The organism is Kitasatospora sp. NPDC048298 (assembly GCF_043201465.1).
GTDB lineage: Bacteria > Actinomycetota > Actinomycetes > Streptomycetales > Streptomycetaceae > Kitasatospora.
On the sequence record NZ_JBICYZ010000012.1, the window covers coordinates 1 to 57,671 of the forward strand.

Consider the following 57,671-nt stretch of genomic DNA (forward strand, 5'->3'; position numbering starts at 1 on the left):
TGGGCCCCCCGGCACTTTACCAAAGTCCCTGCCCCGCGCGGCCCGGGGGGGCCGCCCCCCCCCCCCCGGGGGGGCGCCGCCCCCCCCCCCGGGGGGGCCCCCCCCCCGGGGGCCCGCCCCCCCCGGGCCGGTCAGCCGAACATCACACCGGTCTCGCGGGCCAGGACGTCCAGGCCGTAGCGGGTCGCGTGCTCGACGTTCTCCGGGTCGATGGTGCGGACGCCCTCGGCGGCGAGCCGCTCGTTGATCCTGTCCAGGTTCTGCTGGACGAGCTGCTTCTCCGCCTCCGTGGTACGGCCCTTGTGCGGCCGTCCGGCGTGCTCCAGGCTCGCGTAGTTGACCCGGTCCCGGCCGACGGCGGTCGCCGCCTCGGATGCCGAGGCCCGGGAGACGGGCCTGGCGCCGCGCAGCACCTCGGCCATCGGCGCGGCCGAGGCCAGCCGGTCGAAGGTGGCCGCCTCCATCACCACGGTCTGCGGCTCCGCCCGGTCCGGGTGGTGCAGCTCGATCGTGACCAGGTCGAGCGCCAGCTCCCGCACCCCGCCCAACTCCCCGGCGAGCGCGTCGATCTCGACCGGGCCGTCCGTCAGGTCGGGATGCTGCAGCACCACCACCCGCACCAGGTCCCCGTCGCTCTCCACGTGCTCGCCGGTCAGGTCCGAGAACCGGATGATCTTCTGGCCCATGTCTTCCTCTCCTGCCCCTGTGATCAGCCGAGAGCCTACGCCCGAAAACGATCACCGACGCACGGAGACGGCCGGGCCCGGGGGAACATCCCCCGGGCCCGGCCTCACCTGTCCTGCATCCTGTCTTGCGTCAGTGGAACGTCAGCGGGTTTCGCACCCGGCTCAGTAGCGCGGGTCCACCCGGTAGGTCGGGTAGTCCGGCACCAGCCAGTGGCTGGAGTCCCAGATCCCGAAGGTGAACCGGACCCCGTGGCTGCCCCGCTTGTTGGCGCACTTGATGAACTTCTTGCCGATGCTCTTCATGAGGTACGACAGCGCCCACAGGACCCAGCCGGCGGCCCGGGCGGCGATGTGCGGGAGCTTCTTCAGGATGCTGGAGATGCCCTTGGAGACCTTGCTGGAGACGATCAGCAGGCCGCCGATGGTGTTGCCCTCGGCCCGGCTGAAGTTGGCGACCCACTTCTTCCGCCAGGACATGCCGGTCAGGTCGTCCATGGTGATCGGGTCGACCGGGTAGCCGTAGGCGTTCGGCGAGCCCTCCAGGACCGGGTCGGTCTGCAGGAACCGGCCGGTGGTCGCGTCGTACAGGCGCACGCCCATCAGGGAGAGGCCGGAGACGCTGTCGGTCTCGCGCTGTGCCCCGCCGAGCCAGCCGTAGTCGGTCGAGCCGGTGGCGTCGACGACGTTGCCGTACTCGTCGTAGTGGTAGACCGCGAGGTCCTCGGTGCCGTCCGGGGACATCTGGACGGACACGTCGCCGTGCAGGTTGGTCAGCAGCAGGACCGCGCCGCCGTCGGTGCCGGTGGCGGCCGTGAGCTGGCCGGTCAGGTCCAGGACGTTGCGGGTCAGTCGGCCGGCCGCGTCCTTGGACCAGGTCGGGCTGTCGTTGCCGCCGTCGAAGTGCTTGGTGTCCTGCGCGGTGACGGCCCAGGTGCCGTCGGTGCCCTTGGTCTCCGTGGTGGAGACGGCGAGGCGGCCGGAGGCGTCCAGGTCCCAGGTCCTGCGGGTGTCGCCGAGGGTCTCGGTGCGGACCAGGTCGTTGCTGTAGTAGCCGACCTGGGTGCCCTTCGGCAGGGCGGTGGTGCGGCCGAAGGCGTCGTACACGTAGCCGGTGTCGGTGAGGCGGTCGGCGGTGTCGTAGCCGTGGTTCTCGGCCTGGGTGACGGCGTCGGCGGTGGCCGGGTCGCAGTCGTCGGTGACGCTGGTGCGGTTGGTCCGGTTGCTGCTCCTGTCGAACGCGTACGTCCGGGTGGCGCAGGCCAGGCCGGTGCTGTCGGCGGCCTTGGTGAGGCGGCCGGTGGCGTCGTAGGTGTAGCCGCTGGTGGTGCTGTTGCCGTCGGACTGGGTGCGGCCGGCCTGCTGTCCGTGGACGGTGAAGTCGGCGGTGTCGGCCAGCAGGACGGTGCCCGCCTGGTTGGTGTAGGTCTTGCCGGTCTGGACGCCCTGGCTGTCGTAGGTGCTGGTCAGGGTGTTGCCGCCGGGCATGGTCTGGGTGACCAGCCGGCCCTCGACGTCGTAGGTGGCGGTGAAGGTGCCGGCCACCGAGTCGGTCAGCGAGGTGGGCAGGCCGCGCGGGTCCTTGGCGGTGTCGTAGCCGTAGGTCATGGTGGACGGCACCGAGTCGGACTTCTTCACCGGGCGGTCGAGCTTGTCGTACTCGGTGGTGGTGACGTTGCCGGCGCCGTCGTCGTAGGAGACCGGGCGGCCGAGCTTGTCGTGGCCCTGGGTGATGGTGGTCTTGCCGTTGGTGGTGGTGGTCAGCTCACCGTTGACCGGGTCGTAGCCGAACACCGTGTCGGCGACCGTGGTGCCGGTGCCGCCGCTGGTCGAGATCTTCACCGGGCGGCCGGCCGCGTCGTAGCCGCGGGTGGTGGTGCGGGTGACGCCGTTGGCGGTCTCGGTCTGCACCGCGACGTTGCCCCAGCGGTCGTACTGGAAGGTCTTCGTCGGCAGCTGCAGCGGGTTGGCGCCGCCGCCGGCGATCTGCGCGGCCGGGGCGATCGAGCAGACCAGGTCGGCCCACTCGGGGTGGCCGGCGCAGGCGCCGGTCCCGGTGCCGGTGTAGTAGGTGGTCACCGTGGTGGCGGCGTCGGAGCCGGTGGAGTTCGGGCGGCTCTGTGAGGTCACCCGGCCGCTCGCGTCGTAGCCGGTGGCGGTGGTGATCTTCAGGCCGGCCGGGTCCTGGACGGACTTGGTGGCCAGGCCCTGGGCCCAGTCGTAGCCGGTGGCGGTGGTGCGCTGGTCGGCGTCGGCGGCGTAGCCGTCGATCCGGGCGCCGACCGTCACCGAGGTGGCCAGGTCGCTGACCGCGGCGTTGGCCGGGCGGCCCTCGTCGTAGCTGCTGACGGTGTGGGAACGGGCCGGGGCCTCGTCGCCGGCCGCGAGGGCCGGGCTGGTGCCGGAGGCGGCCAGCGGGTGCTCCAGGGTGACCAGCTGCAGCGGCGAGAACTGCTCCACCAGGCGCTTGCCGTCGGCCGAGTAGACCGAGGTGGAGGAGAGCACCTGGGCGCGGTCGGCCGTCGAGCGGCCGGCGATGCCGAGGGCGCGCAGCTTGTTCAGGTCGTTGCCGGTGGTGGCCAGGGCGAGGATGCGGTTCTCCGCGGAGAGGGTCCGCACCGGGCTGCCGTAGGCGTTGTACTCGGTGGTGGTGATGCCGCCGCCGGGGGTGGCGGTGTTGACCTCGCGGCCGGAGGCGTTGGTGTACGTCACCGAGGCGCGGTTGTAGCCGGCGGTGCCGAGCGCCTTGCCGTCGTGGGTGGCCGGGACGGCGTCGGGCGGCAGCACGGCGGTGGCGTCGGTCGGGGCGTCGCTCTGGCCCCAGGCCGCGACGTCGGACGGCGCCAGCGGGTACGGCGCGTTGGCGCCGCTCAGCGGGACGTCGTAGACCACCGAGGTGGTGGCGGTGCCGTCGGTGACGTCCTTGCTGCCCTGCTTGAGGGTGGGGCGGGAGGCGGCGAGCAGCATGCCGTCGCCGGCGGTGGCGGCGTTGCCGGCCTTGCCGTACTCCAGGGTCCACGGCAGCTCGCCGGGCTCGGTGACGGTGGTGACCCGGCCGGCCGCGTCGTAGCCGTACGCGGTCTTCAGCGCCGGGCTGATCCGCGGGTCCCAGACCTCGCGCAGCCGGCCCTGCTCGTCGTACGCGTACTGCGAGACGACGACGGCGGTGGCGGTGGCGGCGCCGGGGTCGGTGGACCACAGGCGGATCTGCTTCACCTGGCCGGCCGTGTCGCCCAGGGCGGACGCGGTGGCGGTGGTGGTGTCGGCGTAGACGTACTCCAGTACCCGGCAGCCGGCCGTGGACGGCACGGCCGCGCAGTTGGCGGAGGCCGTCGCCGAGGACGGCGCGACGACGTACTTCGGGCGGGCCAGGGTCTTGCCGCCGGCGACGACCTTCTCCGAGACCACCGAGGTGGTGGAGTTGTCGCTGGGCAGCGAGGAGCCGGAGATCTGCCAGGTGGTGGCGGCCGAGTCGACCTTGGCGAAGGTGACCGTGGTGCCCTCGGTGTCCTTCAGGGTGAAGGCACCGGTGAACGCGCCGGTCAGGGTGAGGTTCTCGGCACCGGGCTCGGGCTTCCAGCCGCCGGCGCCGGTGGCGGTGAAGCCGACCTCGGAGCCGTCCGAGGAGACCACCGAGAGGGAGGTCGCCGAGGTCTGGCGGACGTAGGTGTAGGCGGAGTCGGTGAGCTCGGCGGTGGTGCCGGAGCTCCACTGCGGACCGAAGATCGCCGCCTGGCCCTCCTGGGCCGAGCCGTTGGCGGGCCGGCGGGAGGAGAAGGAGCGCTCGGCGTGCAGGCCGAAGCCCTCGGCGTCGGTGGCGGCGAGGGTGAGGTCACCGGTGAGGGTGTTCACCTCGCCCGGGCCGACCTTGGTCTCCGGTGCGGTGCCCGCGTTGCGGTCCACGGTGACGGTGTTCGGCTCGGTGGAGTCGGTGGCGGTGCCGTCGGTGAACACCGCGCGGACGTCGACCGGGCCGTTCTCGGCCAGGGTGTCGGTGATGTTCCAGGTCAGCGCGGCCGGCTTGCCGCCGGGGGCGGCGAACGGCCAGGCGGCCACCGCCTTGCCGTCGGTGGTGGAGACGTTGGCGACCGGGACGTCCTTCCAGGCGTCCGTCTCGCCGCGGCGGTACTGGTAGCGCACGCCGGTGTAGTTGCTGTTGCCCTCGGCCAGCAGCGAGGTGCGGCGGGCCGGGCGCTCGCCCGAGCCGGGCGCGACCAGGGCGGCGCCCTTGCCGGCGTAGAAGGCGTAGGTCTTGTCGGCGGAGACGTTGCCCGCGGCGTCGCGGGTGTGCGTCGTGATGGTGTGGGAGCCCGCCTTGAAGGTGAGCTTGGCGCTGACCGGCGTGCCGGTGGTGGCCGCGGTGACCCAGGCCCCGCCGTCCAGCTTGTACTGGAGGTCCTTCACGTCGCCGGTCGGCGGGGTGAAGGTGAAGGTGCCGCTGTAGTCGCCGTTGGCGTCCGGGGTGCCCGACCACTGGCCGGCCGGGAAGTCCCCGGAGGAGACGGTGGTCGCGCCCGGCGCCGTGGTGTCCACGGTGAAGGTGCGGAACGCGGACCAGGCGCTGTTGGCGGTGCCGTCCCAGGAGCGCGAGCGCCACTTGTAGGCGCCGGCCGGCAGCGCGGTGCCCGGGGTCCAGGTGAACGTGGAGCCGGAGGCGGCCATGGCGGTACGGCCGGACTGCAGGGCGGCGGTGCCGTTGGACGTCCAGACCTCGAAGTCCAGGGCGATGTTGCCGCCGTCGGGGTCGGTCGCCTTGGCGGACAGGGTCGGCGTCGCGTCGTTGGTCAGCGCGGCGTTCGCCGGGGAGACCAGGGTGGAGACGGCCGGCGGGGTGTTGTAGGTCACCGACAGGTACGGGGTGTTGGACGTCGCGTTGCCGGAGTTGAACTTCTTCCAGCCGTACGGGTCGCTCTCGTCGGTGGCCCGGATGCCCAGGGTGTTGTTGGCGTTGCCGTTGGCGGCCCAGGCCTTGACCAGGCTGGTGATGTCCTGGTTCACCCAACCGTCGTTGCAGGAGCTGGAGTAGCCCTTGGTCGCGGTGGAGGTCGCCCACTTCTTGTTCCAGCCGGGCTGGGCCGTCCAGCGGGTCGCCGTGGTGGCGGTGCCGGTGTCCCAGACGTCCCAGCTCTTCGCGGTGCAGGACCAGCTGTGGAAGTTCCAGAGGTTGAGCTTGCCGCTGGTGATCTGCTTCCCGCTGATCTTCGCCATCGGGAACTGCAGGAATGAACGTGCCACCTGGCCGGAGCCGTTGTTGCCCAGCTTCAGCTCGGTCTGCGAGGAGACGTCGGTGGCGTAGCCCTCCTGGACGAAGGTGTCGAAGCCGACGCCGATGTTGACCGCCGGGTCGATGGTCACCGGGTACTTGGTCTTCGGGTCGTTCAGGAAGGCGGCGTCCGGGGTGAGCGTCAGGTCGATCGCGTTCCCGTTCTGGGTGACCTTCAGCGCGACCGGCGCGGTGCGGGTGTGGTCGCCGCTGCGCTCGTCGACCTGCGCGTCCCACATCACCGGGGCGGGCAGCTGGCCCTTCTCCTCGCCGGTCTTCGGGTCGAGGAAGGAGACCGAGTCGTCCGGGTTCTGCCGGGCCTGGAGGCCGGCCGCGTCCAGGGTGAGCGTCACGCTGCCGTTGGCGGCCACCGCCGAGCGGTCCTTGAGCTCCAGGAACTGCTCGAAGCCGGTCCGGGTGGACTCGATGACCAGGTCGGTGGCGGTGAGCGCGTTCGCGTAGCGGGCCTTGGCGCCGTCCACGGTGGGCTCGGGCAGGGTGCCGCGCCAGGACAGCGACATGGCGGTGCCCTGGCCGTTGTCCAGCGAGACCAGCGGGGTGGTCGGGGCCTTCGGGTCGCCCGCCGGGGCGCCGGCGGCCTTGAACTTCGACGCGGCGGCGGGTGCGGTGGCGCCGGCCAGGGAGAGGTTCAGCGGGTGGCCCTTGGCCTTGACGCTGCCGTCCGACTGCTTGGCGAGGTCGACGTCGATCGGCTGGAGCTTGCCGGACTTGTCCTTGTAGCGGACGGGGCCGGTGGCGAGGTCCAGGGTGGTGGTGCCGTCCGGGTTGATCCAGGTGGTGGTGGCCTCGGTGCGCTCGTCGACCACCTCGATCCGGCGGTTCTCCAGCCGCGCCTTGAGGTGGGCGGTGGGGATGTCCTTGGCCTCGGCGGGGCCCTGCGCCTTGGCGGGCTTCGGGGCCTGCTCCGGGGTGACCGCGACGGCCTGACCGGTCGTCATGATGACGGCGGCGGCCTCGGCGGAGAGCACCACGGCGAGGGCGACGGCGGTGTTGCGCAGCACGCTGTTGCGGCGGCGTGGCGCGGTGGGGGGCGGCGAGCCGGCTTCGGTCCGGTGCCGTGGTGATTCGCCCGTGGGGCGTGACATGGAACTCCTCGACTGTTCGGGTCGGTCTGTTCGGTCTGTTCGGAAAGGAGGGGAAGGGGCGTCGGGGAAGGGGGGCATAGCCGACTTGCCGAGTGCATGTCAGATATGCTCGGGTAAAGCCGGCGCAATGAATCGGCCAATTTTCCGGACCGGTGAGATCGGTCGAAAACCGTCCGGAAGCGCGGAAACCGTTCGGGCGTGACGATGGGTCACCGCCGCCGGGAACCGGCGGTCGGCGCGACTAGCGGAGGCCGGACGGGAGCCGGCCGGTGGCCGTCAGCGCCCGGTCCAGCAGGCCCTGCGCCCTCGACCGGGCCGCCGTCCCGTCCGGGGCCCGGACGTAGAGCACCAGGCCCACGCCGTCGGGCACGGCGCGGGCGCGCACGTGCTCCAGGCCGTCACCCGGACCGGCACACGCCCACAGCGCGGCCTGGACCTCCACGGCCGCCGCCTCTCCCGACGGGGAGGCGGCATCGGCCGGCACGGTCAGATGGACCGCGAACACCGCAGGTCAGACCCGCCCGGCGAAGTCGTCGACCGGCGGGGCGTCCCAGCCGATCGACCGGGGGGACGGGGTGTCCCACCCGATCGAGTCGGCGCCGGGGACGTCCCAGCCGATCGACCCGCCCGTGCCCTGGACGGCGGACGGCGCGGCGTCGGAGGCGGTCGAAGCGGCGGCGAGGGCCGGGGCGGCGGCGCCGGCGATGGTGAGGGTCAGGAGAGCGGCGGCGAATGGACGGACGGCCACGACGGAGTCCTGTTCTGTGCGGGAACTGCGTTGAGGGAGACCGCAGTTCTGGATGTCCGGAAATTCGTGCATTGCGCGCACGGCGAATCCTTCCCTTTCGCGGCCCCCCACGGGAAGGGAATCCGGGGGCAGGATCAGGACAGGCAGCATGCTGCAAAATCGCGCGGGGCGGCGGGACGGATTCCCGCCCCGCCGCGGGACCTGCCGGGGCCCGGACGCCCCTGGAGTGGGGCGTTGACCGGATCATGCCCTTGCGATCGCGTTCCGGCCGGAGGAAAGATCGGCTCCGGGCCGACCGGGCATACGGAATCGTCCACGGGGATCAGGGGTCGTGAAGTGCTGGAACTGCTGGGGCTGGACGCCACTGCGGAAGCCGTCTACCGGGAAATGCTCGCCGATCCGGAGGGAGGGGTCGCGGAACTCTGCGAGCGGCTCGAACTCCCCGAGGCCGACGTGCGCACAGCCCTCGACCGGCTCGCCGACCTCACCCTGCTGCGGACCTCCCGCGAACGGCCCGGCACCCTGCGGCCGGTCAGCCCGGAGCGCGGACTGGAGATCCTGCTGCGCCGCCAGGAAGAGGAACTCGCGCGCCGCCAGCAGGAGTTGGCGGCCTCCAAGGCCGCCGTCGCACGCGCCCTGGGGGAGTACGCGAAGGTACGGACCGACACCCCGATGGCCGACCGCGAGCGGCTGCTCGGCCTGGACGCCATCCAGGACAAGCTGGAGGTGCTGAGCGCCCGGCTGACCACCGAGGTCCTGGCGGTGATGCCCGGCGGAGGCCAGTCCGCGGCCAGCCTGGCCGCGTCCCGCCCGCTCGACGAGGACGCCCTGCGACGCGGAGTCAGGCTGCGCACCGTCTACCAGGACAGCATCCACGACGCCCCGGAGACCCTCGACTACGCCCGCTGGATGGCCGACCTCGGCGCCGAGGTGCGCACCGCGTCGGCGCTGCCGCCGCGGATGCTGGTCTTCGACCGGAGCACGGCCGTGGTGCCGATCGACCCGGAGAACACCCGGGCCGGCGCGCTGTGCACCAGGGAGCCCGGCATCGTCGCCTCCCTGGTCGCCCTGTTCGAGCAGACCTGGGAGACCGCCGTCCCGATCTGCGGAGACCGGGACGAGGTGGCGTCGTTGACGCTGAGCGCCGGGGAGCGCGAGCTGCTGCGGCTGCTGTCCACCGGGCTCACGGACGACGCGGCGGCCAAGCGGCTGGGCGTCTCGGTGCGGACCGTACGGCGGCAGATGGCCTCCGTGATGGAACGCCTCGACGCGGCAAGCCGCTTCGAGGCCGGGCTGAAGACGGCGCGGCGCGGTTGGTTGTAGGGCCCGCGCGGGCCCGACCGCCGGACGGGCGGGCGTCGCGGCGGCCGGTTCCGGGATTCACCGGCGGGCCGCCCGGGTACGCCGTACCCTCGGGGCGCAGCCGGTCGGCCGCCGCCCGTGGCCCTGAGGAGGAGGACGGCGTGGACACGGCTGCGGAGGACACGTCCCTGAGCGGGCCCCGGATCGACCCGCTGCTCGCCGACCGCGTCACCGAGGCGCTCCTGCTGGCCGGCCTGCCCGTCGGGTACGGCGGGCACGGGCCCGGCGTCCGACTGCGCCCGGCCCGGCCGCACGACGACTCCGACGACTGCGCCAAGCTGATCGCCCTGCACTGGGAACCCGGCCCCCGGCTGGCGGCCGCCGCCGCCATGGAGGAGCCCGGGCAGCCCGCGGCCGCCGCCCGACGGGTCGTCACCGCCGGCATGCAGAACGCGCTGGCGGAGTTCCTGCCGGCCTTCGGCATCGAGGTCGTGGCCGGCCGGCTCGACGGCGAGACCAGGGTCGGCGGCGCCGGCGGCCCCGCCCCGGCCACCGGCCCGGCCGGCTCGGCCCCGGCCGGCTCCCGCCCGCAGGACCTCGGCATCGACGCGGACGTCGTCGGCGCGGTGCGCCGCACCGCCGCACTCGCCGGCCTCCCGGTCGCCGACCACCTGCACGCACCCGGCATCACCCTCGCGCCGTGCCGGCCCGTCGACGACGGCGACGACACCACCGGCGTCGCCGACCTCCGCTGGAACCCCTCCCGCCGCCTGGCCGCCGCCCCCGCCGAGCAGGCCGCCCGGGCCCGTACCGCCGTCCAGGACGCCATGCGGCACGCCTTCGGCGCCATCCTCGGCGCCTGCGGCCTCGACCTGCGGTGGCGCCGCCCGGCCGCCCTCCCGTACCAGTTGCGCGCCTTCGGGCTCGTGGAGCGGCCGCCGGTCCGGCGCTGACGTCCGGCGGTTTCCCGGGGGTTGGGGCGGGTCGGTCAGGGTGATCGCCGTCCGGCGGCTCCCGGTGCAGGTCGCTGCGATTCGGCCTCCTGGTCCAAGTCCCCGGCGCCGCAGCCGAGATGGGTCGATCGGACCTCAACCGGCGGGTGGGGAGCGGGACTTGGCGGGGCCGGCTGCCGCAGCGGGGCCCGGAGGCGGTGGGCGAGGGCGCTGGCGGCGACGCAGAGGAACAGGGCGGTCCAGAGCAGTGGGGGGTTCTGCAGGCCCAGGCCGATGACGGCCGGGCCGACGGCGTAGGAGACCGTCCAGGTCAGCTGGAACAGGGACATGTACGGGCCCTCGTCGCCCTTGGGGGCCATGGTGACCGCCGCCGCGGCCGCGGTGGGCTTCGAGGCCAGCTCGGCGAGCGCCAGGATCGCCGCGACGAGGACGGCGAGCGGGCCCTGGAGGCGGTGCGGGGCGGTCGAGATGGCCGCGGTCAGGGCGATGGCGGCGGCCACCGCGCCGATCGACAGGCGCAGCACCCGGGACCGGCTCCAGCCGGAGAGCCGGCGGCTGATCCGCATCTGCAGGGTGGTGGCGGTGGCGTAGCGGACGGCGACCACGACGGTCGGCCAGTAGGGCGCCTGGTGGAGGCTCTCCACCAGGTACACCGGGAAGGCGACCGTCGGGATCAGCCAGGCCGCCGACAGCAGCGTCTGGGACGCGACCAGGGACAGGAAGCGCCGGTCGCCGAGCGCCGCCCGGGTGTTCGAGCGCGCCGCCCGGGGCCCGGGCCGCTCGGCGGCCGGCACAGTGACCCCCAGCAGCAGGACGGCGGCGAGGAGGGAACTCGCGCTGTTCACCGCGAGTGCGACCCGCAGGCCGTCGCCGCCGGCGAGTGCCATCAGGGCGGTCGCCCCCAGGGTGCCGACGCCCAGGGAGGTCGTCTTGAGCACGGTGACCGCGGAGAACCACTCGGTGAGTTCCTCCGGTTCGGCGAACCGCGCGACCAGGGTCGGCCAGGCGGCGCCGTAGAGCCGGTCGGCGGCCGTCACCAGGAAGGTGGCGGCCGCCACCGTGGCCAGGTTCCCGGTGGCGAAGAACAGGCCGTACCCGAGTGCGGTCAGCACGTTGCCGACGAGCAGACAGGTCTTGGGCCCCGCGGCCTGGACCAGCCGCCCGCAGAGCGGTACGACGGCGAAGGACGCGAGCGACCCGACCGTGACGGCGGTGCCCGCGGCGGCCGCCGGGAAGTGCTGGACGGTGACGAAGAACAGCAGCGACAGCGGCAGGAAGACGCCGGAGCCGAAGGTGTCGATCGCCACCGAGAGGAACAGCCGCCGCTGCCGACGGAACCGCCCGGCCCCTGTCACTCCGCCCCCGTCCCCGCCCCGCGACTATCGCGTGCTGCGCAGCTTGAGAATGTACGTCGCGGTGAGCGCGACCGCACGGTCCTCGTCCCGGGCGAGCTCGTCGAGGGCGCGGTCCGTGGTGCCGCCCGGGACCTCCGCGAGCGCCTGGGCCAGGCGGCGGCGGGCGTCCGGGCCGACGGCGTCGTGGGCGAGGCGGTCGACCAGCCCGGTGGCGATCCGCTCCGCCAGCGCGGGGTCGCCCGCCAGGGTGCCGAGCGCGTCGGCCGCGTCGGCGTCGTTCACCGCCTCGACGATCATGTCGACGAGCGTCGGGACGGCGTCGGCGACCCCGCGGGCCCCGAGCGCCAGGGCCGCGTACCTGCGGACCACGGCGTCGGGGTTGCCGAGGGCGTCCCGTAGCAGCGCCGTCGTCGCGGCGTCCGGCAACTCGGCGAGGGACCGGACGGCCCGTTCGCGCACCTCGGCCGCGGGCGAGCGCAGGCCCTCCGCGAGCAGGGCCGCCCCGTCCCCGCCGGCCCGCGCCAGCGCCCAGCGCAGGGCGCCGGCGACGTTCGGGTCGGACTCGCCCAGCACGGCCTCGACCAGCGCCTCCACCGGCACCGCGACGTCCTCGCCCGCGGAGCGGGCCGCGTCGCCCGCCGACAGGGCGGCGCGCTGCCGGGCGCCCGGGCTCTTCGACTCCAGCGCCTGGAGCAGCGCGACGACCCCCAGCACCTCCTCCCAGCCGGCGGGCTCCGCGGCGTCGATCCGCCGCAGCCGGGTGAGCAGCTCCGTCTCCGCCGCGATGCGTTCGCGGGTACGGCGGATGAGGTCGTCGACGAGTTCCGCCGGCGCGAAGCCGGGGTCGTCGAGCGCCCGGCCGACGTCGCGCAGCGACAGGCCCAGCGACCGCAGGCTCTCGACGTGGAAGATCCGCCGGATGTCCTCGTCGGAGTACCGGCGGTAGCCGGAACCGGTGCGCCCCGTGGGCCGTACCAGTCCGAGCGACTCGTAGTGCCTGAGCATGCGGGCACTGACCCCGGACCGCCGCGCGACGTCGCCGATCAACACTGCCTACCGTCCCTCCTGGCGGCCCTGACCGTAGACCGCCGTGCGCTTCGCCTCCTCGATCGCGGACTCGAATCCGGCGTCCGGGTCGTGCCACAGCCGTTCGGTGGCGAGTGCGTGGGCGCGCACCCGGGGGTCGGGGTCCGTCGTCGCGGCGTTCAGCGTGGGCAGCATCGCCTCCCCGAGCGCGACCAGCGCCCGGCTGAGACTCAGCCGCGTCTCGCGTCCGCCGCGTCCGAGTTGAGCCGCCAAGACTACGGCCAGGTCGCGCTGCCCACCGTCGGGTACCAGCACGACCGCGGCCCGCCAGGCGCTGCGGGCCACCTCGTCGTCGGCGTCGGCCAGCAGCGCGGGCGTGATCGCCGGCCAGGCCCGTCGGTCCCCGATCTTGGACAGCGTGTGCAGGGCCTGGCTGCGGGCCTGGGCGCGCTCCGCCCGGACCTCGTCGAGCAGCAGCGGGAGCGTCGCCGCGGCCTCGTGCCGGGTGAGCGCCCAGGTGAGCATCTCGCGCACGGTGAACTCGGGCTCGACCGCGCACCGCTCGACGAGCCCGCCGACGAACCCGGGGTGCGGGCGGCTGCCGACGGCCAGCGCCGCCCGCAGCCGCACCGACGGGTCGTCGTGCTCCAGCCCCCGCAGCAGCGGCGTCGTTTCCGTGTCCTCTTCCGGCCTGATCATCAGGACCACCTCCCGGACCGCAGTGAAGTCCTTGTCACCGTGTCAAGGTCAAGCGGTCGGGCGGGTCCGGGCCGAGGGGAGCGGGAGCGGTGCGGGCCCCGGGGCGTCAGGTCAGGATCGGGTCAGATCAGGCGAGCACCTTCGCCTTGGCCCGCTGGTACTCCTCCTCGGTGATGTCGCCGTTGTTCTTGAGCTCCGCGAGGCGTGCCAGGTCGTCGACGTGGGAGGAGGGCGCCGCGGTGTCGGAGGCCGTCTGCCGGATGTAGGCGCGGAACTCCTGCTCCGTGGCGGCCGCCCGCTGGGCTTCGCGCCTTCCCATGCCCTTGCCCCTCGCGATGAGGTACACGAACACGCCGAGGAAGGGCAGGACGATCAGGAAGACGCACCAGCCGGCCTTGCCCCAGCCGCTCACCGTGTCGTCGCGGAAGAGGTCCCCGAAGACGCGGAACAGCAGGAAGAACCACATGATCCACAGGAAGATCCACATGGTGGTGAAGAAGATGTCGAGCAGCGGGTAGTCCACCGCGAGCCTCCTGACATCGATCCGTGCGGAACCGACGATCGAAGGACCATCGATCCGTGTAGAACCCCGACTTCCAGGTACGCGCCGCGGGCCCGGCCCCGCCTCACCCGGAGCGGGTGAGACGGCCCGGGCGGTCGTGCGGCGGCGGGGTTATTCTGCGGCTGATGGGCGGATCGGAGAGTGCGCGGCGACAACCCGGCGTGGTGGGACGACTGCTGAGGACGCTCCGGGCGGATCCCGCGTACATGCCCGAGCGACTGGCGGCCTTCGTGGTCGACTACCTGGGCCCCCAGGCGGCCGAGACGGCCGCGGCGCTGCGCGACGCCGAGCGGGCGGGGGGCGACCCCGAGCGGGCGCCCGAGCGAGCGGAGGCCGCCGGGCTGGATCCCGCCGGTCGGATCATCGACCGCGGGGTGCGCCGCACCGTGGTCGAGGGCTCCTTCCTCGGCGGCCCGTTCATCCTCCTGCTCCCGGTCGCCTTCGTCGCCGCGCTGCTCGCCCAACTGCGCATGGTGCTGGAACTCGCCGCCCTGTCCGGCCGCGACCCCTGCGGTCCCGACGCGGCGGCGGAGGTGCTGGTGGTGCAGGGGGTCCATCCGACGCCGGCGCAGGCGCACGAGGCCCTCCGGAAGGCGTCGCGGACCTCGGTCGACGGCCGGGAGAAGGCCTCCTGGCCGGCCGTCGTCCGCCGCCAGGCGTACCTGATCGGCTTGCTGACCCCCGACGACCCGGAGCGCTCGGCAGTGCGCAAGTGGCTCGGCTGGGCCGGGCTGGGCGGGCTGCTGCTCGTCGGAACCGTGATCCCCTTCGTGTGGGTGCCCGCGTGCGGCGTGATGTACCGCCGCGCCACCGGCGAGCTCGCCGACCGGGCCCTGCTCCGGTACGGGCTGGAGGGGCGCGCGGCCGCACGGGCGGGGAGGGCCTCGTCGATCCTGCGCCCGAGCATGCTCCTCGTGGCGCTGCGGACCGCGCTGGCGGTCCTGGCCACCGTGGGCGCGGTGCTGATCGTGCTGCTCACCGGGGCCCGGGTCGTCGGGAACACCTGGCTCGCGATGTTCCTGGTGCTGCTCGGGATGGGCGCCCTGGCCGTCGGATGGCGCTGGCTGCGCGCCCGCCGGTCCCGGCGCGCCTAACACAATCCAAGAGACAGGCCCTGGCCCGCGGGTAGCGGTGGAGCGGTCCGGGGTCAGAGCAGGTGCAGCGCCCGCGCCCGCCGCACGGCCCGGTTGCGCCCGGTGACGGAGAGCTTCCGGTTGATGCTCTTGAGGTGGGTCTTGACGGTGTTCACGGAGAGGAACAGCTCGGCGGCGATCTCGTCCGTCGACAGCATCTGCGCGGCCAGTCTCAGCACGTCCAGTTCGCGGTCGCTCAGCGGCTCGACCGGATCGTCCGCCGTGGCGGTGTCCCCGGCCGCCTCGCCCGTGGGGCCGGGCAGGAGGTCGGGGGGCAGCCAGCCGTGGGAGTCCACCAGCTCGGGCCGGGAGCGCAGCAGCCGCGCCAGCCACGGCCCGGCGTCCCGGAACGGCCGGCGCAGCCGCTCCGGCCGGGCGACGGCGAGGGCGCGGGCGAGCAGGCGCTGGGCCGCGGCCTCGTCGCCGAGGGCGAGGGCCGCCTGGGACCGGGCCAGCAGGACCCGTACGGTGACCGCGGGCCCGTGGCCGTCGTGCTCGGGGATCGCGTCCAGGATCCGCAGGGCGTGTCGGCTCTCCCCGGCGGCGAGCCGCGCCTGGGCGGCGGCGACGGCGCACTCCGGTCCGTCCGCGCCACTGCGCTCCAGTGCCCGGAGGGCGGCGGCCGGGTCCCCCTCGGCGAGGTGCCCGGCGGAGACGGTCACGGCCACGCCCTCCCGCACCCAGGGCGGCGGCGGTCCGGCGGCGGGGCCAGTGTGCTCCAGCCCGTCGAGGAGGTCGAGGGCCGCACGGGTACGGCCCTCGGCCAGCAGTGTCCTCGCCCGGACGATCGCGATCCCCGCGGCGACGGCCGGGTCGTGGTCGGCCGCGTCCGATCCGGCGGCCCGGTCGATCGCCGCCCGGGCCGCGGGCAGGTCGTCGCGGTCGACGGCGAGCGCGGCCAGCACGAGCTGGCCGGCCCCCGTGCGGGAGTCCGGTGGCAGACCGGCGCGTTCGGCCTCCGCCCCCGCCTTCCGCAGGCGGACCTCCGCCCGCCCCGGCCTGCCCCGGAGCAGGTCGATCAGGGCCAGCCGGGTGAGGGACTCCTGGCGAGGGCAGGCCGTGGTGGCGCCGTCGGTGGCCGCGGCGGCGGACAGCGCCGTTTCGGCGGCGTCGAGGCTCCCCTTCCAGAGCAGCGCGGAGCCGAGATCGGTGAGCCGGAGCGCGGGAAGCTCGGGGTGCTGTCGCAGCAGCCCCGCCGGGAGGTCCTCCTCCCACCGGGCGGCCTGGGCGGCGGCGGCCTGGGCCATGTCGGCCGAGCCGAGCAGCCGGCCCGCCAGCACCCGCAGGTGGGCGAGGCTGAGCAGGGCCGCCGCCGGGACGTCCTCGCCGTCACGTTCGGCGAGCAGCGCCTCGGCGCGCCGGAGGTGTTCGAGCCCGCGGTCCACGTCGTGGCGGGCGAGGTCGCGCGCGGCCCGGACCAGCTCCGGGGCGGGCCCCCGGGCGTCGGGCGCCATGTCGGCGAACAGCCGGTCGAGCCGGTCCGCGCCGCGGCCGGTGAACAGCCGTCCGATGGTCAGCTGGTCGACGACCTGCGTCGCGGCGAACTCCCAGTCGCCGGCCGCGGCGGCGTGCACCAGCCCGTCCGTCAGGTGCCCGGCGGTGATCAGCCAGCGGGCGGCCCTGCGGTGCAGCGCCCGTTCCAGCCCCGGGTTGCGCGCCGCCAGGTGGACGCGCAGGATCTCGGCGAACAGCGGGTGGCAGCGGTACCAGCCGTGGCCGAGGGCCTCGACGAAGGTGTCGGCGCGCGCGAGGTCGGCGAGGATCCGCGCCCCGTCGGGACGGCCGGTCAGCGCGTCGGCCAGATCGGGGTGGACCCGTTCCAGGACGCTCGTGCGCAGCAGGAGGTCCTGGGCCTCGGCGGGCTGGGTGTCGAGGACCTCGGCGAGCAGGAAGTCCGCGACCGTGCTGCGGCAGGCCTCGAACTCCTTCAGGTACGCCTCGGGATCGGCGGCGCCCTGGGCGGCCAGGGCGGACAGCCGGAGACCGGCGGCCCAGCCGCCCGTCCGCTCGGTCAGCGACCGGATCGTCCCGGCGGAGAGGTCCAGGCCGTGCCGGCGCAGCAGCGCGGCGGTCTCCCGGGGGCGGAAGGCCAGGTCGGCGGCCCGGATCTCGGTGGTGCTGCCGGAGGCGCGGTAGCGGTGCAGCGGCAGGCTCGGCTCCGTGCGGCTGATCAGGACGAGCCGCAGTCCCGGGCCCGCGTGGCCGAGCAGGAAGTGGAGTCCGGAGGCCACCTCGGCGGACGACACGTGTTCGAACTCGTCGAGGACGAGGACCACGGGATCCTCGCGGCGGCTCAGGTGGGCGGCGAGCCGGGCCAGCAGCGAGTGGTCGACCTCGGAAGCCCGGGCGGGGCAGCCGATGTCGTCCGGCAGCGCGACGCCGTGGTGCCGGACGGCTTCCAGCAGGTAGGCCCAGAAGACGCCGGGAGCGTTGTCCTCCCGCTCCACGGTGAGCCAGACCGCCGGGCCGCGCAGCCGCGTCGTGGCCAGCCAGTCGGCGACGAGCAGGGTCTTTCCTGCTCCCGCCGGGGCGTTCACCAGCAGCAGGGACGTCCCCGGGCCGTCGCCGAGGCGCCCGACCAGTCGCGGTCTGTGCACGAAGGTCACCGGGATCGGGGGGACGGCGAAGCGGGCCGCGAGCACCGGGTCACCCCCGGGTATGCGGGCCGGCCGCGCGGAGCCGCGTCGAGGTGCGTCCGGCGGGCGGACGGGGGAGCCGGCGGCTGGGCTGAGGGGCATGGTGCTCACCTCAGAGGGGATGGCGCATAGTGAGCGCGGAGCACTGACAACCCCATCCTGTCCGACACCGTCCGGGCTGGCAAAGGCGGCCCCGGCGCACGGGCGGGTGCCCCACGGGCCGCGGCCACGGCGGCCTCAGTCCTCGTCATCCGGGTCCGGCACCGGAGTTCCCAGCAGCCGGGCCAGTCGTCCCTGGCTCGCCACCACGTACCCGATGCCGATGCAGAGGGTGATGGCCGTGAACGCCACGATGAGCCAGCTGAGCAGGGTGAAGACCAGGCCGAGCGGGCCGAACTTGGTGATGCTGCGGTTCAGTGAGTGGGGGACGTAGAGCCGTGACGCCCAGGCGAGCACCGTCAGCGCGGCGGCGGTCAGCACCGCCCCCGGCAGCAGCGGGGGCCAGGGGATCCGTCCGCCGAGCAGCAGGTGCTGGGTCCACCACCAGAGCAGGGTGGCCGTGATCAGGTAGAGCACGGTCCCGAGGCCCGCGCCCGCCCCGAGCCCGGACCGGATCTGGCCCTGGACGATCAGGGCGGTCAGCCACACCAGGAGCCAGGCGAGCCACCGCCACGCCGCCAGGCGGCCCGCCAGGTGGGGCAGGTGCCAGCTCCGCTCGCACAGGCGCTGCAGGACGCGGCTGCACGTCGTGGCCGAGAGCAGGGTCACCAGGATGCCGATGCCGCCGAACGTGTCGGTGGTGGACTCCTCACCGGTGGGGTTGAGTGCCGCCTGGATCTCGGCGAGTGAGGCGCCCTGGAGGCCCAGGACGGTGCGCAGCGAATCGGAGACGCTGGTGCGCACCTCCTGGGGCATGAAGGCGGCCAGTACGAACAGCACCGGGATGGCGGTCAGGAACGTCTGCGCGGCGAGGCGGGTGGCGGTGTCCAGGACGTGGACGTGGAGCAGCTGGGCCGCGAGCCGGCGCAGGAACGGGGCGTCGCGCAGGGTGGCCGTCCGCCCCTTCAGCCAGGCGGTCCTGCCGCGGATCCAGTCGGCGCGGCCGGGCTGACCACGTTGCTGCGCCACGCCGGGCTCCCTCCGGTCGATGCCCCCGCCCCCGCCCCCGTTCCCGGTCCGCTGCTGCGGATTCCGTCCAAGACTGGGCGACGGGACGCCGTGCGGCACCTCGGGCGGTCCGCCGTTCGGCGCAACGCGGTGACCGCTCTCGACGGGCGTCCCGGCCGTGGGCGTACGAGGGTACGAGGCAGGCACGGACGAACCGTGTGGGCCGGTGAGCACGAGGAGTCACGGTGAACCGCTGGAGAGCGCTGATCGTCCTGGGCATGGCGCAGTTCCTGATGGTGCTCGACGCGTCGGTGATGAACGTGTCCATCAGCCAGCTGGTCGAGGACTTCGACACCGAGGTCACGGCGATCCAGGCGGTGATCACCCTCTACACGCTGGTGATGGCGGCGTTCATGATCACCGGCGGCAAGCTCGGCGACATGTTCGGGCGCCGCCGGATGTTCACGGTGGGGCTGGTGGTCTACGCCGTGGGATCGGCGATCACGGCCGTGGCGCCCACCCTGGGGCTGCTGGCGCTCGGCTGGTCGGTGATCGAGGGTCTGGGAGCGGCACTGGTCCTTCCGGCCCTGGCCGCCCTGGTGGCCGGCGCCTACCGGGGGCGGGACCGTGCGACGGCCTACGGCGTCATCGGCGGCCTGGCGGGGGCGGGCATCGCCGTGGGGCCGCTGCTCGGCGGATGGCTGACCACCTATCTGACCTGGCGGCTGGTCTTCGCCGGCGAGGTCGTCCTGGTCGTCGTCATCCTGTTCCTGCTGCGCTGGATCGAGCCGCAGCCGGCACCGGAGCACCACGCGCGGATCGACCTGGTCGGGGTGCTGCTGTCGGTCGCCGGGCTGGGGCTGGTGGTGATGGCGGTGCTGCAGAGCAGTACCTGGGGTTGGCTCCAGCCGCGCAACCCGCCGTTCACCGTCCTCGGGTACTCGCCGACGCTCTTCGCCGTCGCGCTCGGCGGGGTGCTCCTGGTGCTGTTCCGGTCGTGGGAGCTGCGCCAGGAGCATCCGCTGGTCAGGTTCACGCTGATGGGCATCCCATCGCTGCGCTCCGGCCTGCTGATGCTCTTCAGCCAGAACCTGATCCTCCTCGGGCTGTTCTTCGTCATCCCGCTCTACCTCCAGGCCGTGCAGGGCCAGAACGCCTTCCAGACCGGGCTGCGGCTGCTGCCGGTGTCGATCACGATGCTCGTCGCCTCCATGTCAGGACCGCTGCTCACCCGGTTCGCGTCGCCGAGGACGGTGGTGCGGGTCGGGTTGCTGGTGCTGTTCGCCGCGGCCCTGTGGCTGGTCGGCACCGTCCGGCCGGAACTCGACGACCTGTCGTTCGCACTGGCGATGGCCGCCCTGGGGATCGGCATGGGGCTGCTCGCCTCGCAGCTGGGCAACGTGGTGCAGTCGAGCGTCGGGGAGGAGGACCGCAGTGAGGTCGGCGGTTTGCAGTACACCGCGCAGAACCTCGGCTCGTCACTGGGTACCGCGCTGATCGGCGCCATCCTGATCGGCGCGTTGACGGTGGCGTTCGGCAACGCCGTGGCCGGGCATCCGGAGATCTCCGACGCCGTGAAGCAGCAGGCCGGCATCAGCATCGAGGCGGGCGTCACCTTCGTGCCCGCGGACCAGCTCGCCACCGCGCTCGCGGGGACCACCGTCCCGCCGTCGGAGGCGACCGCCGTCGTCGACTCCTACAGCGCGGCCCAGCTCGGCGGCCTCAAGGTGTCGCTGCTGGCCGCCGCCGCGATCACGCTCGCCTGCTTCGCCTTCACCGGCCACCTGCCGGCCCGGCGCGCGTCCGGCGCGGACGAGCCGGCGCGCGAGGGCGGCGGGACGGGCCGGGCGTAGGGCCGTCCCGCCGTCGGGGCCGGCTCACATGCCGGGCCGCGCGCTGATCCGGCCGCTGTCGATCACGGCGGTGAGCGCGGCGTGGTCGGCGTCGGTCCGGTCGGCGTACGCGAGGGCGAAGTCGGCGATGGCGCGGTCGAAGACGTCGCCGGAGCCGAGGTACGCGGCGATGGCGACGCGGTCCCCGGTGCGCGCGTGCCCGTGCGCGAGGGTGCTGCCGCACAGCTCGGCGTACCGGTCCAGCAGGTCCACCGGCATGCCGTCGACGACGGCGGAGCCCTTCATGTCGCGCAGTTGGCGCCAGTAGAACGCGCGGCCGCCGGGGCCGGTGGCCCAGCCGAGGAAGATGTCGCCGACGGCCTGGAGGCGGCGTTGCCCGGCGACCACCCGTCGGCCCTGGTGCCGGTGGAGGCTGGGCGCGAGGTACGGCTCCAGGACGGACCGTTCGGCCTCCTTCACCTGGAGGAAGAGCGGTTCGCCGCCGGCGCGTCCGCGGAACAGCCCGATGTGGCACCGGGTGCCCACACTGCCCACGCCGACCACCTTGCGGGCCACGTCGACCAGCTCGAAGCGGTCGAGCAGTGCCGCCCGCTCCTCCGGCAGGGTGTCCCGGTAGTCCAGCAGGATCTGCCGCAGGCGCGGCAGTTCGTCGCGGCCCATCGGTTCCAGCAGCGGCGGGTCGTGGACGATCCGGGGTTCGCCGTCCGGGCCGGGCTCGGTGAGCTTGGCCAGCGCCTGGAGGCTGGTCCGTGCGCGTGCCTTCGCCAGGGTGGTCCGGATGCGCTTGCGGTACTTCGTCTCCTCGATCAGCGGCAGCAGGTCGGCGGTGTCCACCCGTTGGTACCAGACGTCGAGTTCGCCGAGGCCGGCGAGCCGTCGCATGGAGAGCCGGTACGCGCGGGCGGACGTGAGCGCCACCGCCCGGGCGGACTCGTCGGGCGCCCCGTTCTCGCGCGCGGCCACGGCGATGCTGGCGGCCAGGCGTTTGACGTCCCATTCGAAGGGGCCGGGCAGGGTCTCGTCGAAGTCGTTGAGGTCGAAGAGCAGGGCGCGCTCCGGCGAGGCGAAGAGTCCGAAGTTGCACAGGTGCGCGTCACCGCAGAGCTGGACGGTGAGGCCGGTGTGCGGACCGGCGGCGAGGTCCGCGGCCATGACGGCGGGGGCGCCGCGCAGGAAGGCGAACCGGGAGGCCGCCATCCGGCCGTAGCGGATCGGCACCAACTCGGGGACGCGGGTGGCGGCCTGCGCCTCCAGGATGCCGACGGGGTCGGCGCGGTCCTGCGCGGGGGCCCAGTTCCCGTGCTCCGAGCGCGGCACGGCGCGGCGGGCCTGGCGCCCCTTCGACACCGAGTCGGAGGTCGTCGGGGGCGGTGCCGGTGCCAGCGTCATACCCGGACCTGCCGGTGCGTCGCGTGGGTGACCTCTTTGATGGTCCCGATGACGTGCGAGACGGCGTGGGCCACCGCGCCGGTCGCGATGAGCAGGACGCTGATGAGGATCCATCCGTCCTTCTCGGCGACGCTGAGGTCGCCCGGGCGCACGGGGCGGACCGGCGCGGGTGCGCGCTGCGGCGCGGGGCGCAGGATCTCCTTGGCGATCGCGATGAGGCCGGACAGCGCGTGCGCGACCGCGCCGGCGACGAACAGCGAGGATCCGAGGACGACCCAGCCGACGCGTCCGAGCTCGTCGGTCTTGGCCGTGCTGGTGGAATGGGCTGCCTGGTGGTGGATGCCGAGCACCGTTCTCGCCTCCTTGCGGGGGGTGGCGGGGTTGCCGGGGATGACGGGGTGGTCGGGGTGGGACTTCCCTCCTTCGGGTTCAGCGGGCGGGGTCGGGTCCGGGGTGCCCGCGGCGGAGGCCCTGTCGTGCGGCGATGACTCCGTGCTCGGCGATCGGGGGGTACGGGCTCACGTGCGGCTCCTCGGCGGACGACGAGGAAAACGACCTTTCCCGGCCACGCTACGAGCGCCGGCCGGACTCCGGATCACCCGGCGTGGGTGACCGCGCGGACGCGCCGGAACCCGGAACGCGGGCGATGATGGCCGCAACGGGCCCATCGGACGTGGGACCTGGTCGTGGGACCCGTCGGTCGTGGGCCCATCGGACGTGGGACCCGTCGGACGTGTTCGAGGGGATGACGGGAGCAGGCGTCATGACCACCTCGCGCAGTCGTACCCCCGCCCCGGGCGAACGGGCCCCGGCCGGAATCCGGCCCCGGACCGACTACACCGGCGCGGTGTACGGTTCGATGCTCGCCGCCTCCGTGATCGCGGCCGCCAGCCTCAACGAACCGCACCCCAGGCTGTCGCTCATCCTGCTGCTGGTGATCACCGGGTTGGTGTTCTGGGCCGCCCACGTCTACGCGCGCGTGGCCGGGGAGCGCGAGGCCGGCCGGCAGGTCACCCGGCGCCAGGTGCGCGAGGTGGGCCGGCACGAGTGGCCGCTCGTCGAGGCGTCGGCGCTGCCCGCCCTGGCGGTGCTGGTCAGCCCGTGGCTGGGGGCGGGGGAGAACGCCTGGCTCGCCCTCGGCGTCGCCGTGGCGCAGCAGGTGGCCTGGGCGGCGCTGGGCGCCCGCCGGGCGGGCGCCTCACCGGGCCAGATCGCCGCCGAGGGGGCGGTCAACCTGATGCTGGGTCTGGTGATCGTGGCGGCCAAGGTCGCGGTGGGGCACTGAATCACCCGCGGCGGGTGATTCGTCGCCGTGCCGACGGTGCTGCGCCGACGGTCCTACGAGGCGAGCAGTCGCTGCTTCTGCGTGGCGAACTCCTCCTCGGTGAGGACTCCCTGGTCCTTCAGCTGCGCCAACTGCTGCAGCTGGGCGATCTTCGCGTCCATGCCCGCCGGGGCGGGCGCGGCAGGAGCGGCGGGAGCCGGTGGCGGGGGCGGCGCGGGTTCGGCCACCACGTCCTGTTGGGCCCAACGGCCCGCCTGGCGACGGGACACCCGGTTGGACACGGCGGTCGCCGTTCCGGCGACGACGGCGGTGCGCGCGACACCGCGCAGCAGACCTGGCATGGTTCTTTCTCCTCTCGGCGGTTCACTCGGTGGCGGACGTCCCGGAACCGGAGCCGGGGCCGTCTCACGCGTCCGTGGGGTCGTTCCCTTCGGTACCGTCCAGCACGTCCAGGGAGTGCAGCAGATCCTGCATCGGCACCCGGCCGCTGGCGACCACCTGGGCGCCGCTGCGGCGCAGGGCCGCGGCGAACGGCGCGGCCCAGGTGTTCTCGTAGATGAGCACGCCGGCCGAGTTGCCGGGCTCGATGACCGCGGCGGCCTCGCTCAGGTCGTCCTCGTCGAGCAGGCCCGATCCGGAGCCCTCGAAGACGGCCAGGTCCAGTAGGCCGTCCCCGTCGAAGTCGGCGATCTCCATGCCCGCGATGGTGCCGTCGGTGTCCTTGCGCACGAACGCGAAGTCCAGGATGCGGATCAGACCCCGGTCCACCAGGTCGATCAGCAGCGGGAGTGCTTCGCCGGTCATCCGGTTGCCGGGGAACTCGACCACCAGGTAGTCGATGGGCCCGGTCTCGGCGAGGACGTCCTCGGTCATGGTGGTGTTCCCTTCCACGTGGAGTCCCTCGCCCGGCCCGTCCGGGTCGGTCCGTCGGATCGGTCCGTCGGGCAGGGCGCTGCTTTCGACGCTAGGGGCCGCCGCCGGGTCCGCGGATCACCTGCCCGGGGTGAGGAACGGCCCGTCGCCGGGTGCGTTCCGGACCGGCCGGCCTGGCGCGCTCCTCGTCCGGTCGGCCCAGCCCGGCGTGCCGGGCGGGGGGCGTTGCGGCGTGAATGGTGTCCAGCGGTGCCATGGCCGCGTGGCGAGTGCCAGGAGAGCCGTTGAACGGACCGAGTGAACCCCAGCCGTCCGAGCCCCAGCCGTCCGAGCGTCCGACGGGCGAGCGTCCGACGGGCGGGCCCCCGGCGTCCGGGCCCCCGCCGGGCGACGTACCTCCGACAGGTGGCGGCAGCGGCCCCGTGGGGCCCGGGTACCGCCCCCGGGCGGGCCGGATCGTCATGAGCACCGTGTCGGCCGTGCTGATCACGCTGACCTGCATCCTGGTGCCGGTCTCGCTGCTCACCGTCTGGGTGCACGACATCGCGCTGGACACCGACCGGTACGTCAGCACGGTCGCGCCGCTGGCGAGGAACCCCGCGGTCCAGGACGCCGCGGTCCACCGGATCACCGAGGCGGTGGACGTGAAGGTGAACGGCCCGGAGGTCGCCTCCGACCTGGCCGCCTGGCTGCAGTCGCAGGGGCTGCCGCCCCGGGCCGCGTCCGCCGTCAAGTCGCTGGGGCCCAAGATCGACGACGCGGTGGACCAGGTGGTCACCGCGGCGGCGACCAAGGTGGTGCGCAGCGACGCCTTCGACACCGTCTGGACCGAGGCGAACCGCGCCGCCCACACGGCCGTGGTCCACGCCCTGACCGGACACGGCCGCGGCGCCGTCGAGGTCGGCGACGGCACGGTCACCCTCGACGTCGGCAAGGCCGTGGACCAGCTGAAGCAGGATCTGGTGGCCGCGGGCCTGACCCCGGCCGAGAAGATCCCGGAAGTGAACAAGCAGATGGTGCTGTTCCAGTCCGACGAGCTGGCCAAGGCCCGCGGTGCCGCGCACGCGCTGGACGTGGCGGGCAACTGGCTGCCGGTGATCACCGTGCTGCTCGGCCTGGTCGGCGTCCTGCTGGCGCGGCGCCGGCGCCGCGCCCTGGTGGCCACGGCGTTCGGAGCGGCCGGGGCCGGCCTGCTGGTGGCGATCGCCCTGGTGGTCGCCCGGCACTACTACCTCGACCACCTGCCGCCCGCCGTCCAGTCCCCGGACGCCGCGGCCGCGATCTTCGACACGCTGGTGAGGTTCCTGAGGGTCAGTCTGCGCACCGCGATCGTCCTGGGCGTGGTGGTGGCGCTCGGGGCGTACCTCTCCGGGGCGGGCCGCCTGCCGCGCGCCGTGCGCGGCCGGGCGGACCACACCGCGGACTCGGTCGCCCGGTGGAGCGGTGCGCACGGTGTGCACACCGGTCGGGCCGGTACCTGGACCGACGCCCACCGCCGCTGGCTCGTCCTCGCGGCGCTGCTGATCGTCGCCCTGGTGTTCGCCCTCTGGAACCACCCGACGGTGCTGACCGTGCTGCTGCTCGTCCTGGTGCTCCTCGCCGTCCTCGCCGTGCTGGCGCTGCTCGCCGCCTCCGGGCGGGTCGGGGCCGGGAGTCCGCGGGACGAGAGCCGAGGGAACTCCACGTAGTCGTACGGGCGGTGGTCGCGGCCGGATCCGTGCGAACGACAGGACGGGGATCCGGCTCTACCGTGAACGTAGGACTTCTGTTCCACCCCCGCCCACCGCGGCCCGCGGGGCGGTTGCCATCGAAGGAGTCACTTTCATGACCAGCAGCGTCAGTGGAGTCGGCAGCAGCCAGATCCCCCAGCCCCAGCGGCATCCCTATGCGTCCGGATGGACCATCTTCGCCGGGGTCATGCTGATCACCGGCGGTCTCATGGCGGTCTTCGAGGGGATCTCCGCGATCGCCAAGGACGACCTGGTCGTCGTCACCCGCAACTACGTGTACTCGCTGAACAGCGCGGGGTGGGGGTGGATCCACCTGATCATCGGTGTCCTCATCGTGGTGGCGGGTATCGCGGTCTTCAGCGGTGCCCTGTGGGCCCGCATCTTCGGTGTGGCCGTCGCCGCGCTGGGAATCCTCGCCAACTTCCTGTGGCTTCCGTACTACCCGGCGTGGGCCGCCATCCTGATCGGGATCGACGCCCTGGTCATCTGGGCGCTGTGCGTCGGCGGCCTCAAGCAGGCGGCCGAGTGACCTCCCGGGACGCCTGGCGCTGACCGCGCGACCGGCCCGGATCCCGGCACCCGCCGGGGTCCGGGCCGCCGCGTGTCCGCCGGGTGCCGGTCGCGTGCCTGCCGGGTGCCGGTCGCGCCCGCCGGGTGACCGGACCGCCGGCGCCGCATCGGACGTACGGAAACGGACTGTGAGGCCCGGGTGAAGGTCGTGGGTAGGGCCGGTGATCGGCCGTTGATCGGGCATAGACGGCGAGCCTGGAGCATCGGGAACCGGAGGGAGCCGGTCGGAGGCCACAGCCTGGACACGGGTCCCGTACGGCCGGACCACGGGCCGAACGGGACCCGGCGCTGATGCCGCCACCGGTCCCGACGCCAGGAGGAGTCCGGACCACGAAGGGCAGACGAGGCATGGACGGCGGGCAGTCGGTGCAAGCGGTGAGAACGGCGGCGGTCTTCGGCGAGCTGCTGCGGCTACGGCGCGAGCGGATCGGGCTGACCCAGCAGTGCCTGGCCGACCACGCGACCCTGAGCGTGCGGGCGATCCGGGACATGGAGAGCGGCCGGGTGCGCAGGCCCCGCAACGAGACCGTCCGGCTGCTCGCGGACGCCCTGCGGCTGGAGGGCCGCAGCCGGGCCGACTTCGAGGAGGCCGCCCGCCGGCACCCGCTCGCCGACGAGCCGGTGGCCGCGCCGGCCGCCCCGCCGGTGGCGCGCGGGGCGATCGTCGGCCGGGAGATGGAGGCCGAGGTGCTGGCCGACGCCTTCGCCGTGCACGGCGACCGGCTGGTCTCGCTGGTGGGCCTCGGCGGAGTGGGCAAGACCCGGCTCGCCCTGGAGGTCGCCCGCCGGCTGCACCTGGCCGTCCGCTGGTCGGTGCGCTGGGTGGACTGCGGCGGCGGCCCGCACCCCTGGCGCGCGCCGCTGGACGACCTCGTCCGCGACCTCGGCGACCGGCCCGCCCTGCTGGTCCTGGACGGCGCCGACGGCGGGGTGGACGCCGGGCAGCTGGACGGGCTGTTCCACCACTGCCCCGGGCTGCGGGTGCTGATCACCGCCCGGCAGGCCAGGCCGCTGCCCGGCGGCCAGGTCATCCCGCTCGCGCCGCTGCCCGTCCCGGCCCCCGAACTCGACGCCGAGCCGGAGGCGTTGGCGCAGGTCGGAGCCGTCCGGCTGCTGCTCTCGCACCTGTGCCGGCTGCGTCCCGGCTACACCCTGGAGCGCTCCGAGGCACCCGCCGTCGCGGAGCTCTGCCGCCGCCTCGACGGCCTGCCCGGCGCGTTGGAGCGGGCGGCGGGGTGGGCGCTGGTGCAGTCCACCGCCCAGCTGGTGGCCCGGCTGGGGGCCGTCCCGTTCACCCTGGCCGCGCCGCCGGTGGTGTTCGGCGCGCGCGGTGACCTGCGGGACGACGTGGAGCCCGCGATCCGGTGTCTGACGGACCGTCAGCGCGCCTTGCTGGAGGTGCTGGTGGACGAACCGGGGGAGTGGTCGGGGGAGGATGCGGTGGTCCGCAGCGGCTGGGCGCTGCAGACCTGCCTCGCCACGGTGCACGAGCTGCTGTCGCGCGGGCTGATCCGCAGCGTGCCCGCCCGGGACGGCGTGCGGTTCACGGTGCTCAACCTGTGCCGCCGCCTCGTCCGGGAGGAGCCGGGGGTCCGGCTCGGGTCGGGCGGGGACGTCCCGCTGCTGGCCGTCGCGGGCTGACCGTCGGGGCCGGCTGTCGCCGGCCGACCGCGACGTGTCGGCAGGCCGCGACGCGTCAGCAGGCCGCCGACTCCGCCGATTCTGCCCACCGCGCCGATTCTGCCGCTTAATGCCGCAGGAGCTGCCGCTTGCCCGGCCCGATCGTTCCTAGCGTTCTCCGTGGGGCCGGACCACCGCGAGGAGCGCGCCGGAACGCCATCGACGATCTCTACCGATGAGGGCTGAGTTGTGGAGCACGGGAACGCCGAACAGAACGGTCTGGCCGTCGTCGTGACGACGACCGCCTCGGATTCGCACACCTGGAACCTGGTGTTCCTCCAGGTCCTGCTGGAGGAGATGGGCCATCGGGTGACGAATCTGGGCGCCTGCGTCCCGGACGCGCTGCTGCTCTCCGAATGCCGCCGGATCGAACCGGACCTGATCGTGATCAGCAGCGTCAACGGGCACGGCCACCAGGAGGGCCTGCGGGTGATCGAGGCCCTCCGCGCCTGCCCGGAACTGCGGCGCACCCCGACCGTCATCGGGGGCAAGCTCGGCATCGCCGGAGCCGACGACCCGGACCGCGAGCGGGAGTTGCTGGCGGCCGGCTTCGACGCGGTCTTCGAGGAGGGCGCGGCGGTGGCCGGGTTCCGCGAGTTCGTCGCCGGGCTGCGCTCCGGGGTCCTGCTGTGACGGGTCCGCTGGCGATCGGCCCTGGTGTGCCGGGCCCGGCCCGGGCGGGCTTCGGCGCCTTCGTGGCGCAGGCCGCCGAGGCCGGCGCCCTGGTGGTCCAGCCCCGGATGGGCATGGCGGAGGCGGCCCGGATGCGGGAGGGCCTGCTGGCCACCCGGGGCGCGGCCGCCGTCACCGTCGGCACCATCACCCTGGACAGCTACACCCGCACCGGCGACCTCGCGGCCGCGCGGCGCGCCCTGGTCGCCGGGGCGGGCCTCAACGGCTATCCGATCGCCACCCACCCGGTCGACGTCACCCGGGAGGTGCTGCGCGGGGTGGCGGACGCGGGTTTCCCGGTGCAGGTCCGGCACGGCTCGGCCGCCCCGGAGCGGATCTTCCGCGCACTGCTGGCGGCCGGCCTGGACGCCACCGAGGGCGGGCCGGTCTCCTACTGTCTGCCGTACGGCCGCACCCCGCTCCACGAGTCGGTCGCCCGCTGGCGAACCAGCTGCGAACTCCTGGCGTCCACCAGGGAGTTCGGCACCGAGCCACACCTGGAGACCTTCGGTGGCTGCCTGATGGGCCAGCTCTGCCCGCCCTCGCTGCTGATCGCCGTCAGCGTGCTGGAGGCGCTGTTCTTCCGGGCGCACGGACTTCGCAGCATCTCGCTCAGCTACGCCCAGCAGGCCAACGCCCGCCAGGACGAGGAGGCGCTCGCCGCGCTCGGCCGGATCGCGGGGGAACTGCTCGCGGACGTCGACTGGCACCTCGTGGTGTACGCGTACATGGGCGTGTACCCGCGCTCGCCCGGCGGCGCGCGGCTGCTGCTGGAGGACGCGGCGCGGCTCTCGGTGCGCGGCGGCGCGGCCCGGCTGATCGTCAAGACCACGGCCGAGGCGCACCGGATCCCGACCGTCGCCGAGAACGTCCGGGCGCTGGAGGCGGCCGCCGCGGCCGCCACGGCGGAGCGCGCCCGCCCGCGGCCCGCCGCGCCACCGGACACCGGGATCGAGGCCGAGGCCAGGGCGCTGATCGGGGCGGTGCTCGACCTGGACGCCGATGTCGGGCGCGCCCTGGTGCGGGCGTTCGCGGCCGGCTACCTGGACGTGCCGTACTGCCTCCACCCCGACAACGCCGGGCGGACGCGCAGCTCGCTGGGCCCGGACGGGCGGCTGCACTGGTCCGCGGTCGGCTCGATGCCGATCGCCGGGCTCGGCGAGCGCGGCCGGACGCCGATCCTCGGCTCGGCCGGGCTGCTGGCCGCCCTCTCCCACGTGCAGCGCGGCTACGACGGCCGGGCCGAGTACACGGCCGCGGCGGCGTCCGCGTCCGCGGCCCGTGGCCTGCCCGTGGCGCGCTGACCCTCCCGACCGGGCCCGCGTCGCCGCCGATCCAGGTCGAACTGCCATACGCCCGACACCACTTCACGCCGAACGACCACGGACACTCCCCGAGAGAAGAGGACCCCGGCCATGCCCGACGCCACGCCCCTGCCCCCGACCGATCCGGGCCGCCACCTGACCGCACCGGCCACCCGTAGCGCGCTCCGGATCCAGCAGCAACTGCTCACCTCCGCCCGCGAGTTCCTGCGCGGCCGGGGCTTCACCGAGCTGCTGCCGCCGATCATCGGCCCGGTCACCGACCCCGGTGCGCGCGGTTCCAAGCAGGTGGACATCGACTTCTACGGCCACCGCTACAAGCTGATGACCAGCGCGATCCTGTACAAGCAGGCCTCGCTGCTCGCCTTCGACAAGATCTTCTGCATCGCCCCGAACGTCCGGCTGGAGCCGCTGGAGACCGCCGGGACGAGCCGGCACCTGGCCGAGTTCCACCAGCTGGACGTGGAGGTCGCCGGCGCGAGCCGGGACGACGTCGTCCAGCTGGCCGAGGACCTGGTGGTGCACATGGTCGACGGCGTGCTGCGCGAGCTGCCCAAGGAGTTCGCCGAACTCGGCCGGGACCCGCAGGCGTTCGCCGAACTCCTGAAGGGCTCCTTCGGCCGGATCCGGCACGCCGAGGCGGTCGCCGAACTGCGCGGCATCGGACACCCACAGAGCCCGGAGGCCGAACTCGACTGGGAGGGCGAGGCGTTGCTGTCCGCCCGGCGTGACCGGCCGTTCTTCGTCACCGACTACCCGAAGGGCTCGCGCGGCTTCTACGACCGCGAACACCCCCAGAACCCGGGCCTGCTGCGGAACTTCGACCTGCTCGCGCCCGAGGGCTACGGCGAGCTGTGCAGCGGCAGCCAGCGGACCAACGACTACGCGGAGATCATCACCCGGATGCGGGAGACCGGCGAGAACCCGCAGAAGTACCGCTGGTACCTGGACCTGGTGCGCGAGGGCGTGCCGGCCAGCGCGGGCTTCGGCATCGGGGTCGAGCGGCTCACCCGGTACGTCGCCGGGCTGGACGCCGTCTGGCAGGCCAGCGCGTTCCCGAAGCTCGCCGGGGTGGTTTCACCGTGAGCGAGCGAAGCGAGCTCACCATTGAGAGGGGCGAGTGGGCGAACGCCCCTGCCGAGCGCAGCGAGGTGGGCGGCGTGAGTGATCTGAGCGCACCCGGTTTCCCGGAGGAGGAGGTCCGGCGTCGGGCCCGCGCCGGGGCGGCCGCGGCGTTCCCGCCCGCCGAGGAGTACGGGCACGTGCTGTTCGGTGCCGGCGGGCCCGGGGAGGCGGCACCCGCCGACGCCCTGGACGCCCTGCGGATCGTCCCGCCGCTGTTCCTTCCGCAGCGGCTCGCCAAGCTGATCGACCTCGGCCGCGAGCCCGACTACCGGGACGTCGAACTCGCCACCGCCGTCGGCGGGTTCGCCTCGGCGCTGCCGGTGTACGTCTCCGCGACCGGATCCACCCGAGCGGCCGGCGGCGACCTCGGGCTGGCCCTGAGCCGGCAGGCCGGGGCGCTCGGGATCCCGATGGTGATCGGCGAGAACGTGGTGCCGGTCAACGGCTACGGCCGGCTCGGCGAGGCCGCCGACCGCACGCTGCTCGGCCGGCTGCGCGCCTACGCCGAGGAACTGCCGGACGGGCTCGGCGGCGTGGCCGTCCAGCAGAGCACCGAGGACGCCGACGCCGAGGTGTGGAACCTCGTCCACAGCGATCCTGCGGCCCTGCCGCTGCTCGAATCCGGGCGGCTGGCCTTCGAGTTGAAGGTCGGCCAGGGCGCCAAGCCGGGCCTCGGCGGGATGACCGTGCTGGACGCGGACGCCGCCGCGGCGCTCGGCGACCGCTTCGGCCTTGACCCGCTGTTCGGTGACGGCCGGGTGCTGCGCGCCGCCACCCCGGGCACCTTCACCGCGGAGATCCTGCGCCAGCAGATCCGGCTGATGCGCAACAACTACCCGCGGGTGCGGATCTGGGTGAAGCTCTACCCCGGCCGGGACGTGGCCGAGGCCGCCCGGGTGGCGCACGAGGCCGGAGCGGACGCCGTCGTGGTGGACGGCGCGGAGGGCGGCACCGGCTGGGCGCCGGGGGTGTTCCTGCCGCACGTCGGTCTGCCGCTCGCGGAGTGCCTGCGCCGGCTGGCGGACGCGCCGCCGCCTTCCCTGCTGGTCTCCGGGCGGATCTGGGAAGGTGCCCGGGCGGTCAAGAGCCTGGCGCTGGGGGCCCGCGCGGTGGGCCTCGGCCGGGCGGCGCTGCTCGCCGTAGCCGAGGACCGGGAATCCGGGCTGCGCCGTTTCGCGGAATGCCTGGCACTGGAGCTCCGACTGCTGATCAGTTCGCTCGGGAAGTACACGCCCGAGGCCCTGGACCGGGATGATGTCTGGTCCCCGGGGAATTCCTTCACCACCTCCGGCCGGTAGCCCTGGCCTGCTCGGGAAGCGGCATGGTGAAACTGCCGATTTCCTTCCGCTCGTTCTGCCGATAGGGCCGTCGAATTCCCCCTATCGTCGCTTTCGTCGCCGATTTCTCTCACGATCTGGGGTTGGATGATGTCCTCGCGCGGTCTTCCCGTCGAATTCCCGGCAACCGAATTCCCGGTGCCCGAACTCGCGCCGTCCGGTTTCGCGCCGTTCGCCGCCGCCGTCGCCCGCTTCCCGGAGCGGCCGGCCGTCCGGGCCGCCGGCCGGAGCATCAGCTACCGGGAGCTGGACGGCCTGACCGCCGCCCTCGCCGCCCGGATCGCCCCCGGGCGGACGGTCGCCGTCACCGGACGCGACCGGCTGGACCACGTGGTCGCGCTGCTGGCGGTGCTGCGGGCGGGTGCCACCTACCTGCCGCTGGACCGGGAGGCGCCCGAGGAGCGCAACCGATGGATCGCCGAGGACGCCGGGGCCTGCCTCGCCCTCGACGGCGAGGAGCTCACCGGGCTCGGCACGGGTCCGGGCGGGAACGCGGGCGCCGGCTACGTCATCTACACCTCGGGCACCACCGGCCGCCCCAAGGGCGTGCACGTCCCGCTCGCCGCGCTCACCGGCCACCTGGCCGGCATCGTCGGGGCCTTCGGCCTGACCGAGCGGGACGTGGTGCTGCAGTTCGCCCGCCCGACCGTGGACGTGGCCGTGGAGCAGGTGCTCGGCGCGCTGTCCGCCGGGGCCTGCCTGGTCCTGCCGGAGCGGCGACTCCTCGCCCCGGCCGCGCTGCTGGACCTGCTGGACGACGAGGGCGTCACCGTCGCCAACCTGGCCGCGGGCTACTTCCAGGACGTGGTGGCGGCCCTCGGCGGCCGGGTGCCGCGCACCCTGCGGCTGATGGTCTCCGGCAGCGACAAGCTGGAGCCCGCCACCGCCGCCGCCTGGTGGTCGGCCACCGGGGTGCCGCTGCTGAACGCGTACGGCCCGACCGAGACCGTGGTCACCGCCACCACCCACCGGCTCGACGGCGAACAGGCAGGGCAGGAGCAGCCGGCCGCCCGGGTGCCGATCGGCACCGCGGTCGGCGCGCGCCGGCTCCACGTCCTGGACGAGCGGCTGCGCCCGGTGGAGCCCGGTGGGACCGGTGAACTGTACGTCGGCGGGCCGCTGTTGGCCTCCGGCTACCTCGGCCGCCCCGGCCTCACCGCCGGCCGCTTCGTCGCCGACCCGTTCGCGCCGGCGGACGGCGCCCCGGGTGCCCGGATGTACCGCACCGGAGACCTGGTGCGCCGCACCGCCGAGGACGGCCCACTGGAGTTCCTCGGCCGCAGCGACCACCAGGTGAAGATCCGCGGCTTCCGGGTCGAGCCCGGCGAGATCGAGCAGGTGCTGGCCGGCCACCCCGGCGTCACCGGCTGCGTGGTGGTCGCCCACGAGGGCCGGCTGGCCGCGTACGTCACCGGCGCCGCACCGGGGTACGCCGAGGCCCGCGCCTGGCTGGCCGAGCGGCTGCCCGAGCACATGGTCCCGGCGACGGTCACCGCGCTGGAGGCCTTCCCGCTGACGGCCGGCGGCAAGGTGGACCGCGCGGCGCTGCCCGAGCCGCAGACCGCGCCGGAGGGCAAGCCGGCCGGCCGCCCGCCGCGCACCCCCGCCGAGCAGCTGATCGCCGCGGTCTGGGCGGACGTGCTCGGGGTGCCGGAGGTCGGCGCCGACGACAACTTCTTCCACCTGGGCGGCGATTCGCTGACCGCCGTCCGGGTGGTGGGCCGGGTCTTCGACGTCTTCGGCATGGTGTCGCCGTACACCATCTTCGACGCGCCGACGCTGGCCGAGTTCGCCGCCGCGGTGACCTCCGCGTCCGGTGGCGAGCGCCCGGCGCTGACCAGGAGCGGCGCCACCGAGGCCCCGCTGTCCAAGTTCCAGCGCGGCCTGTGGTTCCTCGACCAGTGGAACCCGGACGCGCCGACCTACGTGGTGCCCTGGGTGTTCCGCTTCTCCGGCCCGGTCGACCCCGAGCTGCTGCGGCGGGCGCTGGCCGGCGTGGTCGAGCGGCACGAGAGCCTGCGGACGACCTTCGAGCTCGCCGAGGACGGTCCGCGCCAGGTCGTCCACCCGTCCGTGGAGCTGCCGTTCACGCTCACCGAGACCACCGCCGAGCAGGTGGACGCGCTCGTCGCCGAGGCCGCCCTGGAGCCCTTCGACCTGGAGCGGGGGCCGCTGCTGCGGGCCCGGGTGTTCCGGGCCGGCGGGGCGACCACGCTGCTGCTGGCCCTCCACCACATCGTCTGGGACGAGGGCTCGCTGGCGGTGCTGGAGACCGAACTCCAGGAGCTGTACGCCGCGTTGGCCGAGGGCCGCCCGGCCGGGCTGCCGGAGCTCGCCGTCCAGTACGGCGACTACGCCGCCTGGCAGTACCGGGACGACACCGTCGAGGGGCAACTCGACTACTGGCGCAAGCAGTTGAGCGACGCGCCGACCGCCGACGCGCTGGTGCCGGACCACCCCCGCCCCGAGGAGCAGGCCTTCCGCGGCGCCTTCCACCGCTTCGCGATGCCGGGCCCGGTCGCCGAGGCCGTCCGGGCGCTCGCCCGCAGCGAGGACGCCACCCCGTTCATGGTGCTGCTGGCCGGGCTGGCGCTCACCCTGCAGCGCCGCTCCGGGCAGCGCGACCTGGTGCTCGGTTCCCCGGTGAACGTCCGCGGCCGGGCCGAACTCGACGGACTGATCGGCTACTTCATCAACCTGCTGCCGCTGCGGCTGAAGCTGGAGGAGGGCGCCTCCTTCCGCGAGCTGGTCCGGCACGTGCGCGAGGTGTCGATCGGCGGCTACCGGCACCAGGAGGTGCCCTTCGACGACATCGCGAACGCCGTGCTCGACGAGCGCCCCGAGGACCGCAACCCGCTCTGCCAGGTGCTGCTGGAGCTGCACCCGCTGGACCCGAGGCCGTTCACGGTCGGCGGGTACGAGGTCACCCGGGCCCTGCACTCCAACCCGGTCTCCCGCTTCGACCTGTCCGTCTCGGTGGACGACCTCGGCACCGGCTTCACCGGCCGCTTCGAGTACGACAGCGACCTCTTCGAGCCCGCCACCATGGCCGGCCTGTGCGAGGAGTGGCTGGGCACCCTGGCCGCCGCCGTCGAGGTGCCGGTGCACGCCCTGTTCGAGGCGAGGGCCGCCCGGAGCCCGGAGGCCGTCGCCCTGGTCTCCGGTGAACGGACCGTGAGCTACGGCGAGTTGAACGCCGCCGCGAACCGGCTCGCCCGCCACCTGGCGGGCCTCGGCACCGGCCGCGGCGACACCGTCGCGGTGCTGGCCGAGCGCGGTCCCGAGATGGTCGTCGCCCTGCTGGCGGCCCTCAAGACCGGCGCCGCCTACACCCTGCTCGACCCGGACTTCCCGGCCGAGCGGCTGTCCGGCGCCGTCGCCGACACCGGCGCCTCGACGGTGGTCACCCACCGGCGGACCACCGTGCCCTTCCCCGTCGAGCGCCTCGTCGACCTGGACGCCTCGGCCGCCGAACTGGCCCGCCACGCGGCACACGACCTCGGCCTGCCGGTCGACGGCGGTGACCTCGCCTGCGTGATGTTCACCTCCGGCTCCACCGGCCGCCCCAAGGGTGCCGCCGTCCCGCACCGCGCCCTCACCACCACCTACCTCGGCCAGGACTACGCCCGCTTCGGCCCGGACGAGGTCTGGCTGCAGTGCTCGCCGGTCTCCTGGGACGCCTTCGCCCTGGAGCTGTACGGCGCGCTCTGCTTCGGCGGCGCCTGCGTCCTGCAGCCCGGCCAGCGGCCGGACCCGCAGACCATCGCCGAGCTGACCCGCCGCCACGGCGTCACCCAACTCCAGCTCTCCGCCAGCCTGTTCAACTTCCTGCTGGAGGACTTCCCGGAGACCTACGACGGTCTGAAGCTCGCCATCACCGCCGGCGAGCGGGCCTCCGTCACCCACGTCGCCAAGGCCCTGGAGGCCTACCCGGAGCTGGCGGTCGCCAACGGCTACGGCCCGGTCGAGAGCCTCGGCCTGACCACCTGCCACCGGGTCGGCCCCGAGGACGTCACCGGCGGCTCCGTGCCGATCGGCGTCGCCCTCAACGGCAAGGGCGTCCTCGTCCTGGACGAGCGGCTGAGCCCCGTCGAGCCCGGCGTGACCGGCGAGCTGTATGCCACCGGCGGCGGCCTCGCCTACGGCTACCTCGGCCGGCCCGGGCTGACCGCCGAGCGCTTCGTGGCCTCCCCGTACGGCGCCCCCGGCGAGCGCCTCTACCGCACCGGGGACCTCGGCTACGTCAACGCCGAGGGCCTGCTGGAGGTCACTGGCCGGATCGACGACCAGATCAAGATCCGGGGCTTCCGGGTCGAGCCCGGCGAGGTCGAGGACGCGCTCACCCGCCACCCGGCCGTCCGGGAGGCCGCCGTCGCCGTCCACGAGCCCGCCCCGGGCGACCGCCGGCTCGCCGCCTACGTCACCGTCGGTCCGGACGCCCCCGAGCCGGACGCCCTGCTCGACCACCTGGCCGGCCTGCTGCCCGAGCACATGGTGCCCTCGACCCTGGACGTCCTGGACGCCCTGCCGCTCAACCACAACGGCAAGGTGGACCGCAAGGCGCTGCCCGCCCCCGCCGGACGCCGCGCCACCGCCGCCGCCGACCCGATGACCGAGGCCGAACGGCTGGTCGCCGACGCGATGCGCGAGGTGCTCGACCTCGCCGAGGTCGGCCGCGAGGACAACTTCTTCCGGATCGGCGGCAACTCGCTGGCCGCCGTCCGGGTCGCGATGCGGCTCTCCCGGGAGACCGGCAGCCGCGTCCCCCCGCAACTGGTCTTCCGGGCCCGGACCGTGAGCGCCATCGCCGAACGGCTGGCCGCCCGGTGACGGCCCGCACCGCACACGAAGGGAACGAGGCCGTGAGCCCGTCCGACCACCCGGCGCGCACCGCGCCCGCCTCCGGGCTGCAGCGCGGCCTCTGGTTCCTCGACCGCCTCGACCCGAGCGCCGTCACCTACTGCACCCCCTGGACCCTCGACGTCACCGGCCCGCTCGATCTCGCGCTCCTCCAGGGCGCGCTGGACGCCCTGACGGCCCGCCACGAGACGCTGCGCACCAGCTTCGCGCTGCACCCCGACGGCCCCCGCCAGCAGGTCCACCACGGCCTCACCGTGCCGCTCGCGGTGACCGACCTGCGCCCGCTGAGCGGCCCCGGCCAGGCGCGGCGCCTGGAGGAACTGCTCGCCGCCCGCTGCGCCGAACCCTTCGACCTCGCCGCCGGACCGCTGCTGCGCGCCGAGGCGTTCCGGCTCGCGGACGAGCGCACCACCGTGCTGTTCACCGTCCACCACATCGTCTGGGACGGCTGGTCCGCCGAGGTCTTCGAGCGCGAGCTCGCCGCGCTGTACGGCGCGGCGGCGGCCGGCCGGGAGGCCGAACTGCCGGAGCTGACGGTGCAGTACGCCGACTACGCGCAGGAGCAGCTCGGCACCTCGTACGAGGAGCACCTGACCTACTGGAAGGAGCGGCTGGACGGCGCCCCCGCCCTGCTGGAGCTGCCCACCGACCGGCCCCGGCCCGCCGAGCGCGGCGCGGCCGGCCGCACCGAGGGGTTCGGCCTCGCCGCCGGCACCGCGGCACGGGTCCGCGCCCTGGCCGAGACGGAGGGCGTCACCCCGTTCACCGTCCAGCTGGCCGCCTTCGCCCTGCTGCTGAACCGCTGGACCGGCGCCGAGGACCTGGTCGTCGGCACCCCGGTCACCACCCGCGACCGCCCCGAACTGGAGCACCTGCTCGGCTACTTCGTCAACCTGCTGCCGCTGCGTCTGCGGCTCGCGCCCACGATGGGCTTCCGGGACCTGCTGGAGCACGTCCAGGACGTCGCCTTCGAGGCGTACGGCTACCTCGACCTGCCCTTCGACCGGATCGTCGACCTGCTGGGCGCCGCCCGCAGCGCCCAGCACCCGCCGCTGGTCCAGGTGGTGTTCGGCGCCCACGGCGAGGACCGCACCCCGCTGGCGCTCGGCCCGGCGGCCACCGCGCAGAGCCGGGTGCGCTCCAACGGCACCAGCAAGTTCGACCTCACCTGGTCGGTCTTCGACGCCGGGGAAGCCGACGGCGAGCTGCGCGGCGAGGCCGAGTACCGCAGCGACCTGTTCGACGCCGGGACGGTCCGCCGCCTCGCCGCCGAGTACGACACCCTGCTCACCGCCGCCCTGGACGACCCCGACGCCACCGTGCTGCGGCTGACCACCCGGGCGGCGGGCGCCGCCGCCGACGCGACGGCGGCCACCGACACCCCCGGCCACTGCCTGCACCACCTGTTCGAGCGGGCCGCCGACGCCCACCCGGACCGGCCCGCCGTCAGCGACCCCGACCGTACCCTGAGCTACGCCGAACTGGACCGCCGGGCCAACCGCCTCGCCCACGCCCTGCGCGCCCGCGGCGCCGGCCCCGGCGACCGGATCGGCATGCTGCTGGAGCGCACCGCCGACGTCCTGGTCACCGTCCTCGGCGTGCTCAAGACCGGCGCCGCCTACGTGCCCGTCGACCTCGCCGCCCCCGCCGACCGCGCCGCGCTGGTCTTCGGCGACACCGGCGTCACCCTGGTCGTCACCGACCGCCCGGACCGGGTGCCCGAGGGCCCCTGGCGGGCCTACGACCTGACGGCCGAGGCGTCCGACCTGGCCGCCCGCCCCGACACCCGCCCGCCGGCCGCCGGACGCCCCGGCGACGTCGCCTACGTCATCTTCACCTCCGGCTCCACCGGCCGCCCCAAGGGCGTCGCCGTCGCCCACGAGCACGTCAGCCGGCTGATGGCGGGCGGCGAGCGGCACTTCGGCTTCGGCCCCCAGGAGACCTGGACGCTGTTCCACAGCTACGCCTTCGACTGGACGGTCTGGGAGATGTGGGGCGCCCTGCTGCACGGCGCCCGCCTGGTCGTCGTCCCGTACGTGACCAGCCGCTCGCCGGAGGAGTTCGCCCAGCTGCTGGAGGAGGAGGCCGTCTCCTGCCTCTGCCTCACCCCCTCGGCGCTGCGCCAGCTGGAGCCGGTGCTGCGCCGCAGCCCGCGCGCCCTGCCCGCACTGAAGTGGATCATGCTCGGCGGGGAGGCGCTCGACCCGGCCGTCGTCCAGCGCTGGTTCGAACTCGACCCGCCGCCCCCGGCCCGGCTGTGCAACCTGTACGGCATCACCGAGACCACCGTCCACGTCACCACCCACGACCTGGCCGGCAGCGCCGGCTTCGAGCGCAGCCTGATCGGCGCCCCGATGGCGCACCTGAGCGCCCAGGTCCTGGACGACTGGCTGCGGCCGGTGCCGCCCGGCGCGGCCGGCGAGCTGTACATCGGCGGCGGCAGCCTCGCCCACGGCTACTGGGGCCGCCCCGGCCTCACCGCGGGCCGCTTCGTCGCCGACCCGTACGGCCCGCCCGGGGCCCGGCTCTACCGCACCGGCGACGTCGCCCGCCGGCTGCCCGGCGGCGGACTGGAGTACATCGGCCGCGCCGACTTCCAGGTCAAGCTGCGCGGCTTCCGGATCGAACTCGGCGAGATCGAGAACGCGCTCGCCGCCCACCCGGACGTCGACGCCTGCGTCGTCACCGTGCACGAGGACCGCCTCGCCGCGTACGTCACCGGCCGCGAGCCCGCCGACGTCCGCGCCTTCCTCGGCCGCTCGCTGCCCCCGTACATGGTCCCGGCGAGCTACACCGTGCTGGAGTCGCTGCCGCTCACCGTCAACGGCAAGGTGGACCGCGCCGCCCTGCCCGCCCCCGGCCAGCGCAGCGCCGCCACCGGCGGGCGCCACGTCGAGCCGCGCACCCCGGAGGAGGAGGCCTTCGCCGCCGTCTGGACGGAGGTCCTCGGGGTGGACGGCATCGGCGTCCACGACGACTTCTTCCACCTCGGCGGGGACTCCATCCGGGCCGTCCAGCTGGCCGGCGCGCTGCACGAGCGCGGCTGGGGGCTCAGCCTGCGGGACGTCTTCAACGCCCCCACCGTGGCCGCCCTGCTGCCGCTGGCGAAGCCCGTCACCGAGGACCGGGACGCCCGCGAGCCCTTCGCCCTGATCTCCCCGGAGGACCGCGCCGACCTGCCGCCCGGCCTCGTCGACGCCTACCCGATGGTGTCCATGCAGCTCTCCATGGTCTTCCACATGGAGATCGCCGGCGGCACCGACAGCTACCACAACGTCAACTCCTACCGGATCGCCGGCGACCTCGACGAGCAGGCCTTCCGCCGCTCCGTCGCCGAGGCCATGGACCGCCACGCGGTGCTGCGCACCGGCCTGGACCTGTCCGGCTACGGCGAACCGCTGCAGCTCGTGCACGGCCGGCTGCCCGCCCCCGTCGAGTTCGCCGACCTGCGCGGCACGGCGGAGGCGGACCAGGACGCCGCGATCCGCGAGGTCTTCGACACCCACCGGTGGACGCCCTTCGACCTCACCGCGCCGCCGCTGTTCCGGATCACCGTGCAGCGCCTCGCCGAGGACGCCTTCCAGCTCACCGTCTCCGAGCACCACGCGATCCTCGACGGCTGGAGCTTCACCTCGCTGCTCACCGAGATCCTGGAGCGCCACGGCGCCCTCGCCGCCGACCCGCTCGGCGTGCCCGCCCCGCCGCCGCGCACCGCCTTCCGCGACTTCGTGGCCGTCGAACGGCAGGCCGCCGGGGACGAGCGCTCGCTCGGCTACTGGCGCGAGCGGCTGACCGGCGTCAGCGGCCAGCTGTTCCCCGGCAGCGAGGACGTCCACGAGGCGCCCCGCACCGTCGAACGGGTGCTGCCCGAGGCGCCCGGGCAGTTGCGCGACGTCGCCGACGCGCTCGGCGTGCCGGTCAAGTCGGTGGCGCTCGCCGCCCACCTGCACGCCCTCGCCGCCGTCACCGGACGTCGGCGCGTCACCACCGGCCTGGCCGTCAACGGCCGGCTGGAACGGCTCGGCGGCACCGAGGTGTACGGGCTGTTCCTCAACACCGTCCCGCTCAGCTGCGAGCCCACCGACGACCTGCTCGCCCTGGTCCGCGAGGTCCACCGGGAGGAGCTGGACATGATGCCGCACCGCCGGGTGCCCTTCGCCCGGCTCGCCCGCCTGATGACCGACACCGCGCTGGACAGCCAGTTCGGCTACCTGCGCTTCCACGCCCTCGGCCGGCTCAGCTCGGCCCGCATCGTGGACGGCCGGATCGGCACCGAGCCGACCCTGCGCCACGAACCCAACAGCTTCGCCTTCGGCGCCTCGGTGATCCAGGACCCGGTCACGCAGCGCGTGCTGCTCGCCGTGGACCACCAGCGCTCGCTGGTCGCCGACAGCACCGCCGAGCAGTTCATCGACACCTACGCCGCCGCCCTGCACACCATGGCCGCCGCCGCCCGAGAGTCCTGAGGAGCCGTCATGACCGATCTGCTGGACCGCCTGCGCGACACCGTCGCCGCCCACCCCGGTCGCACCGCCGTCCTCGCGGGCCCGGCCCGCCTGGACTTCGCCGAACTCGACCGCCGCACCGCCGCCCTGGCCCGCGCCCTGCGCGAGCGCGGCATCGGCCGCGGCAACCGGGTCGGCGTCCACCTCGCCCGCACCGCCGACCTGCCGGTCGCCCTGCTCGCCGTCTGGCGGGCCGGCGCCGCCTACGTCCCGCTCGACCCGGCCTACCCCGCCGAGCGGCTCGCCCTCATGGCCGCCGACGCCCGGCTCGCCGCCCTGATCAGCGCCGACGGCCTGCCCGCCGCCGAGGGCGTGCCGGTGCTGCGCCCGGACGCCGCAGCCGACGGGCCGGGGGTACCTCCCGGCCACCAGGCCGGGGGAGAACTGCCGGAGCACGCCCACCCGCTGGACCCGGCCTACGTCATCTTCACCTCCGGCTCCACCGGCCGCCCCAAGGGCGTCGAGGTGCCGCGCGGCGCCGTCGCCGCCCTGGTCGAGGCCCTGGAGGCCTCCGGCGCCTACCGGGCCGAGCCCGGCGTGGTCGGCTGGAACGCCAGCGTCTCCTTCGACGCCTCCGTCCAGCAGTGGGCCCGGATCTGCCGGGGCGACACCGTCCTGGTCATCGGCGAGGAGCAGCGCGCCGACCCGGCCCGGGTCGCCGCCCTGCTCGCCGAGCACGCCGTCACCGACCTCGACCTGACCCCCTCGCACTGGGAGCTGCTGCGCGAGCCGCTCGCCGGCGCCCGGGTGCCGCGGCTGTTCATGGGCGGCGAGCCCGTCCCCGAGCGCACCTGGCGGGAGCTGGCCGACGGCGGCATCGACGCGCTCAACCTGTACGGGCCCACCGAGTGCACCGTCGACGCCGTGACCGCGCCGATCACCGGCCCCGGGCCGCACCTGGGCGAGCCGCTGCCCGGGGTGCGTCTGCACCTGCTGGACGAGAAGCTCGCCCCCGTCCCCGACGGCGTCGTCGGCGAGCTGTACCTGGCCGGGCCCGGCCTCGCCCACGGCTACGTCGGCCGGCCCGGCCTGACCGCCGAGCGCTTCGTGGCCGACCCGACCGCCGCCGGGCAAGGAGGGAGGATGTACCGCACCGGCGACCAGGCCCGGCGCGGCGAGGGCGGCCGGCTGGAGTACGTCGGCCGGGTGGACCGCCAGGTCAAGCTGCGCGGCTACCGGATCGAGCTCGGCGAGGTCGAGCACGCCCTGGCCCGGCTGACGGGCGTCCAGTCCGCCGCCGTCACCGTGTACGAGCCCGCCCCGGGGGACCGCCGGCTCGCCGGGTACGTCACCGGCGCCGTCACCGCCGCCGAACTGACCGAGCGGCTGCGGGCCACCGTCCCCGCCCACCTGGTGCCCTCGGCGATCACCGTGCTGGACGCCCTGCCGCTCACCCCGAACGGCAAGGTCGACCTGGCGGCGCTGCCCGCACCCGCCGCCGCCCCCGCTGCCTGCGCCGCCGTCGAGGACGACGCTCCGCAGGAGGACGCCGGACTGGCCGGGCAGGTCGCCGAGGTCTGGAGCACCGTGCTCGGCGTCGGCGGCGTCCGGCCCACCGACGACTTCTTCTCGCTCGGCGGCCACTCGATCGCCGCGCTGCGGGTCGTCCACCTGCTGCGCCGCCGGCTCGGCATCGAACTCCAGCTGCGCCACCTCCTCGACTCGGCCGACCTCGCCGCCTTCACCGCCACCGTCGAGCGCGCCGTCGCCGCCGGCACCGCCGCCCCCCGGCCCGCCCTGACCGCCCGCGCCCGGGCGGCCGGCGCATGACCACCGCACTGCGGACGCGGCCCCGCGTCGAGGGGGACTGGCTGTTCGTCCCCGCCCCCCAACCGCACCGCCCGTACCGGCTGTTCTGCTTCCCGCACGCCGGGGGCGACGCCACCGCCTACACCCCGCTCGCCCGCGCCCTCGCCCCGGCCGCCGAGGTCTGGGCCCTGCGCCCGCCCGCCCGCGGCGGCCGGCTCGGCCACCCGATGCCCGCGAGCTTCGACCTGCTCGTCGACGCCGTCCTGGAGGCCCTCACCCCGCACCTGACCGGCCGGTTCGGCTTCTACGGGCAGAGCTTCGGCGCCCTGCTCGGCTACGAGGTCGCCCGGGCGCTGCCCGCCGAGCGCCGGCCCGAACTCGTCGTCGCCGCCTCCGCCTCGCCGCCCGCCGCCTGGGCCGGCGCCGACCGCCCGCAGTACACCGCCGACGACCTGCTGCGGCTCGCCGGGATGGGCGAACTCGTCGCGGGCGACGGCGACCTCAAGGAGCACGCGCTGCGCGGCATCCGCACCGACCTGGCCGTGGTCGACACCTACCGGCCCCGCCCGCACCCGCCGATCGGCTCCGCCCTGCACACCGTCGTCGGCGTCGAGGACCCGCTCCTCGCCGTCGGCGGGCTCGAAGGCTGGGCCGTCCACACCCGCGGCGGCCACGGCCACCACGTCGTCCCCGGCGGCCACCTGCTCGCCACCGTCGACGGGCCCGGCCCGGTCGACCTGCTGACCTCCCTCATCGCGCGGCCCGGCGCCGCCCACCAGCCCACCACGGAGCACTGATGCCAACCACCACCGCGGTCGACCTCACCGACCCCGACCTGTGGGCCCGCCCCGACACCCCCGCGCTGGTCGCGGAGCTGCGCCGGGAGTCCGCCGTCCACCTCACCGACACCGTCGACGACGGACCGGTCTGGTCGGTGCTCTCCTACCGGCACTCCGCCGAGGTGCTGCGCAACGCCGCCGTCTACAGCTCCGAACAGGGCTCGCTGCTCGGCGCCGGCGAGGGCAACGTGCCGGTCGGCTCCGGCCGGATGATGGCCCTCACCGACCCGCCCCGGCACCGCGAACTCCGCGCCCCCGCCAACCCGTTCTTCTCCCCGGGCGCGGTGCGCGGAGCCTCCCGGGGCATCGCCGAGCTCGCCGCCTCGATCGTCGACCGGGCCGTCGAACAGGGCGAGGTGGACCTCGTCGACGCCGTCTCCGCGCTGCCGCTGTCCGTCATGTGCGACCTGCTGGACGTCCCGGAGGCGGACCGCGACATGGTCGTGCGGGTCTGCGACGTCGCCTTCCTCGGCCGCACCCCCGAGGAGCGCCGGGCCGGCCACCAGCAGCTCATCCCGTACCTGCTGCACCAGGTGATGCTGCGCCGCAGCGACCCGCGCGACGACCTGATCAGCATGATGGCCACCTACCGGGTCGGCGGGAAGCTGCTGCCGATCGAGGACGTCGTCCTCAACCTGGACAACATCGTGGTCGGCGGCGTCCAGACCGTCCGCCACACCGCCGCCATGGGCCTGCACACCCTGGTCCAACACCCGGACCTGTGGCGGCAGTTGCAGCGCGGCGAGGTGGGCATGGACTCGGCCCTGGACGAACTGCTGCGGTGGACCTCCGTCGGCCTGCACAGCCTGCGCACCGCCAGCCGGGACACCGAGCTCGACGGCCGCACCATCCGGCGCGGCGACCGGGTCGCGGTCTGGGTCTGGTCCGCCAACCGGGACCCGGAGGCCTTCGACCGGCCCGAGGAGATCCTGCTCGACCGCGCCCCCAACAAGCACCTCGCACTCGGCCTCGGCGCCCACTACTGCGTCGGCGCGCCGCTGGCCAAGGCCGAACTCGGCGGCCTGTTCACGGCGATGCTGGAGCGCGTCGACGCCATCGAGCCGACCGGGCCGGTCACCCACAACCGCTCGATCATCAACTTCGGCCTGGACCGCTTCCCGGTCCGCCTCACCCCGCGCTGAGCCGGCCCTTCACGACCCTGCGGCAGGGCCCCAACTGCCGCGTTCCTGCCGCGACTCCTGCCCTTCCGCCGCGCGGCCCGCCCCTACCTTCGAAGTAACCCAAGGAGGACACCATGAGCAACCCGTTCGAGGACGACAACGCCGGCTACCTGGTGCTGGTCAACGACGAGAACCAGCACTCCCTGTGGCCGGTCTGGATCGACGTGCCGGCCGGCTGGACCACCGTCCACGGCGAGGACACCCGCCAGGGCTGCCTCGACCACATCGAGGCCAACTGGACCGACATCAGGCCCGCCAGCCTGGTCGCGGCCCTCGCCGACCGGTGACCGCCGCCATGCCGACCTGGGAACTGAACCCCGGCCGCCCGGCCCTCGCCCACGCGCCGCGCACCGCCGACATCGGCGAGGCCTGCGAGTGGCTGCGCGAGAACGAGAGCGCCCTCACCGAAGCCCTGCACCGGCACGGCACGATCTTCCTGCGCGGCCTGCCGGTCGCCGGCACCGAGGACGTCGCCGCCGTGCGCGACGTCCTCATCCCCGAGCGCACCCCGTACCGGGAGAAGGCCACCCCGCGCAGCGACTACGGCAACGGCGTCTTCTCCTCCACCGACCTGCCGCCGGCCCAGCCGATCCGGATGCACAACGAGAACAGCTACACCCTGACCTTCCCCGGCCGGCTGCTCTTCGCCTGCCTGACCGCCCCCGAGGAGGGCGGGGCCACCCCCACCGCCGACTGCCGCCGGGTGCTCGACCACCTGCCCGCGCACCTGGCCGAGCGGATGCGGACCTCCGGCTGGACCCTCACCCGCAACTACTCGGACTACGTCTCCCTCGGCTGGCGCACCGCCTTCGCCACCGAGGACCGCGCCGAGGTCGAGGCCTACTGCCGGGAGAACGGCATCACCTGGGAGTGGCTGGCGGACGGCAACCTGCGCACCACCCAGCTGCGCCCCGGCACCATCCACCACCCGGTGACCGGCGAGGAGGTCTGGTTCAACCACCTCGCGTTCTGGAACGAGTGGTCGCTCGACCCGGACATCCGCGAGGCGATGACCGACGAGTTCGGCCCGGACGGCCTGCCGTTCAACACCGGGTTCGGCGACGGCGAACCGCTGGAGCGCGCCGACGTCGACGCCCTCAACGAGGCGTACCACGCGGCGACCGTGCGCGAGCGCTGGCAGGCCGGCGACGTGATGCTGGTCGACAACGTGCTCTGCGCCCACGGCCGGGACCCGTACCGCGGCGACCGCAGGATCGCCGTCTCGATGGGGCGCCCGCTGGACGTCCTGGACTGCCGGCCCAGCGTCCGGCCCACCCTGGCCGCCGTCTGAGGGCCCCGTCCCGCCCCGCCCGCGCGGTCGTCCCCGCCCCGCCGACCAGCCCGTGCCGTTGCCGTGAGCAGACCCGAGTAGAGGAAGCACCGTGATCCCGGTTTCGTACGCCCAACAACGGCTCTGGCTGATCGACCAGATCGAGGGGCCGACCGCGCTGTACAACCTGCCGTTCGCCCTGCGTCTGCGCGGCCGGCTCGACACCGCCGCGCTGCGCGCCGCGACGGCGGACGTGGTCGCCCGGCACGAGGCCCTGCGCACGGTGTTCCCGGTGGCCGGGGGAGTCCCGGTGCAGCGGATCCTGCCGGCCGAGGAGGCGCAACCGCGCCTCCTGGCCGTGGACTGCGCACCGGACGACTACCCGGCCCGCCGGGACGCCGCGGCCGCCGAGACCTTCGACCTGAGCCGCGAACTGCCCATCCGGGTCACGGTGTTCACCCTCGCCCCGACCGAGCACGTGCTGCTCGTCGTGCTCCACCACATCGCCGGCGACGGCTGGTCGCTCGGCCCGCTGCTGCGCGACCTCGCCGAGGCCTACCGGGCCCGGCTCGCCGGCCACGCCCCCGACTGGGAACCACTGCCGATCCAGTACGCCGACTACGCGCTCTGGCAGCGCGACCTGCTCGGCGACGAACACGACCCCGAGAGCCTGCTCGCCCGCCAACTCGACCACTGGCGAACCGCGTTGGCCGGGCTTCCGGAGGAACTGGAGCTGCCGACCGACCGCCCCCGCCCGCCCGCCCCCACCGGCGCCGCCGACTCCGTCGACCTCGCCTGGGACGCCGGCCTGCACACCGCCCTGCTCGACCTCGCCCGCACCCACCGCACCACCCTGTTCACCGTCCTCCAGGCCGGTCTGGCCGCCCTGTTCACCCGGCTCGGCGCCGGCACCGACATCCCGCTGGGCACCGGCGTCGCCGGACGCTCCGACGAGGCCCTGGACGACCTGGTCGGCTTCTTCGTGAACTCCCTGGTCCTGCGCGTCGACTCGTCCGGCGACCCGGGCTTCGCCGAACTGCTCGGACGGGTCCGGGAGGCCCAACTCGACGCCTTCGCCCACCAGGACCTCCCCTTCGAGCGCGTCGTCGAGGAGCTCAACCCGCCCCGGGCGCTCGGCCGCCACCCGCTGTTCCAGACCCTGCTGGTACTGCAGAACCACGGCCAGGACACCGAACTCGCCCTGCCCGGGCTGGAGTCCGCCCCCGAGCCGATCGGCCTGCGGGTCGCCAAGTTCGACCTCAACATCGGCATCACCGAACGGCACGGCCCCGACGGCGCCCCCGCCGGGCTCACCGGCTCGATCGAGTACTCCGCCGACCTCTACGACCGCGCCACCGTCGCCGCCCTGGCCGAACGGCTCGGCCGGCTGCTGGCCGGCGCCGCCGCCGACCCGCACGCCCCCATCGGCACCCTCGACGTGCTCGCCCCCGAGGAGCGCGCCCGCATCCTCACCGAGTGGAACGCCACCGACGCCCCCCGCCGGTCGGGCACCCTCGCCGAGTCCTTCGAGGCCCAGGCCGACCGCACCCCGCACGCCACCGCCCTCGTCCACGACGGCGGCGCCCTCGGCTACGCCGAACTCGACACCCGCGCCAACCGCCTCGCCCACCACCTGACCGCCCTCGGCGTCGGCCCCGAGACCCCCGTCGCGATGCTGATGGAACGCTCCGCCGACGTCGTCGTCGCCACCCTGGCCGTCCTCAAGGCCGGCGGCTACTACGTCCCCATGCACCCCGGCCTGCCGCCCGAGCGGATGACCGGCGTGCTCGCCGACACCGGCGCCCCCGTCCTGCTCACCGACCGCGCCGACCCCGGCTTCCCGCACGGCGCCGCCGTCGTCCGCCCCGGCGACGAGGCCGGCGCCCCCGACCACCGCCCCGGCCTGCCCGTCCACCCGGACCAGCTCGCCTACGCGATGTACACCTCCGGCTCCACCGGCCGCCCCAAGGGCGTCGCCGTGCGCCACCGCGACGTCCTCGACCTCGCCGCCGACCGCCGCTGGCGGGACGGCCGGCACCGGCGCGTCCTGCTGCACTCCCCGCACGCCTTCGACGCCGCCACCTACGAGATCTGGACGCCCCTGCTGGCCGGCGGCACCGTCGTGGTCGCCCCGCCCGGCGCCCTCGACGCCGCCGCCCTGCACGCCGTCACCGTCCGCCACGACGTCACCGCCGTCTTCCTCACCAAGGCCCTGTTCGACCTCGTCGCCGAGCAGGCCCCGGAGACCTTCGCCGCCCTGCGCGTCGTCTGCACCGGCGGCGAGGCCGCCTCCGGCGTGCTGATGCGGCGCGTCCTGGAAGCCTGCCCCGACCTGCTGCTCGCCCACGTCTACGGGCCCACCGAGACCACCACCTTCGCCACCCACCATCCGCTCGCCCCCGCCGACCTCGAAGGCCCCCGGGTGCCGATCGGCGGCCCGATGGACAACATGCGCAGCTACGTCCTGGACGCCCGGCTGCGCCCCGTCCCGCCCGGCGTCCCCGGCGAGCTGTACCTCGCCGGCGCCGGCCTGGCCCGCGGCTACCTCGGCCGGCCCGGCCTGACCGCCGAGCGCTTCGTCGCCTGCCCGTACGGGCCCGGCGAGCGGATGTACCGCACCGGGGACCTGGTACGGCTGCGCGCCGACGGCGCCGTGGAGTTCCTCGGCCGGATCGACGGCCAGGTCAAGCTGCGCGGCTTCCGGATCGAACTCGGCGAGATCGAGGCGGCGCTCTCCCGCCACCCGGCCGTCCGCCAGGTCATCGTGATCGCCCGCGAGGACCGCCCCGGCGACACCCGGCTGGTCGCCTACTGCACCGCCGAGGCCACGCTCACCCCGGCCGAACTGCGCGCCTTCGCCGGCACCGTGCTGCCCGGCTACATGGTCCCCGCCGTGGTCGTCCTGCTGGACGCGCTGCCGCTCAACGCCAACGGCAAGGTCGACCGCCGGGCCCTGCCCGCCCCCGACCTCGCCGCCGACGACACCGGGCGCGCCGCCCGCGACGAGCGCGAACGGGTGCTCTGCGAACTCTTCGGCGACCTCCTCGGCATCGACGACATCACCATCGACGACGACTTCTTCGCCCTCGGCGGCCACTCCCTGCTCGCCACCCGCCTGGTCGGCCGGGCCCGCGCCGAACTCGGCGTCGAACTCGCCATCGGCGACCTCTTCCAGGCGCCCACCGTCGCCGGGCTCACCGACCGGATCGCCGAGCGCGCGGCCGACACCCCCGCCCCGGCCCGCCCGGCGCTGCGCCCCGCCGTCCGGCCCGAGCGGGTGCCGCTCTCCTTCGCCCAGCGCCGCCTGTGGTTCCTCGACCGGGCCGACGGCCCCTCGGCCACCTACAACGTGACCCTCGCCCTGCGGCTGAGCGGCCCGCTCGACCCCACCGCCCTGACGGCCGCCCTCGGCGACGTCGTCCACCGGCACGAGGCCCTGCGCACCGTCATCGGCGAGCAGGACGGCACCCCGTACCAGCGCGTCCTCGACGCCCCCACCGCCGCCCTGCTCACCGTCACCGACCGCCCGACCGACGAGCTCGCCGGCCACACCTTCGACCTCGCCACCGACCTCCCGGTGCACGCCTACCTGCGGCCCGAGGGCGCCGAGGAACACGTGCTGGTCCTGGTCGTCCACCACATCGCCGGGGACGGCGCCTCGCTGGGCCCGCTCTACCGCGACCTCGCCGAGGCCTACCGGGCCCGCCTGGCCGGCGACGCCCCGCGCTGGGCGCCGCTGCCCGTCCAGTACGCCGACCACGCGCTCTGGCAGCACGAGCTGCTCGGCTCCGAGGAGGACCCGCAGAGCCTGCTCTCCCGCCAACTCGCCCACTGGAGCGAGACCTTGGCCGGCGCCCCGGAGGAGCTGCCGCTGCCGCTGGACCGCCCCCGCCCGCCGGTCGCCTCCCACCGTGGCGCGGTCGTCCCGCTGGAGTTCGACGCCGACCTGCACGCCCGGCTCACCGCGCTCGCCGCCGAGCACGGCGTGACCCTCTTCATGGTCCTCCAGGCCGCGTACGCCACCCTGCTGCACCGCTTCGGCGCCGGCACCGACCTGCCGATCGGCACCCCGCTGGCCGGGCGCCTCGACGAGGCCGTGCAGGAGCTGGTCGGCTTCTTCGCCGGCACCCTGGTGCTGCGCACCGACCTCGCCGGCCGTCCGGCCTTCGCCGAGCTGCTGGCCCGCGTCCGGGAGACCGACCTGGCCGCCCACGCCCACCAGGACGTGCCCTTCGAGCGGCTGGTGGAGGAGCTGAACCCGACCCGGTCGACCGCCTGCCATCCGCTGTTCCAGGTGATGCTCGCCTTCGCGGGCGCCGTCGAGGACGGCCCGGACCTGCCCGGCGTGACGGTGACGGAGGAGCCGGTCGACTTCGGGACGGCCACCTTCGACCTCACCCTGCGCCTGGTCGAACGGCAGGGCGCCGACGGCGCCGCCGGGGGCCTGGCCGGCGTCCTGGAGTACGCCACCGACCTGTTCGACCGCGAGACCGCCGAACGGCTCGCCACCGCACTCGACCTGATCCTCCGTCAGGTCGCCGAGGACCCCCGGCGGTCCGTCGCCGAACTGGACGTCCTGCCCGCCGCGGAGCGGTCCGCGGCCGCGGGCGACCACACGCCGCTGCCCGAACGGGTACCCCTGGTGCCCGCCGCCTTCGAGGCGCAGGCCGCCCGCACCCCGGACGCCGTCGCGCTGGTCTGCGGCGACACCCGGCTGACCTTCGCCGAGCTGAACACCCGGGCCAACCGCCTCGCCCACCGGCTGATCACCCAGGGCGTCGGCCCCGAGCGCGTGGTGGCGCTGGCGCTGCCGCGCTCGGCGGAGACGGTGGTGGCCATCCTGGCCGTGCTCAAGGCCGGCGGCGCCTACCTGCCGCTGGACGCCGACCACCCGGCCGAGCGCACCGCCCACATGCTGGCCGAGGCCCGCCCGGCGCTGGTGCTCACCGACGACCGCTGGCCGCTGCCCGAGGCGCTCGACGGACACCCCGCGCTCGACCTCGCCGTAGCGGAGCCCGGCCCGGAGACGGACCCGGCGCCGCGGTCCGGCGCGGCCGACGCCGCCTACGTCATCTTCACCTCAGGATCCACCGGCCGCCCCAAGGGCGTCGTCGTCCCGCACGGCGGCATCGCCGCCCTGCTGGCCGCCCACCGCACCGGAGTGATGGCCGGCACCGCACGGCAGCGGGTTGCCCTCACCGCCTCGCTCTGCTTCGACGCCTCCTGGGACGGCCTGCTCTGGCTGGTCGCCGGGCACGAGCTGCACCTGATCGGCGGCGACGTGCGGCGCGACGCCCGGGCCCTGGTCCGCCACGTGCGCGAACAGCTGATCGGCGTCCTGGAGGTGACCCCCTCCTACGCCGAGCAGCTGCTCGAGGAGGGCCTGTTGGACGAGCCCGCGCCGGCCCTGGTGCTGCTCGGCGGCGAGGCCGTCGGCCAGGCGCTCTGGACCCGGCTGCGCGAGGCGCCGGGCACCGCCGCCCACAACCTCTACGGCCCGACGGAGTGCACCGTCGACGCCCTCACCCACCCGCTGGCCGCCACCGGACGGCCCGTCCTCGGCCGCACCGTCGCCGGCACCCGCGGCTACCTCCTGGACGAGTACCTCAACCCCGTCCCGACCGGGGTGCCGGGGGAGCTGTACCTGGCCGGCGCCGGGCTGGCCCGCGGCTACCTCGACCGCCCGGGCCTGACGGCGGAACGCTTCGTCGCCTGCCCCTTCGAGCCGGGCGCCCGGATGTACCGCACCGGGGACCTCGCCCGCCGCACCCGCGACGGGGAGCTGGAGTACCTCGGCCGCACCGACCACCAGGTGAAGATCCGCGGCTTCCGGATCGAACTCGGCGAGATCGAACGCGCCCTGACCGCCCACCCCCGGGTGCTCCAGGCCGCCGTCCTGCCCGACGAGGACGCGCTGCGCCTGGTCGCGTACGTCGTCACCGACGGCCCGCTCGACCCGGCCGACCTGCGCGCCACCGCCGCCCGGACCCTGCCCGGCTACATGCTGCCCGCCGCTATCGTGCCGCTGGACGCGCTGCCGCTGAACGCCAACGGCAAGCTGGACCGCACCGCCCTCCCCGCGCCGGACTTCGCCGCGCTGTCGGCCGGCCGCGCCGCCCGCACGCCGCAGGAGGAGATCCTCTGCGGCCTGTTCGCGGAGGTGCTCGGCCTGGAGACGGTCGGCATCGACGACGACTTCTTCGACCTCGGCGGCCACTCCCTGCTCGCCACCAAGCTGCTCAGTCGGGTGCGGTCCGCACTCGGAGCCGAACTGGGCATCCGGGACGTCTTCGAGACGCCGAACGTGGCCGGGCTGGCCGGCCGGCTGGGCGCCGGTCCGCGGCGGGCGGCGCTGAGCGGAAGCGGTGAGCGGCCCGAGCGGGTGCCGCTGTCCTTCGCCCAGCAGCGGCTGTGGCTGATCGACCGGATGGAGGGCCCCAGTGCCCTCTACAACGCGCCGCTGGCCCTTCGCCTGGCGGGCGAACTGGACGCCGCCGCACTGGAGTCGGCGCTCGGCGACCTCCTCGCCCGGCACGAGAGCCTGCGCACCCTGATCGGCGAGAGCGAGGACGGCACCCCGTACCAGCGGATCCTCCCGGCCGGCGAGGCCGTCGCCCCCCTCGACGCGCGCGCCTGCCCGGCCGTCGAGGTGGCCGCCGCCGTGGCCGATCTGTGCCGCCACGCCTTCGACCTGCGCACCGAACTGCCTCTGCGCGCCACCCTGTTGCGGGTCTCGCCGGAGGAGCACGTGCTGGTGCTGGCACTGCACCACATCGCCAGCGACGGCTGGTCCCTCGGCCCGCTGGTCCGCGACCTCACCACCGCCTACACCGCCCGCGCCGGCGGTGCGGCCCCGCAGTGGACGCCGCTGCCCGTCCAGTACGCCGACTACGCGCTCTGGCAGCGCGAGCTGCTCGGCGACGAGGCGGACCCGCGGAGCCTGGCCACCCGCCAACTCGCCTACTGGCGCGACACCCTGGCCGACCTCCCGGACGAGGCCACGCTGCCGCTGGACCGCCCCCGCCCGCCCGTCGCCTCCCACCGCGGCGACCGGGTGGCGCTCACCCTCGACGCGCGGCGCCACCGCGAACTGCTCGCCCTGTCCCGCGAGCACCGGGTCACCCTGTTCATGACGGTGCAGGCCGCGCTCGCCGCCCTGCTCACCCGCCTCGGCGCGGGCACCGACGTCCCGATCGGCTCGGTCGTCGCCGGGCGCTCCGACGAGGCGCTGGACGACCTGGTCGGCTTCTTCGTCAACACCCTGGTGCTGCGCACCGAAACCTCCGGCAACCCGAGCTTCGCCGAACTCCTCGGCCGCGCCCGGGAGACCGCCCTCGGCGCCTACGCCCACCAGGACACGCCGTTCGAGCGCCTGGTCGAGGAGCTCAAGCCGGCCCGCTCACTGGCCCGCCACCCGCTGTTCCAGGTCATGCTGGTGCTCCAGAGCAACGAGCGGGCCGAGCCGTCGACGGCGGGCCTGCGGGTCGAGCCGCTCGGGGCGGGCACCGGCTCCGCCAAGTTCGACCTCAGCCTGATCGCCGAGGAGTCCTTCGGCCCCGACGGCGAGCCCGCCGGGATCGACTGCGCCCTCGACTTCGCCACCGACCTCTTCGACCGAGAGACGGTCGAGGCGGTCGCCGTCCGCTTCGGCCGGCTGCTGGCGGCGGTGACGGCCGATCCGGAGCTGCCGATCGGCCGGATCGAGCTGCTCCCGGCCGAGGAGCTGGCCGCGCTCCCGACCGCCGGCGGCGCCCTGCCGGCCGAAGTCCCGCTGCTCCCGGCCGCCTTCGCGGCCCAGGCCGCCCGCACCCCGGAGGCCGTCGCACTGGTCTGCGGCGACACCCGGCTGACCTTCGCCGAGCTGAACGACCGCGCCGACCGCCTCGCCCGCCGCCTGCGGGCCGCGGGCGCCGGACGGGAGTCCGTCGTCGCCCTCGCCCTGCCCCGCTCGGCGGAGACGGTGGTCGCCATGCTCGCCGTGCTCAAGGCCGGGGCGGCCTACCTGCCGCTGGACGCCGAGTACCCGGCCGAGCGCACCGCCCACATGCTCGCCGACGCCCGCCCGGCCCTCGCCCTCACCGACGACCGCTGGCCGCTGCCCGAGGTGCTGACCGGCCTGACCACCCTGGACGTCGCCGGCCTTCCGGAAGGCGACACCGGCGACCCGCAGTGGAGCGCCGTCGACCCGGGCGACGCCGCCTACGTCATCTACACCTCGGGATCCACCGGCCGCCCCAAGGGCGTCGTCGTCCCGCACGGCGCCGTCGCCGCCCTGCTGGCCGCCCACCGCGCCGCCCTGATCCGGGGCGTCGAGGAGGCCCACGGCCGGCAGCGGATCGCGCTCACCGCCTCGCTCTGCTTCGACGCCTCCCTGGAGCCCGTGCTCTGGATGTTCGCCGGGCACGAGCTGCACCTGATCGGCGACGAGCTGCGCCGCGAACCGGCCGCCCTGGTCCGGCACACGGCCGAGGCCGGCATCGACGCCCTGCACATCACCCCGTCCTACACCGAGCAGCTGATCGAGGAGGGGCTGCTGGACGCACCCGCGCCACGCCTCCTGCTGCTCGGCGGGGAGGCCGTCGGCCAGGCGCTGTGGCAGCGGCTGCGGGAGCACCCCGACACCGCGGGCCACAACTTCTACGGCCCGACCGAGGCCACCGTCTACGCGCTGACCCAGCCGTTCGCCGCGGTGGAGCGCCCCGGTCTCGGCGGCCCCATCGCCGGGGTGCGGGCTTATGTCCTGGACGAGTTCCTCAACCCCGTTCCGCCGGGCGTGCCGGGGGAGCTGTACCTGGCCGGTGCCGGGCTGGCCCGCGGCTACCTCGACCGGCCGGGCCTGACGGCGGAGCGTTTCGTCGCCTGCCCCTTCGAGCCGGACGGCGCGCGGATGTACCGCACCGGGGACCTCGCCCGCCGCACCCGCGAGGGCGGTGTGGAGTACCTGGGCCGCACCGACCACCAGGTGAAGATCCGCGGCTTCCGCGTCGAACTCGGCGAGATCGAGCAGGTGTTGGCCCGCCACCCCGCCGTCCGCCAGGCCGTGGTCACCGTCCGGGAGAGCGACACCGGCGACCAACGCCTGGTCGCCTACTGCGCGGCGGCCCGGAACGCGCCCGAACTCGCCGCCGAACTGCGGCGGTTCGCCGCCGAGACGCTGCCCGGCTACATGGTGCCGGCCGCCGTCGTCCTGCTCGACGCGCTGCCCCTGACCGGCAGCGGCAAGGTCGACCACCGGGCGCTCCCCGCGCCGGACTTCGCCGCGCTGTCGGCCGGTCGCGCCGCCCGCACGCCGCAGGAGGAGATCCTCTGCGGGCTGTTCGCGGAGGTGCTCGGCCTGGAGACGGTCGGCATCGACGACGACTTCTTCGACCTCGGCGGCCACTCGCTGCTCGCCATGAAGCTGCTCAGCCGGGTGCGGTCCGCACTCGGAGCCGAACTGGCGATCCGGGACGTCTTCGAGGTACCGACCGTGGCCGGGCTGGCCGTTCGGCTGGGCGCCGGCCCGCGGCGGGCGGCGCTGACCGCCGACCGCGAGCGGCCCGAGCGGGTGCCGCTGTCCTCCGCCCAGCAGCGGCTGTGGCTGATCGACCGGATGGAGGGCCCCAGCGCCCTCTACAACCTGCCCCTCCTGCTGCGCGTGGCAGGGGAGTTGGACCCGGACGCACTGGAACTGGCGCTCGGCGACGTCGTCGCCCGGCACGAGAGCCTGCGCACCCTGATCGGCGAGAGCGAGGACGGCACCCCGTACCAGCGGATCCTGCCCGCCGGGCAGGCCCGCGTCCGGGTCGAGCAACTGCCGCCCGGCACCGACCCCGAGAGCCGCACGGCCCTGCCCTTCGACCTGGCCGCCGACCTGCCCGTCCGCGCCCACCTCATCCCCGCCGGGCCCGGCGAGCACCTGCTCGCCCTCGTCCTGCACCACATCGCCGGGGACGGCTGGTCGATGGGCCCGCTGCTGCGCGACCTCGCCACCGCCTACGCGGCCCGCACCGGCGGTACGGCCCCGCAGTGGGCGCCACTGCCCGTCCAGTACGCCGACTACGCGCTCTGGCAGCGCGAGCTGCTCGGCGAGGAGGACGACCCGCAGAGCCTGATCTCCCGCCAACTCGCCCACTGGCGCGAGAAGCTGGCCGGCCTGCCCGAGGAACTGTCGCTGCCCGTCGACCGGCCGCGCCGCGCCGCCGCCACCCACCGCGGCGAGCGGGTCGTCGTGCCCTACGGCGCCGAACTCCACCGCGCGCTCGGCGAGTTGTCCCGCGAACACCGGGTGACGATGTTCATGACCGTGCAGGCCGCGCTCGCCGCCCTGCTCACCCGCCTCGGCGCCGGCACCGACATCCCGATCGGCTCGGTGGTGGCCGGGCGCAGCGACGAGGCGCTGGACGACCTGGTCGGCTTCTTCGTCAACACCCTGGTGCTGCGCACCGAAACCTCCGGCAACCCGAGCTTCACCGAGCTGCTCGCCCGCGTCCGGGAGACCCAACTCGACGCCCACGCCCACCAGGACGTGCCCTTCGAGCGCCTGGTCGAGGAGCTGAACCCGGCCCGCTCGCTGGCCCGCCACCCGCTCTTCCAGGTGGCGCTGCTGCTGGAGGGCCGGTCGGGCGACTCCGCGCCGCTCGCCCCGGCCGGACTGGACGCCTCCGTGGAGTCCTCCGCCGGGACGGTCGCCAAGTTCGACCTGAGCGTCGGCCTCGGCGAGTCCTTCGACCCCGACGGCGCGCCCGCCGGCCTGGAGTGCGCGATCGACTTCGCCACCGACCTCTTCGACCGCGAGACGGTCGAGGCGATCGCCGTCTGCTTCGGCCGGCTGCTGGCGGCGGTGGCCGCCGATCCGGAGCTGCCGATCGGCCGGATC

At 74.8% G+C, this 57,671-nt stretch carries 34 protein-coding genes (1 of these 34 running past the window's edge); 20 read left to right on the plus strand and 14 right to left on the minus strand.

Going from position 1 to position 57,671, the window contains the following annotated elements; translation table 11 throughout:
* Positions 1-131: 131 nt before the first annotated feature.
* The 4 genes from ACGF0D_RS12360 to ACGF0D_RS12375 form a co-directional block, all read right to left on the minus strand.
* On the minus strand, positions 132-686 hold the full coding sequence (locus tag ACGF0D_RS12360) for a hypothetical protein (RefSeq protein ID WP_392876587.1): 555 nt from the start codon (positions 684-686) through the stop codon (positions 132-134).
* A gap of 162 nt (positions 687-848) precedes the next feature.
* Entirely contained in the window at positions 849-7,052 is a 6,204-nt protein-coding gene (locus ACGF0D_RS12365) for a DNRLRE domain-containing protein (protein WP_392915237.1), read from the minus strand.
* 241 nt (positions 7,053-7,293) lie between these two features.
* Positions 7,294-7,557 (minus strand): hypothetical protein, encoded by a 264-nt coding sequence (locus tag ACGF0D_RS12370; protein WP_392915239.1) that lies wholly within the window; start codon positions 7,555-7,557, stop codon positions 7,294-7,296.
* Positions 7,558-7,563: 6 nt separating this feature from the next.
* Complete coding sequence (locus tag ACGF0D_RS12375; RefSeq protein ID WP_392915241.1) at positions 7,564-7,800, minus strand: hypothetical protein; 237 nt, start codon at positions 7,798-7,800, stop codon at positions 7,564-7,566.
* A 336-nt stretch (positions 7,801-8,136) separates the two neighbouring features.
* On the opposite strand from ACGF0D_RS12375, the gene ACGF0D_RS12380 reads away from it, so the two are divergent.
* Both ACGF0D_RS12380 and ACGF0D_RS12385 read left to right on the plus strand, forming a co-directional pair.
* Complete coding sequence (locus ACGF0D_RS12380; RefSeq protein WP_392915244.1) at positions 8,137-9,123, plus strand: LuxR C-terminal-related transcriptional regulator; 987 nt, start codon at positions 8,137-8,139, stop codon at positions 9,121-9,123.
* 140 nt (positions 9,124-9,263) lie between these two features.
* Positions 9,264-10,055, plus strand: a complete 792-nt coding sequence (locus tag ACGF0D_RS12385; RefSeq protein WP_392915247.1) for a hypothetical protein — start codon at positions 9,264-9,266, stop codon at positions 10,053-10,055.
* 35 nt (positions 10,056-10,090) lie between these two features.
* Here the strand turns inward: ACGF0D_RS12385 and ACGF0D_RS12390 are convergent, their stop codons facing one another.
* The 4 genes from ACGF0D_RS12390 to ACGF0D_RS12405 form a co-directional block, all read right to left on the minus strand.
* Positions 10,091-11,410 (minus strand): MFS transporter, encoded by a 1,320-nt coding sequence (locus ACGF0D_RS12390; RefSeq protein ID WP_392915249.1) that lies wholly within the window; start codon positions 11,408-11,410, stop codon positions 10,091-10,093.
* 24 nt (positions 11,411-11,434) lie between these two features.
* Positions 11,435-12,460, minus strand: a complete 1,026-nt coding sequence (locus tag ACGF0D_RS12395; RefSeq protein ID WP_392915252.1) for a MerR family transcriptional regulator — start codon at positions 12,458-12,460, stop codon at positions 11,435-11,437.
* 3 nt (positions 12,461-12,463) lie between these two features.
* Positions 12,464-13,135 (minus strand): HEAT repeat domain-containing protein, encoded by a 672-nt coding sequence (locus ACGF0D_RS12400; protein WP_392915255.1) that lies wholly within the window; start codon positions 13,133-13,135, stop codon positions 12,464-12,466.
* A gap of 127 nt (positions 13,136-13,262) precedes the next feature.
* Positions 13,263-13,658, minus strand: a complete 396-nt coding sequence (locus ACGF0D_RS12405) for an SHOCT domain-containing protein (RefSeq protein WP_392876562.1) — start codon at positions 13,656-13,658, stop codon at positions 13,263-13,265.
* Between the two features lie 245 nt (positions 13,659-13,903).
* On the opposite strand from ACGF0D_RS12405, the gene ACGF0D_RS12410 reads away from it, so the two are divergent.
* Positions 13,904-14,791: a hypothetical protein gene (locus ACGF0D_RS12410; protein ID WP_392915257.1), complete on the plus strand. Its 888-nt coding sequence runs from the start codon at positions 13,904-13,906 to the stop codon at positions 14,789-14,791.
* Between the two features lie 53 nt (positions 14,792-14,844).
* On the opposite strand, the gene ACGF0D_RS12415 is transcribed toward ACGF0D_RS12410, so the two are convergent.
* Both ACGF0D_RS12415 and ACGF0D_RS12420 read right to left on the minus strand, forming a co-directional pair.
* Positions 14,845-17,568 carry a LuxR C-terminal-related transcriptional regulator gene (locus tag ACGF0D_RS12415; RefSeq protein WP_392915260.1) on the minus strand — a complete coding sequence of 908 codons (2,724 nt, stop codon included), beginning with the start codon at positions 17,566-17,568 and terminating at the stop codon, positions 14,845-14,847.
* A gap of 135 nt (positions 17,569-17,703) precedes the next feature.
* Entirely contained in the window at positions 17,704-18,594 is an 891-nt protein-coding gene (locus ACGF0D_RS12420) for a YhjD/YihY/BrkB family envelope integrity protein (RefSeq protein WP_392915263.1), read from the minus strand.
* 224 nt (positions 18,595-18,818) lie between these two features.
* On the opposite strand from ACGF0D_RS12420, the gene ACGF0D_RS12425 reads away from it, so the two are divergent.
* Positions 18,819-20,426 carry an MFS transporter gene (locus ACGF0D_RS12425; RefSeq protein ID WP_392876550.1) on the plus strand — a complete coding sequence of 536 codons (1,608 nt, stop codon included), beginning with the start codon at positions 18,819-18,821 and terminating at the stop codon, positions 20,424-20,426.
* A 24-nt stretch (positions 20,427-20,450) separates the two neighbouring features.
* Here the strand turns inward: ACGF0D_RS12425 and ACGF0D_RS12430 are convergent, their stop codons facing one another.
* Positions 20,451-21,815 carry a DUF2252 domain-containing protein gene (locus ACGF0D_RS12430; RefSeq protein ID WP_392915266.1) on the minus strand — a complete coding sequence of 455 codons (1,365 nt, stop codon included), beginning with the start codon at positions 21,813-21,815 and terminating at the stop codon, positions 20,451-20,453.
* Positions 21,812-22,165 (minus strand): hypothetical protein, encoded by a 354-nt coding sequence (locus ACGF0D_RS12435; protein ID WP_392915269.1) that lies wholly within the window; start codon positions 22,163-22,165, stop codon positions 21,812-21,814. The genes ACGF0D_RS12430 and ACGF0D_RS12435 overlap by 4 nt, the downstream gene beginning before the upstream one ends.
* A 413-nt stretch (positions 22,166-22,578) precedes the next feature.
* Here ACGF0D_RS12435 and ACGF0D_RS12440 point away from each other — a divergent pair, with 413 nt between their 5' ends.
* On the plus strand, positions 22,579-23,100 hold the full coding sequence (locus ACGF0D_RS12440; protein WP_392876541.1) for a hypothetical protein: 522 nt from the start codon (positions 22,579-22,581) through the stop codon (positions 23,098-23,100).
* 53 nt (positions 23,101-23,153) lie between these two features.
* Here the strand turns inward: ACGF0D_RS12440 and ACGF0D_RS12445 are convergent, their stop codons facing one another.
* A complete protein-coding gene (locus ACGF0D_RS12445) occupies positions 23,154-23,441 on the minus strand; it encodes an SHOCT domain-containing protein (RefSeq protein WP_392876538.1) in 288 nt (95 codons plus the stop codon).
* 64 nt (positions 23,442-23,505) lie between these two features.
* The gene (locus ACGF0D_RS12450) at positions 23,506-23,973 is read right to left on the minus strand and encodes a DUF6325 family protein (RefSeq protein WP_392915271.1); all 468 of its coding nucleotides are present in this window, start codon (positions 23,971-23,973) and stop codon (positions 23,506-23,508) included.
* 461 nt (positions 23,974-24,434) lie between these two features.
* Between ACGF0D_RS12450 and ACGF0D_RS12455 the strand changes: the two genes are divergently transcribed.
* The 15 genes from ACGF0D_RS12455 to ACGF0D_RS12525 form a co-directional block, all read left to right on the plus strand.
* Positions 24,435-25,661, plus strand: a complete 1,227-nt coding sequence (locus tag ACGF0D_RS12455; RefSeq protein ID WP_392876532.1) for a hypothetical protein — start codon at positions 24,435-24,437, stop codon at positions 25,659-25,661.
* Between the two features lie 136 nt (positions 25,662-25,797).
* Positions 25,798-26,232, plus strand: a complete 435-nt coding sequence (locus ACGF0D_RS12460; protein WP_392876529.1) for a hypothetical protein — start codon at positions 25,798-25,800, stop codon at positions 26,230-26,232.
* A 407-nt stretch (positions 26,233-26,639) separates the two neighbouring features.
* Positions 26,640-27,914, plus strand: a complete 1,275-nt coding sequence (locus tag ACGF0D_RS12465; protein WP_392915274.1) for a helix-turn-helix domain-containing protein — start codon at positions 26,640-26,642, stop codon at positions 27,912-27,914.
* A 228-nt stretch (positions 27,915-28,142) separates the two neighbouring features.
* Positions 28,143-28,586: a cobalamin B12-binding domain-containing protein gene (locus tag ACGF0D_RS12470; RefSeq protein WP_392915276.1), complete on the plus strand. Its 444-nt coding sequence runs from the start codon at positions 28,143-28,145 to the stop codon at positions 28,584-28,586.
* The gene (locus ACGF0D_RS12475) at positions 28,583-29,929 is read left to right on the plus strand and encodes a methylaspartate mutase (protein WP_392915279.1); all 1,347 of its coding nucleotides are present in this window, start codon (positions 28,583-28,585) and stop codon (positions 29,927-29,929) included. Before ACGF0D_RS12470 ends, ACGF0D_RS12475 begins: the two co-directional genes overlap by 4 nt.
* 111 nt (positions 29,930-30,040) lie before the next feature.
* The gene (locus ACGF0D_RS12480) at positions 30,041-31,033 is read left to right on the plus strand and encodes an asparagine synthetase A (RefSeq protein WP_392915281.1); all 993 of its coding nucleotides are present in this window, start codon (positions 30,041-30,043) and stop codon (positions 31,031-31,033) included.
* A gap of 74 nt (positions 31,034-31,107) precedes the next feature.
* Positions 31,108-32,370 (plus strand): glutamate synthase-related protein, encoded by a 1,263-nt coding sequence (locus ACGF0D_RS12485; RefSeq protein ID WP_392915284.1) that lies wholly within the window; start codon positions 31,108-31,110, stop codon positions 32,368-32,370.
* 177 nt (positions 32,371-32,547) lie between these two features.
* A complete protein-coding gene (locus ACGF0D_RS12490) occupies positions 32,548-37,239 on the plus strand; it encodes an amino acid adenylation domain-containing protein (RefSeq protein WP_392915287.1) in 4,692 nt (1,563 codons plus the stop codon).
* A 32-nt stretch (positions 37,240-37,271) separates the two neighbouring features.
* A complete protein-coding gene (locus ACGF0D_RS12495) occupies positions 37,272-41,735 on the plus strand; it encodes an amino acid adenylation domain-containing protein (RefSeq protein WP_392915289.1) in 4,464 nt (1,487 codons plus the stop codon).
* A gap of 9 nt (positions 41,736-41,744) precedes the next feature.
* Complete coding sequence (locus tag ACGF0D_RS12500) at positions 41,745-43,544, plus strand: non-ribosomal peptide synthetase (RefSeq protein WP_392915292.1); 1,800 nt, start codon at positions 41,745-41,747, stop codon at positions 43,542-43,544.
* Positions 43,541-44,320 (plus strand): thioesterase II family protein, encoded by a 780-nt coding sequence (locus ACGF0D_RS12505; protein ID WP_392876502.1) that lies wholly within the window; start codon positions 43,541-43,543, stop codon positions 44,318-44,320. The genes ACGF0D_RS12500 and ACGF0D_RS12505 overlap by 4 nt, the downstream gene beginning before the upstream one ends.
* Entirely contained in the window at positions 44,320-45,504 is a 1,185-nt protein-coding gene (locus ACGF0D_RS12510) for a cytochrome P450 (protein ID WP_392915295.1), read from the plus strand. Before ACGF0D_RS12505 ends, ACGF0D_RS12510 begins: the two co-directional genes overlap by 1 nt.
* A gap of 113 nt (positions 45,505-45,617) precedes the next feature.
* Positions 45,618-45,830 carry an MbtH family protein gene (locus ACGF0D_RS12515; RefSeq protein ID WP_380451513.1) on the plus strand — a complete coding sequence of 71 codons (213 nt, stop codon included), beginning with the start codon at positions 45,618-45,620 and terminating at the stop codon, positions 45,828-45,830.
* An 8-nt stretch (positions 45,831-45,838) separates the two neighbouring features.
* Positions 45,839-46,834: a TauD/TfdA family dioxygenase gene (locus ACGF0D_RS12520; protein WP_392915297.1), complete on the plus strand. Its 996-nt coding sequence runs from the start codon at positions 45,839-45,841 to the stop codon at positions 46,832-46,834.
* A 91-nt stretch (positions 46,835-46,925) separates the two neighbouring features.
* Positions 46,926-57,671, plus strand: partial view of an amino acid adenylation domain-containing protein gene (locus ACGF0D_RS12525; protein ID WP_392915300.1) — the 5' portion only. 2,640 nt of this gene lie beyond the right edge of the window; only the first 10,746 of its 13,386 coding nucleotides appear in the window; it begins with the start codon at positions 46,926-46,928; its stop codon lies off the right edge, out of view.

What these genes read in the sequence shown, in the direction of transcription:
- ACGF0D_RS12400 (WP_392915255.1), bottom strand. Translation starts at nt 13,135, where the DNA reads ATGATCAGGCCGGAAGAGGACACGGAAACGACGCCGCTGCTGCGGGGG.
- ACGF0D_RS12365 (WP_392915237.1), bottom strand. Translation starts at nt 7,052, where the DNA reads ATGTCACGCCCCACGGGCGAATCACCACGGCACCGGACCGAAGCCGGC.
- ACGF0D_RS12410 (WP_392915257.1), top strand. Translation starts at nt 13,904, where the DNA reads ATGCCCGAGCGACTGGCGGCCTTCGTGGTCGACTACCTGGGCCCCCAG.
- ACGF0D_RS12520 (WP_392915297.1), top strand. Translation starts at nt 45,839, where the DNA reads ATGCCGACCTGGGAACTGAACCCCGGCCGCCCGGCCCTCGCCCACGCG.
- ACGF0D_RS12460 (WP_392876529.1), top strand. Translation starts at nt 25,798, where the DNA reads ATGACCAGCAGCGTCAGTGGAGTCGGCAGCAGCCAGATCCCCCAGCCC.
- ACGF0D_RS12440 (WP_392876541.1), top strand. Translation starts at nt 22,579, where the DNA reads ATGACCACCTCGCGCAGTCGTACCCCCGCCCCGGGCGAACGGGCCCCG.
- ACGF0D_RS12455 (WP_392876532.1), top strand. Translation starts at nt 24,435, where the DNA reads ATGAGCACCGTGTCGGCCGTGCTGATCACGCTGACCTGCATCCTGGTG.
- ACGF0D_RS12510 (WP_392915295.1), top strand. Translation starts at nt 44,320, where the DNA reads ATGCCAACCACCACCGCGGTCGACCTCACCGACCCCGACCTGTGGGCC.
- ACGF0D_RS12505 (WP_392876502.1), top strand. Translation starts at nt 43,541, where the DNA reads ATGACCACCGCACTGCGGACGCGGCCCCGCGTCGAGGGGGACTGGCTG.
- ACGF0D_RS12445 (WP_392876538.1), bottom strand. Translation starts at nt 23,441, where the DNA reads ATGCCAGGTCTGCTGCGCGGTGTCGCGCGCACCGCCGTCGTCGCCGGA.
- ACGF0D_RS12500 (WP_392915292.1), top strand. Translation starts at nt 41,745, where the DNA reads ATGACCGATCTGCTGGACCGCCTGCGCGACACCGTCGCCGCCCACCCC.
- ACGF0D_RS12430 (WP_392915266.1), bottom strand. Translation starts at nt 21,815, where the DNA reads ATGACGCTGGCACCGGCACCGCCCCCGACGACCTCCGACTCGGTGTCG.
- ACGF0D_RS12360 (WP_392876587.1), bottom strand. Translation starts at nt 686, where the DNA reads ATGGGCCAGAAGATCATCCGGTTCTCGGACCTGACCGGCGAGCACGTG.
- ACGF0D_RS12415 (WP_392915260.1), bottom strand. Translation starts at nt 17,568, where the DNA reads ATGCCCCTCAGCCCAGCCGCCGGCTCCCCCGTCCGCCCGCCGGACGCA.
- ACGF0D_RS12515 (WP_380451513.1), top strand. Translation starts at nt 45,618, where the DNA reads ATGAGCAACCCGTTCGAGGACGACAACGCCGGCTACCTGGTGCTGGTC.
- ACGF0D_RS12450 (WP_392915271.1), bottom strand. Translation starts at nt 23,973, where the DNA reads ATGACCGAGGACGTCCTCGCCGAGACCGGGCCCATCGACTACCTGGTG.
- ACGF0D_RS12480 (WP_392915281.1), top strand. Translation starts at nt 30,041, where the DNA reads ATGCCCGACGCCACGCCCCTGCCCCCGACCGATCCGGGCCGCCACCTG.